The following is a 56,834-nucleotide window of genomic DNA, read 5'->3' as shown; positions in this document are numbered from 1 at the left end:
GCCATCGTCAGGATGGCGTAGAGGTTCATCCAGGGCGGCAGCATGCGCTTCACCGCCTGCGGCAGGATGATCATCCACATCGTCTGGCGGCGGGTGAAGGCGAGCGCCTCGGCCGATTCCCACTGGCCCGTGGGGATAGAGCGGATGCCGCCGCGCACGATCTCCGAGACATTGGCCGCGACGGGAAGCGCGAGCCCGATGATCGCCTTGACCCAGGCCGGAAAGGCGATGGTGACCGGCCCGAGCCTGATCTCGAAGGGTAAAAGGAACATCGCGTAGAACAGCAGGACGAGCCAGGGCGCGTTGCGGAAGAACTGCGTCGCCGCCCAGGATGGCTGGCGCAAAGCGGCGGAGGGCGAGACCTGGCCGATACCGAACAGCACGCCGACCGTGGTGCCGAGCGCCATCGAGAGCACGCTGATCAGCAGGTTGAACAGGAAGCCCTGGAAGATCAGCGGCGCCCAGCGCAGCAGGATGGTGACGGCGCCGTCGCGCGCCGCGGGAGCCGTCACTTGCGCCACCGCGAGCGAGGCAGCGAAGAGGATGGCGACACCAGCGACGAGGCCGGCGCTCAGGACCATCGGCGCGGCGAGTCCGCTCGGCGCGATGGGCGTCGCTCGGAAGGGCTTCAGGACCGGGAGATCGGTTACGCCTGTCTTCATGGCATGTATCCGGGAATGCGCATGGCCCGCTCCCAGCGATGCATCACCCAGACCAGGACCGCGACGAGCAGCACATAGACGACGAGCAGCACGTTCATCATCTCGCGGACGTTGAAGACCTCGGACCAGATCTGCGACGCCGCGTAGAGCAGCTCGGGCACGCCGATGGCGTAGGCCAGCGTCGTGGTCTTCACGAGGTTGACGAGGTTGTTGTTGAGCGCCGGCAGGCAGATGCGGAAGGCGAGCGGCAGCACGATCTGGCGCCAGAGCTGGAAGCGGGTATAGCCGAGCGATTCCGCCGCCTCGACCATCGTCTCCGGCACCGCCTCGATGCCGGCGCGGAAGATCTCGACATTGAAGGCGCCGGCGAAGAGCGAAAAGGCGATGATCGCCCAGCCTGTGCCGCTGACGAGCGGCGACTGCCCGCCAAAGCCGTCCGAGACGGTCGGCAGCATTCCGCCGACGGCGAAATAGAAGAAGGAAAGCTGCACCAGCGGCGGCGTGTTGCGGAAGAACTGGACGTACCCCCGCACCACGAGCCGGCCAAGCCGCGAATTACCGCCGGCTATCCAGACGCCGAGCAGCCCGATCACGAGCGAGGCGAGGATCGAGACGACGCAGATATAGCTCGTCGTCCACAGCCCGGTCAGGAAGCGCGAGCGGTCGAAGGCGTCATAGAAGATCGAGAAGTTGAGGCCGTGGGCCTCGTTCAGGCGCTCGAAGAAAGCGGCGATCATGTCCGACATCTCGGGATGACTTGGTGCGTCATGGTCGGGCCTGGCCCGACCATCCCGAAAACCAGAACCCTCTGGTCATGAGATTCTCGGGGCAAGCCCGAGAATGACGCCCCGAAGCTACGAACCGCCCTTCAGCTTCTTGTTGGTCTCGATCAGATAGGGGCTCTGCTTGATGCCCCATTTGGTCTCGAGCGCGAGCAGCTTGCCGCTCTTATGCCAGTCGACCGACATCTCCTTGACCAGCTTGCCGAAGGGCCCGTCGAGATCGTCGAGGCGCACGCCGATCGCCCAGAGCTGCGGATCCTCCGAGACCAGCGGCATCTCGTAGTTCGCCCATTTCGGGTCGCCCCCCGACAGCGTCGAGACGATCAGCGTGTCGTCGAACAGGAAGGCGACGCAGTTGTTGCCCAGCAGCGCGTTCAGCCCGTCCGGGACCGAGGGGAACACCACCATCTCCGGCGCATACATCTGCGAGACGCGGCGGTTGTAATAGGCGCCCTGCACGGCGCAGACCTTGCGGCCCTTGAGGTCTTCCCACTTCTTCAGGCCGGCGCTCTTGGGCGCGAGCACATTGGTGGCCCCCGCATAGTAGTTCGGCTCAATCATGCCGATCTGCTTGCGCCGTTCGGCCGTGTCGCCGAGCGTCGCAAGGATCATGTCGATGCGGCCCTGACGCAGGAACTCGATGCGGTTGGCCGCGATCACCGGCACCATCTCGAGCTTCACGCCGATCTTGGCAGCGACCTCCTGGGCGAGATCGATCTCGAGGCCGACGATCTTGCCTGACGGATCGAGGAAGCCCCAGGGCTTGTAGTCGTTCTTGACGCCGACGGTGAGGACGCCCTTTTCCTTGATCTTGGCGAGCGTGTCCTGCGCGAAGGCCGGCACGGCGGCAAGCGTGGCGGCGAGTGCGAACGCCAGGGCAGTCAATCGTTTCATCGGTCGCGATCCCCTTGTTTTATTATGAAGCTCTAGCTTCCGGCGGATCGGCGCACAGATTTGACGTAGTGCGACGTTTTCTTGACTCTCAGCGGCGAGCCGGACGGACCTCCTGAACGCGCTCGGCCCGTGGTGGGTGGCCGAAGCGCTCGCGATAGCTGCGCGAGAAATGGCTGGCGCTGGCAAAGCCGCAGGCGAGCGCCGTCTCCAGGATCGAGAGGCTGGTCTGGCGCAACAGGTCTCGGGCACGATCGAGGCGCAAGGCGAGATAATGCTCGCCGAGCGAACGGCCGAGATGCTGGCGGAACAGGCGTTCGAGCTGGCGCAGCGAGACATTGGCGAGGCGAGCGAGCTCCTCCCGCGGCTCAGGAGTCTCGATGGTCTGCTCCATGCGGGCGATGACGCGCAGAAGCGGTGCGTGGGCGATGCCCAGCCGCTCGCGCAGCGGCATGCGCTGCGGCCCCGCCCCTTCCCTGACATGGGTCTGCAGGAACCATTCGCTGACCGCGAGCGCGAGCTCGCTGCCATGCTCGCGCGCGATCACCCCGTGCAGCATGTCGAGCGGCGCGGTACCGCCGCTGCAGGTCAGGCGGTCGCGGTCGATCTCGTAGAGCGAGCGGCGCAGGTCGAGCTCGGGATACTCCTCGAGGAAAGCCGGCGCGTGCTCCCAGTGGATGGTGAAGCGATAGCCGGAGAGCAAATTGGCGCGCGCCAGCAGATAGGGGCCGCCCGAGACGCCGCCGATCTTCACCCCGCGCCGCGCCAGCTGGCGCAGCCAGGCAAAGGTCGGCTGGTGATGGAAGAGCGCCGGATTGCCGCCGGCGCAGACGAAGAGGTAGTCGAGCCGAAGCTCGGCGCCGACGCTGGCATCAGCGGCGATGGCAACACCGTTCGAGGCCGGCGCCGCTGCGCCGTCGATCGAGACATGGCTCCAGCGATAGAGCGGCCGGCCCGAGAGCCGGTTGGCGGCGCGCAGCGGCTCGATCGCCGAGGCGTAGGGCAATAGCGCGAAGTCGGGGATCAGCAGGAAGCCGACATGGGTCGGCGCACCGTCGTCGCAATCAGACAATCCTGTGTCGCTAACAAGCATGTCGGCGAGCCTATGTCGGTCAATCTCCTGATGACAAGACCGCCCGGACCCCTCGATGCGCTATTCCATCTTCTCGCTGCTGTCGCAGACCCTGCAGGGCCACAAGGGCTGGACTCCGGCCTGGCGCGATCCCGCACCGAAGCCCAAATACGACGTCATCATCATCGGCGGCGGCGGCCATGGCCTGGCGACGGCGCATTATCTCGCCAGCCGGCACGGCATCAGCAATGTCGCGGTGTTGGAGAAGGGCTATCTCGGCTCCGGCAATGTCGGCCGCAACACCACGATCATCCGCTCGAACTACCTGCTGCCGGGCAACACCCCGTTCTACGAGCTCTCGATGAAGCTCTGGGAAGGGCTGGAGCAGGACCTGAACTACAATGCCATGGTCAGCCAGCGCGGCGTCTTGAACCTCTACCATTCCGACGCCCAGCGCGACGCCTTCGCGAGGCGCGGCAATGCGATGCGGCTCGCCGGGGTCGATGCCGAACTGCTTGGCAGCGAACAGGTCCGGGCGATGCTGCCCTATCTCGATTTCGACAATGCCCGCTTCCCGATCCAGGGCGGGTTGCTGCAGCGCCGCGGCGGCTCGGCCCGGCACGACGCCGTCGCCTGGGGCTTCGCCCGCGCCGCCGACAGCCGCGGCGTCGACATGATCCAGAACTGCGAGGTCACCGGCATCACCATGTCAGGCGGGCGCGCCATCGGCGTCGAGACCTCGCGCGGGCCGATCCGGGCGAAGAAGATCGCCATGGCGGTCGCCGGCAACTCCTCGCGCGTCGCGGCGATGGCGGGGATGCGCCTGCCGATCGAGACCCATGTCCTGCAGGCCTTCGTCTCGGAGGGGCTGAAGCCGCTGATCGACGGCGTCGTCACCTTCGGTGCCGGGCACTTCTATATCAGCCAGTCCGACAAGGGCGGGCTCGTCTTCGGCGGCGACATCGACGGCTACAATTCCTACGCCCAGCGCGGCAACCTGCCGGTGATCGAGGACGTGATGGAATCGGCGATGGCGCTGTGGCCGGGGCTCGGCCGGGTGCGCATGCTGCGCCATTGGGGCGGCGTGATGGACATGTCGATGGACGGCTCGCCGATCATCGATACGACGCCAGTCGACGGGCTCTACCTCAATGCCGGCTGGTGCTATGGCGGCTTCAAGGCGACGCCGGCCTCGGGCTTCTGCTTCGCCCATCTGATCGCGACGGGACAGCCGCACCCGGTCGCCACCGCCTATCGGCTCGACCGCTTCGCCACCGGGCGCGTGATCGACGAAAAGGGCGCCGGCGCCCAGCCGAACCTGCACTGACCGCGCGTCGCCGAGGATCCCATGCGCATCACCTGTCCCCATTGCGGCGCGCGCGACGCCCAGGAATTCAGCTATCTCGGCGCCGCCGATTTGCAACGGCCCGAAGGCATGGCGGCGAGCGAGGCCGCGATGGCCGAGTATGTCTATCAGCGCGACAACCCGGCCGACGTCCATCGCGAGCTCTGGTATCACGGTGCCGGCTGCCATGCCTGGCTGGTCGTGACCCGCGACACCCGCAACCATGCGATCACGGCGGTCGAGGTTGCGAAGGCACACAAGGCGGGAGCGACGGCATGAGCACCCAGCCTTTCCGCCTCGCTTCCGGCGGCCTGATCGATCGCGGCCATCAGCTGGATTTCAGCTTCGACGGCACCTCCTACCGTGGCTATGCCGGCGATACGCTCGCTTCCGCGCTGCTCGCCAATGGCGTGCGCCTGGTCGGCCGCTCCTTCAAATACCATCGCCCGCGCGGCATCCTCTCGGCCGGGCCAGAGGAGCCGAACGCGTTGGTCGAACTGCGCTCAGGTGCGCGCCGCGAGCCCAACACCCGCGCCACCGTCGTCGAATTGTTCGCCGGGCTGGACGCCGCGAGCCAGAACCGCTGGCCTTTGCTCGCCTTCGACCTGCTCTCGATCAACGGGCTGGTCTCGCCGGCCCTGGTCGCGGGCTTCTACTACAAGACCTTCATGTGGCCGGCCTCGTTCTGGGAGAAGCTCTACGAGCCGCTGATCCGCCGCGCCGCCGGCCTCGGCCGTGCCGCCGGATCCGAAGACCCGGACCATTACGAAAAAGCCTTCGCCTTCTGCGACCTGCTGGTGATCGGCGGCGGGCCGGCCGGCCTCGCCGCAGCTTTGGCAGCCGGACGCAGCGGCGCCCGCGTCATCCTGTGCGACGAGGATTTCCGGCTCGGCGGGCGGCTGCTGGCCGAGAAGCGCGAGATCGGCGGCAAGCAGGCATCCGAATGGCTTGCCGCGACGCTGGCCGAGCTCCAAAGCCTGCCGGAGGTGCGGATCATGTCGCGCACCACCGTGTTCGGCCTCTACGACCACGGCATCTACGGCGCGGTCGAGCGGGTCGCCGACCATCTGCCGCGGCCGCCGGCCCATCTGCCGCGCCAGCGCGGCTGGCGCATCCAGGCCAAGCGGGCGATCCTCGCCGCCGGCGCGCTCGAGCGGCCGATCGTCTTTGCGGGCAATGATCGGCCCGGCGTCATGCTGGCCGGCGCGGTGCGCTCCTACGTCAATCGCCATGGCGTCCTGCCCGGCCGCGAGACCGTGCTGTTCACCGCCGGCGACGATGGCTGGACAACGGCCCGCGATATCGCCGCTGCCGGCGGCAAGGTCGCCGCGATCGTCGATTCCCGCCCCGCCGATCCGGCGCGCAAGGCGCTCGCCGACAAGCTCGGCGCACGGCTCTTCGCCGGCGGCGCCGTGATGGCCGCGCGCGGCGGGCGGCAGCTCAGCGGCGTCACCATTCGCGATGCCTCGGGTGCGAAGAGCGAGCTGTCTTGCGATTTGCTCGCCGTCTCGAATGGCTGGAACCCGACGCTGCACCTGACCTCGCACCAGAACGGCAAGCCGGCCTGGGACGATGGTCTGCAATGCTTCGTGCCGGGCACCGTGCCGGCCGGACTTGCGGTCGCCGGCAGCGCCGCCGGGCGGTTCACCCTGGCGCAGGCGCTGGAGGACGGCGCGAGACTGGGAAGCGAAGCGGCGGTCGAAGCCGGATTGGCCGCTATCCCGGCTGAGCCCATCCCGGCAACCGATCCGGAGACGAACGGGCTCGCGCCGGTCTGGCGGGTGAGTGGTGGCAAGGGCAAGGCCTTCGTCGATTACCAGAACGACGTCACCGACAAGGATGTCGAGCTCGCTGCCCGCGAGGGCTTCCGGCCGGTGGAGCATCTCAAGCGCTACACCACGCTCGGCATGGCGACCGATCAGGGCAAGACCTCGAACCTCTCCGGTCTCGCCATCATGGCCGAGCAGACCGGCCGGACGATCCCGCAGACCGGCACCACCACCTTCCGCCCGCCCTATACGCCGGTCGCGATCGGCGCGCTCGCCGGCCATCACCGCGGCAAGGATTTCAGGCCGATCCGGCTGGCGCCGACGCATGACTGGTCAAAGGAGCAAGGCGCCGTCTTCGTCGAGGCCGGGCCATGGCTGCGAGCGCAATACTATCCGCGTCCCGGCGAGAATGACTGGCTGACGACGGTCAACCGCGAGGTCAAGGCGGTGCGCGCCGGCGTCGGCCTCTGCGATGTCTCGACGCTCGGCAAGATCGACATCCAGGGCGCTGACGCCGCCGAATTCCTGGAGCGGGTCTACATCAATGGCTGGAAGGCGCTGCCGGTCGGCAAGGCGCGCTACGGGCTGATGCTGCGTGAGGACGGCTTCGTCATGGACGACGGCACCACCTCGCGCCTCGGCGAGACGCATTTCCTGATGACGACCACCACCGCCAATGCCGGCAAGGTGATGCAGCATCTCGAATTCTGCCATCAGGTGCTGTGGCCGGAGCTCGATGTCCGCATGGTCTCGGTCTCCGAGCAATGGGCGCAGGTCGCCATCGCCGGCCCCAAGGCGCGCGAGACTCTGCGCGGCGTCATTGATCCCGAGCACGACCTCTCGAACGAGGCCTTCCCCTATCTCGCGGCGCGGGCGGTCACCGTCGGCAGCGGTATCCCGGCGCGGCTCTTCCGCATCTCGTTCTCGGGTGAGCTCGCCTATGAGCTGGCGGTCCCGGCCGACTATGGCGATGCGATGGTGCGGGCGCTGATGCAGGCGGGCGCGCCCTTCGGCATCACGCCCTATGGCACCGAGGCGCTCGGCGTGATGCGCATCGAGAAGGGCCATGTCGCCGGCAACGAGCTCAACGGCCAGACCACGGCGCGCGATCTCGGCCTTGGCAAGATGATGTCGTCGAAGAAGGATTTCGTCGGGCGCCTGATGGCGGGCCGGCAGGCCCTGGTCGAGCAGGACCGCCCCGCCTTCGTCGGCTTCAAGCCGGTCGAGCCCGGCCAGCGCCTGCGCGCCGGCGCGCATTTCATCGGTGTCGGCAAGCCGGCGGTGATGGAGAATGACGAGGGCTACATGACTTCGGTCGCCTACTCCCCGCACCTCAACCGCTGGATGGGGCTCGGCCTGATCAGGGGCGGCGCAGCCCGCATCGGCGAGCGCGTGCGCGCCTATGACCCGGTGCGCAATGGCGACGTCGTCGTCGAGATCTGCTCGCCGATCTTCGTCGATCCCGAAGGAGCCCGCCTTCATGGCTGAGACAGCGACCTTGTGGGCGCCGCGTGGCGCCTGGGCCGGCATCGCGCAGGCCGGCCAGATCGGCGCAACCGGACCGGCCGGCGTCACCGCGACCCTGCTCGACGGCTTCGGGCTGGCGACGCTGATCGCCGCGCCGGGCCGGACGACCGCGTTGTCGCAGGCTGTCGAAGGGCGGCTGAACATCGCCCTGCCGACGACGCCGAAGGTCGTCTCGAATGCTACCCATGACGCGATCTGGTCCGGCCCCGAGCAATGGCTTCTGCGCGCCGCTACGCGCGACGGCTTTCGCGGCCTGCTGGAGGCGCTCGCGACTCAAGCCGCGGTCAGCGACCAGAGCGACGCGCGCGCCGCAATCCGGCTCTCCGGCCTGCCTGTGCGCGACGTCCTGGCCAAGGGCGTGATGCTCGATCTGCATCCCGCCGCCTTCGCGGTCAGCGATACCGCCTTGACAAGCATCGCCCATATCGGTGTCCATCTCTGGCGGCTCGCTGACGGGCCGGATGGATCCGTGTTCGAGATCATGGTCGCACGCAGCATGGTAGGAAGCTTCTGGTCCTGGTTCGCCGCCTCCGCGGCCGAATTCGGCTGCCGGGTCTCCACCGGCCGAGGTTGACGGCAGCGCGCCGCGCGCCGTCCCTTCCTTCGACCTTTCCCGATCCTCATTGTTCAGGGACCCGCGCGAGCGGGCCGATCCGTCACATGTCCGATTCTCCAATGATCCTTGCTTTGTCCTGCCCCGACCGGCCGGGCATCGTCGCCGCCGTCTCGACGCTGCTGGCCGAGGCCGGCTGCAACATCCGCGACGCCCAGCAGTTCGACGACCTCGAAACTGGCCGCTTCTTCATGCGGGTGGTGTTCGACCGGCTGGAGGGCGCCCGCAGCGCCCCCGAGATCCGCGGCCTCGTCGACGAGCTGGCAGCGCGCTTCAAGATGACCGTCTCGCTGCGCGACGCGGCCGCCCGCAAGCGCGTGCTGCTGCTGGTCTCGAAATTCGACCATTGCCTAGCCGATTTGATCTATCGCTGGCGCATCGGCGAATTGCCGATGGAAATCACGGCAATCGTCTCCAACCATGCCCGCGAGCACATCGCCTCAACCGATCTCGGCGACCTGCCCTTCCACCACATGCCGGTCAATCGGCAGACCAAGATGGAGCAGGAGGCCGAGCTCTGGCGCCTGATCCAAGAGTCCGGCAGCGATCTCGTCGTGCTCGCCCGCTACATGCAGGTCCTGTCGGACGGGCTCTCGGCCAAGCTCTCGGGACGCTGCATCAACATCCACCATTCGTTCCTGCCCGGCTTCAAGGGCGCCAAGCCCTACCACCAGGCGCATGAGCGCGGGGTCAAGCTGATCGGCGCGACCGCCCATTACGTCACCTCCGATCTCGACGAAGGACCGATCATCGAGCAGGACGTCGAGCGCATCAGCCATCGCGACACGCCAGACGACCTCGTCCGCAAGGGCCGCGACATCGAGCGGCGCGTGCTGGCGCGGGCGGTACGCTATCATCTCGAGGATCGCGTGCTGCTCAACGGCAAGAAGGCCGTCGTCTTCACGGATTGATGTGAAGCGTCGGTGCGGCTGGGGCTTCGCTGTGCACCAGCTCCGGCCCGCCGATGTCGAGACCCGGCATCGGCCGCCAGGCCATCCGGCGGTTGCGGCCGAGGCCCCACAACTCGTCAAAGCGCTCGGGCAAAGCCCGCAGCGCATCGAAATTGCCGTGAATGTCCGAGATGATGACGAGCTTCATCGGCTCGCATTCGCATGGCGCCGACGACGAGTACTGCGCAAGCGCTGGCCCGATAGCCTGCCGAGCGGGCACCGCATCATGGCGGTTTGTGCGGGTGCGAACACAGAGAACGGCAGATCGTTCTTGCGGCGAGGCGGCACATTGGCGGCGGCAGACATCGTCGCCGCAAACAAGGGGAACGCCATGAAGCGCCTACTCGCCGCTGCCCTCCTCTGCGCCTCAGCGACACTCGCGCAGGCCCAGGCCCAGAAATCCACCCTGTCCATCGTCAAGAGCCGCGGCGAACTGATCTGCGGCGTCAGTCCGGGACTCGCCGGCTTCGGCCTTCCCGACGAGAAGGGCGAATGGCACGGCCTCGACGTCGACCTCTGCCGCGCCATCTCGGCCGCCGTCTTCAACGATCCGAAGAAGGTCAAGTTCACGCCGCTCTCGTCCAAGGACCGCTTCACCGCGCTCCAATCGGGCGAGGTCGACCTCCTGTCGCGCACCAGCACCTGGACGATGGCCCGCGACACCTCGCTCGGCCTGGCCTTCGCCGGCGTGAACTACTATGACGGCCAGGCTTTCCTGGTTCAGAAGAAGCTCGGCGTCGACTCCGCGCTCAAGCTCAGCGGCGCCTCGATCTGCCTGCAGCAAGGCACGACCACCGAGCTCAACGTCGCCGACTATTTCCGCCAGAACAACATCAAGTACGAGCCCGTCACCTTCGACAAGGGCGACGAGGCGATCAAGGCCTTCGAATCCGGACGCTGCGACGCCCTCACCGACGACTCCTCGGCGCTCTACGCGCTCAAGCTCAAGCTGGTGAAGCCGGACGATGCGGTCGTCCTGCCCGAGCTGATCTCGAAGGAGCCGCTCGGGCCGGTGGTGCGCAGCGCCGACCATGACTGGTTCAACCTGGTGAAATGGGTGCATTTCGCCATGCTGAACGCCGAAGAGCTCGGCGTGACCCAGGCCACTGTCGACCAGCAGCTGAACTCGACCAATCCCGAGATCAGGCGGCTGCTCGGCAAGGACGGCAAGTTCGGCGAGGCGATCGGCCTCACGCCCGACTGGGCCTACCGGATCGTCAAGCAGGTCGGCAATTACGGCGAGGCGTTCGAGCGCAGCGTCGGAGGAGGCTCGGTCCTCAAGATCGCCCGCGGCAAGAACGACCTCTGGAGCAAGGGCGGCTTGCAATACGCTCCGCCGATCCGCTGACGGATCGTGGTCGGCTGGATAGTACCGAACCCGTGAGGAGCGCCGCGGCATGATGCCCGGCGCTCCGTTCTGCGCCGCTGCCGCGACGGCTGACAGCCGCCGCGGCAGCTTCTAGGATCACGCGATGCGTGCCCGCCAGATCGAAGTCTTCCGCATGGTCATGCGCTGCGGCACGCTGACCGGCGCAGCCGAGGCGCTCGCCGTCTCGCAGCCTGCGCTCAGCCAGATCCTGCTGCACACCGAGGACGAGCTCGGCTTCAAGCTGTTCCTGCGCGTCAAGGGCCGGCTGATCCCGACGCCGGAAGCGGAGGAGATCTACCCCGAGGTCGAGCGGCTGTTCGGCGACCTCGAAATGCTCCGGCGGCGTACGCGCGACCTGCGCCACGGCAAGGCCGGCCTCGTGCGTCTCGCCGCCTCGGCGCCGCCCTCCCTCTCCTTCGTCCCGGAGGCGCTGCGCCATTTCCGCGCGGCGCATCCGAACACGCGCGTGCGCTCCTATGTCGTGCCGGCCGAGGTCATCCTGACTATGCTCGACCGTGACCAGGCCGGGCTCGGCATCGCCATGATGGACCAGCCGACGCCCTTCATCGAGACCGAGGTGGTCGGCTATACCCGCGTGGTCTGCGTGCTGCCCGCCGGCCATCCACTGGCCGAGCGCGACGCCATCGGCGCCGAGAACCTCGATGGCGAGACGCTGATCTCCTATCGCGCCGAATCGCTGCCCGGGCAATTGCTGCGCGACGCACTGGCCAAGCAAGGCCTGCCGTTCCGGCCCGAGATGGAGATCGACGTCTCGATCATCGCGCTCGCCTTCGTGCAGCAGGGCCTCGGCATCGCCGTCGTCGACGGGCTCCTGCCCTGGCATAATTTCCCTGGCCTGGTGACGCGCCCGTTCCGGCCGCATGTCGCCCTGCCACTCTGCCTGCTGACCAGCACGCGCCGGCCCCTCTCACGCAGCCATGAGCTGCTGCGCAACCACATCCGCACGGCCTGCCAGCAGCTCGATCTCGACCAGCCTGCGCCGACAGCAACCGAGGCATAAGGCCGGCTTATCCGGCACTGCCGTTTTGGTGTTGGACCCCGGCAGCCGCCACAGCCAAGACTTGGCCGTCCTTTCCTGAGCGGGCGCATCATGAGCTGGCGTATCGGCGTCGACATCGGCGGCACCTTCATCGATTTCTGCGCGCTGGAAACCGGCAGCGGCCGCGTCGAAACCATCAAGGTTTTGACGACACCTGACGCGCCGGGCCGCGAACTCCTCGCCGGGCTCGACTTGCTGAACGAGCGCCATGCCGTGCCGGCTGAGGAGATCGTCTCCTTCGTCCACGGCACCACGGTCGGCATCAACACCATCATCCAGCGCAAGGGCAGCCGGCTCGGCCTGATCACCACCGCAGGCTTCGAGGATGTGATCGAGCTGGCACGCCTGCGCATGCCGGACATGTACTCGCTGTTCTGCGCCCGCCCCGAGCAGCTGATCCCGCGCGACCGCGTCTTCGGCGTCGGCGGACGCATCCTCTCCGATGGCAGCATCGCCGAGCCGCTCGACCGCGAAGCCCTTGCGGATGCTGTGAGGAAGCTCGGAGCTCGCGGCGTCGACGGCGTGATCGTCTCCTTCCTGCACGCCTACCGCAATCCCGTTCATGAGGCAGAGGCGCGGGCATTGATCGCCGAACTGGCGCCGGAGCTCTTCGTCTTCAGCACCAGCGAGGTCTGGCCGGTGATCCGCGAATATGAGCGCACCACGACCGCGATCCTGAACGGCTACGTCCATCCGCGCGTCTCGGGTTATCTCGATGCGCTCGAGGAGGCGCTCGCCTCGCGCGGCGTACCGGCCGGCCCGATGCTGACCAAGTCGAATGGCGGGGTGATGAACGCCGCGACCGGCAAGCGCGCCTGCGTCAACATGCTGCTCTCGGGTACGGCCTCCGGCGTGATCGGCGCCGCCTATCTCGCCGAGCAGGCCGGCGCGAAGAACATCCTCACCCTCGACATCGGCGGCACCAGCGCCGACCTCGCCCTGATCATCGAGGGCCAGCCGCAATTCGGCACCGGCGAGGTCGTCGGCGACTTCCCGCTCTATGTTCCCAGCGTCTCGGTCACCTCGATCGGTGCCGGCGGCGGCTCGATCGCCTGGGCCGACGCCTTCGGCGTGCTCAAGGTCGGCCCCGAAAGCGCCGGCTCGACGCCCGGCCCCGCCTGCTATGGCCGCGGCGGCGCCCGCGCCACCGTCACCGACGCGATGGCGACCTGCGGTTTCCTCGGCCACACCGCCCTCGCCTATGACCAGATCGGCATGCGCCGCGACCTGGCGCAGAAAGTGGTCGGCGAGGTCGCCGCAATGCTCGGCCGCAGCGCCGAGGCAACGGCCGAGGCGATCATCGCCATCGCCGTCTCCGAGATGTTCGTCGAGGTCAACAAGCTCGTCGCCCGCTACGGCGTCGACCTGCGCGACTTCGCGCTGATGCCGTTCGGCGGCGCCGGGCCGATGCTCGGCTGCTTCCTGGCCCGCGAACTCGGCATACCCCGCGTGCTGGTGCCGCGCCGTCCCGGCGTCGTCAGCGCGCTCGGCGGGTTGATCGCCGATCTGAAGGGCGACTTCATCCAGAGCGTCTTCGCCGCGGCGGAGCCGGCCTCGCTGCCGCAACTGCGCGGCGCGCTGGCGCAGCTCAAGCGCGACGGGCTCGCCTGGATCCGCGACGACCAGCGCTTCACCGGCCCCGTCGTCGAAAGCTTGAGCGCCGACATGCGCTATCACGGCCAGTCCTTCGAGATCGAGGTGCCGCTCTCGGAAAGCTGGCTGGTCGAGGGCGATCTCGCGGCGATCCGCGCCGCCTTCCACCGCCAGCACCTCGCCATCTACGACTTCAACGACGAGGCAGCCGAGGTCCAGATCGTCAACCTGCGCCTCGTCGTCACCGGCGCGACGCCGCGCCCCGAACTCGCTCCGACGAGCGAGGCGGTCGACGAGGCGGCGGTCCCGGCGCGTGCCATCACCGTCTGGCTCGATGGCGCCGAGCGCGAGGTCGCGCTTTTCCACCGCGAGGCGCTGCGCTGCGGCCAGCATTTCTCCGGCCCGGCCGTGGTCGCGCAGGAGGATACGACGATCTGCATACCCGCCGGCTTCGAGGCTGAGGTCGACGCCTTCCTCAACCTGCATCTCATCCTGCGCGAGGGAGCCTGATCATGGTCGACAAGGTCACCCTGCAGGTCCTGGCCAATCATTGCCGGGCCGCTGCCGAGAACATGGCCTACACGCTCTACCGCACGGCGCATTCCACCTTCGTCAAGGAGACGGAGGACTTCACGGTGATGGTGATGGACCGCACCGGGCGCGTCGTCGCCGTGCCGATGGATCTCGGCGCGACCTGGTATCCCGGCATGAACTACAACCGCGCCATCGAGATGGTGCCGGAGTATCGCCCGGGCGACATCGCCTTCACCAACGACCCCTATAGCGGCTATCTCGCCACCCACGCACCCGACACGCATCTGTGGAAGCCGATCTTCCACGACGGTGAGATCGTCTGCTTCGTCGGCGGCCATGTCCACAACACCGATATGGGCGGGGCGGTGCCGGCGAGCCTGTCGCGCTCCCTCACCGAGATCCATCAGGAGGGCATCCGCTTCCCGCCGATGACGCTGATGCGCGACGGCGCCTTCGACGAGACCGTGCTGCGCATCATGATGATGAATGTGCGCAAGCCGGCGCTGAACATGGGCGACCTCAAGGCCCTGGCCGGCGCGCTCAACACCGGCGAGCGCAAGATCCAGGCGATGGTCGCCAAATTCGGCGCCAAGGGCTTCATGGACGGGCTCGACGGGCTGATGGACTATGCCGAGCATCAGGCCCGCGAGATCCTGCGCTCGATCCCCGATGGCGAGTATGTCTTCTCCGACTATGCCGACGAGGACGGTGTCGACGGCAATCCCTGCCGGCTGGCGCTGATGCTAACGATCAAGGGCGACGAGGCGATCCTCGACTTCACCGGATCGGACCCGCAGCTCGGTTCCTCGCTCAACGTCCCGACCGGCTCCGACCCGCGCCATACGCTGCTGCTCGTCGGCGTCTACTATGTGCTGTACACGCTGAACCCGCAGCTCCTGCTCAACTCCGGCCTGACCCGACCCTTCACCTGCATCGCGCCGGAGGGGACGGTGCTGAATCCGTCCTTCCCGGCTGCCGTCGGCATGCGCAGCCTGACCTGCGCGCGCCTGCGCAGCCTGATCTTCGGGGCCTTCAGCCTTGCCGCGCCCGAGCGCCTGCCGGCGGCGCCGGCCGGCTCCAGCTCGATCGTCAACGTCATGACCACCGACGAGAAAACGCATCGCAGTGTCATCGCGGCGATCAACCCGGTGGTCGGCGGCGGTGGCGGCATGCCGCATCGCGACGGACCGAACGGCTCGGGCGCCGACGCTGCGTATCTCAAGAACACGCCGATCGAAATCACCGAGACCGAGGTGCCGATCCGCTTCATGCGCTACGGACTCTTGCCGGATTCAGGGGGCGGCGGGCGCTGGCGCGGCGGGCTCGCCACGGTGATGGAGTTCAAGGTCTTCTCGCCGAACTCGCGCATCACCGTGCGCAACCGCGACCGCTCGCATTTCCGGCCCTGGGGCACACTCGGCGGCCTCTCTGCCGAGACCTCGAACTTCATCATCAATCCCGGCCGTCCTAACGAGCGCATCCTCGGCAATACCGACATCGCCATCGCCGAGCCGGGCGACGTGATCCATATCCATTCGCCTGGCGGCGGCGGCCGCGGCTCGCCATTGGAGCGTGAACCGGAACGGGTGCTGCTCGATGTCGAGCGCGGCTATGTCAGCCTCGACGCAGCGCGGACGCTCTACGGCGTGGTGATCGAGACAGGCGTCGTCGATCACGATGCCACGGCGGCGCTGCGAGCCGAACTGAGGGCGCACGCCCATAAGACGCATTTCCATTTCGGCCCGGAGCGGGACGCGTTCGAGCAGGTCTGGACGGCGGAGAATTATGCGGCGCTGACGCGGTTGCTGGCCGGTTTGCCGATCCACTGGCGCTTCTTCACCAAGACCAAGTTGTTCGCCGCGATGCGCGATGCTGCCGGCGAGCTCGACCTGGCCGCGGCCTTTGCTGTGGTACGGCAGAACTATCCGCAGATCCCCGAGGCCGGGCAGGATAGGCCCGAGATCGCCCAGGCGGCGGAATAGCCGCCTGGGTCAGCGAACGGTGACGGCCGTGCCCGCTGCGATCTCGCCCGGCGTCACCACATCGCAATAGATCCCAAAATTGCGTTCGTGGCGCTTGACCACGGTGCGCAGGATCTCGACGTCCTGGGGCAGGCCCTCCTGCGCGATCGTGATAAAGCCGCAGCGTCCGCAAGGCTCGCGTCCGCGCAGTACGACGCCCCCGATCCTGATCTCGCGCCCGATCCAGCCATGCTCGGGTATGGCTTCGCCGCCATCGGGCCAGTCGACCAGGATGTTCGGCCGGAAACGGCGGACATCGATGACGCTGCCGGGCAGCTCCCGTTCGAGGCTGCGGATCGCAGCGCTGGTGACGAGATGGATCGGCGCATGCTCGTAACGCGGCCGAAATCCGCCCGAACCGACAGCGTCGAACGGCTTCAGCAGCGGCATGAAGCCGAAGGCCTGCGACAAGCCCTCCAGCAGCTCCGCATCCTGCGGCCCGGCCCAGCGCCCGTCATCGAGCGAGAGGACGACGCCCTCCTCCACGGCTTTGGCATAGGCACGTGGCACACCAATGAAATGCTTCTCGCGGCCGGGCGAGGCGATGCGGCCGGTGGCGGCATCGAGCAGCCCCCAGATCCGGTCGCCGGCGACGCCGGCGGCATTTACATCGAGCTGCTCCAACTGCTCCCCGGCCATCGAGCTGACCGGATAGCGCCAGAGCTCGACGACCGCCCCCGTCACTGGCCCTCCATCCTCGGGTCGAGCGCATCGCGCAGGCCGTCGCCGATGAAGTTGAAGCTAGTCACCGCCAGCGTGATCGCGGCGCCCGGAATGATGGCGAGCCAGGGCGCGCTGGTGAGATAGCTCTGGGCGCTTTCGAGCATGTTGCCCCAGCTCGGCGTCGGCGGCTGGATGCCGAAGCCGAGGAAGGAGATGTAGCTTTCCGCCAGGATCGCATGGGCGACGTTGAGCGTCGCCGCGACGACGATCGGCGCGATCGCGTTCGGCAGGAGCTCGCGGATCATGATGCGCCGATTGCTCGCGCCGAAGGAGACGGCCGCCTGCGCGAATTCGCGCGTCTTCAGCGAGCGGATCTGCGCCTCGACCACACGAGCGACCTCCATCCATGAGGTCATCGCGATCAGGAGGATGATCGACGGCACCGAAGGCGAGATCAGCGCCGAGATCGCCAGCAGCAGGAAGATCGAGGGAAAGCACAGCATTGCGTCGACGAAGCGCATCAGCGCCGCGCCGAGCGCGCCCTCGTAGAAGCCCGCGATCATGCCGACCACAATGCCGATCGCCATCGCGATCGCCATGGCCGAGAAGCCGACCGCCAGCGAGATCCGCCCGGCCATCAGGAGGCGCGCGAGGATGTCGCGCCCGAGCGGGTCGGTGCCGAGCACATGCGGGCCCGAGAAGGGCGGCGCGAAACGGTTGCGGATGTCGATGAAGGTGTCGGTATAGGGCAGCAGCCAGGGGCCGACGATGCAGGCGAGCGTCAGGAAGATGATCGTCGCCGCGCCGAAGACAGCGAGCTTGTGGCGCCGGAAGCGGCGCAGGCCCGGGCTGCTCCAGAAGCCAGGCGCCGGCGGCAGCGCCGGCTCGGCGGTGCTGGTGAAGGGCACGCCGCTCATCGCCCGCTCCTCGATATGCGCGGGTCGGCGACGCCGTAGAGCAGGTCGGCGAGCAGGGACCCCAGCAGGACGAGCACGGCGGTGAACATCAGGATGCCCATCACCACGGGATAGTCGCGATAGCTGATCGAATCGAGGAAGAGCCGGCCCATGCCCGGCCAGGTGAACACCGTCTCGGTCACCAGTGCACCCGACAGCAGCGTCGGCACGTGCAGGCCGGTGATGGTGATCATCGGCAGCAGCGCGTTGCGCAGGGCGTGGCGCATCAGGATCTGGCGCTCGGGCACGCCCTTGGCGCGGGCGGTGCGGATATAGTCCTGGTTGACCACCTCCAGCATCGACGAACGCATGTAGCGGCTCCAGACCGCGGTCGAGACCAGCGCCAGCACGATGCAGGGTCCGATCAGGTGATGCACCTGATTGAGGAACGAGCCGTCGCCCATGGTGTAGCGGTTGCCCGCCGGCAGCCAGCCGAGCCCGACCGAGAAGACGTAGATGATGACGAGGCCGAACCAGAAGGTCGGGATCGAGAGCGCGATCATCGCGCCGATCGTGGCGAGTGAATCGAACAGCGAATAGCGCCGGATCGCGCCAAGGATGCCGACCCAGGCGCCGATCACCATGGCGAGCAGCGTCGAGGTCGCCATCAGCTCCAGCGTTGCCCCCAGATGCGAGGCGATGATGTGCAGCACCGGCTGCTGATCGCGATAGGACACGCCCCAGTCGCCCGAGAGCATGCGCCAGAGCCATTCGACGTATTGCACCGGCAGCGGTCGGTTGAGGCCGAGCTGCTCGGCGATGCGGTCGAGATCGGCCTGGGTCATGTCGCCGCCGGCGGCGAACTGCGACATCGGCCCGCCCGGCGCCAGATGCAGGATGGCGAAGCCGATCACCGAGACGATCAGCAACAGGAGCAGCGACTGCCCGAGCCGGCGCAGGAGGAAGGCGATCATGGCGCCCTCCTCCCGCCCGGCGCCGGCATCGCGCCGGCGCGGTTCACATCGCGCCCCACGTCACTTGGCCCAGTACCACTGGCCCATGTTCCAGGTGTTCTGCCGGGCGTTGATGTTGGGCTGGTAGCCGATCAGCCCCTCCTTGTAGCCCTCGACCGGCGCGTACTGGTAGATCGGCAGGATCGGCAGCTCCTCGCGCACCAGCACCTGCAGCTTCTGGTAGATCTCCTTGCGCTTCGCCGTGTCGAAGGTTTCCTGGCCCTGCTTCATCAGCGCATCGGCTTCGGCGTTCTGCCACTGCATCTGGTTGGCGCCGTTGCCGCTCTTGGCCGGGATCGCGTCCGAGCCGAAGCGATGCGCCGGATCGGGATCGATCACCGTGCGGAAGGCGGTGCCGACCAGCAGCGACTGGAACTTGGAGCGGGTGTAGAAGTCGCCCCAGATCACGGCGGCAGGCATGTTGTTGATCGCCATCTTGATGCCGATCTGCTGCCAGTCCTGCTGCATCAATTGCTGGCATTGCTCGCGTAGCGCCGCGCCCGTCGTGGTCGAGACCGCGAATTCGAGCGGCACGCCGTTCTTCATGCGCACGCCCGAGCCGGAACGCTTCCAGCCGGCATCGTCGAGGATCTTGCCGGCGAGCGCGGGATCGTAGACCTGCTTCGGCAGGTTCGGGTCATAGGCCCAGGATTCCTGCGGCATGAAGGATTCGGTCGGGATGTGCAGGCCGTAGAAGACGATGTCGATGATCGCCTGCTTGTTGATCGAGGCATAGAGCGCCTTGCGCACCGCCTTGTCGGCCAAAGCGGGATGCTCAAGGTTCGGCATCAGCACCTCGAGCGAGGCGCTCGGGATCTTCACCACCTTGCGGCCAGGCAGCTTGACCGCCTCGGCGTAGAAATTGGCCGGGATGCCGGTGCCGATGATCAGGTCGACCTGGCCGGTGCGGAACTGGGCATAAAGCGCGGTCTGGTCCGGCACGTATTTCAGCACCGCCTTTTCCAGATACGGCCCCTTGCCGTGATACTTCTCATTGGCGACCAGCTGGATGTTGTCGCCCGGCGTGCGCGTGCCCCATTTGAACGGGCCAGTGCCGACCGGCGCGCCGTTGAAGGGCGCCGTGTTCGGATCGGCTGCCTTCTCCAGCAGGTGCTTGGGCACGATGAAGGTGTTGGAGAGCAGCGCGAGATAAGGCGCATAGGCCTTCTCCATGCGCCAGGAGATCTCCAGCGGACCGGCGACCTTGATGTCCTTGACCAGCGAATGGCCGACACGGGTGCGCGCCTTGAAGCCCGGCGCGTTGATCAGCTCGAGCGTGTACTTGACGTCCTCGGCTGTGAATGGCGCTCCGTCATGCCAGGTGATGCCCTCGCGCAGCTTGACCTTCCAGGCGAGGCCGCCCTCAGAGATGCCGCCATTGGCCTCGCTCGGCACTTCGGCCGCGAGATCGGGAACCAGCGAGCCGTCGGGCTGGGCCAGCCACATCGTGTTGAAGACCTGCATCCAGACGGTCTCGTCGACCTCGATGCCGGGCATCAGCGGGTTGAAGGCGGTCGGCTCCTGCGACAGGCCAACCACGACCTGGCCGCTCGGCTTGGCGGGCGGCGGCGGAGGCGCCTTGCCCTGGGCGCGGGCGCCAAGACCGGACGCGGCGAGAATGCCGCCGGCGCCGAGCGCCAGGACCTCGCGGCGATGCAGGGCAGGCAGAGCAAGGCCGGACGCCTTCGTGGACGGCTTGTTCATCGTTGATCCCCTCGTTGTCGGCGGCCTTGCGTGGCCGTTGCGCGGTGCCGCCCTTTGCTGGCGGTCGGCCACGTGAGCCGCCCGTTGTCGGCCCGCCTCATGATAGGCAGCAGGCGACGCGCGATGGTCACCGTCCTTTGCCGGGGCAACCAAAACAATCTGCCGAATCGCACCCTTCCTTTGGCATAGGGTTCCAGGCGGTTCGGGCTTGAATATCGGCCTCCCGCTTCCGGTCCGCGCCGCCGGCACGACCGCCCTCCGCCAAGGACCATGCCTCATGTCGCCACCGGTCAATCGCGTCCACAGCGACGAAGCCCTGCCCGCCGCGGCCGACATCGTGGTCATAGGCGGCGGCATCGCCGGCGTCACCGCCGCCTATCACCTGGCGAAGAAGGGCCATTCGGTCGCCCTCGTCGAGAAGGGCTATCTCGCCGGCGAGCAATCGAGCCGGAACTGGGGCTGGTGCCGCCAGCAGAATCGCGACCTGCGCGAATTGCCGCTGGCGATGCGGGCCGTCGAGATGTGGAACGGACTATCAGAGGAGGTCGGTGCCGATGTCGGCTTCCGCCGCAGCGGCCTGACCTATCTGACGACGCGCCAATCCGATCTCGACGCCTGGGAGGGCTGGGGCGAGAAGGCCCGGCAATACCAGATGCAGACGCGCATGCTGAGCGCCGATGAAGCCAAGGCCATGGCGCCACATGCCAAGGGCGAGTGGGTCGGCGGGGTGCATTCGCCGACCGACGGCCGGGCCGAGCCGGCCATGGCTGTTCCCGCGATCGCCGAGGCCGCGCGCCGGCTCGGCGTCACCATCCATCAGGATTGCGCGGCGCGCGGCCTCGAAACCGCAGCGGGCCGCGTCTCCGGCGTTGTCACCGAGAAGGGCACGATCAAGACGTCGACGGTGCTGCTCTCCGGCGGCGTCTGGACGGCGATGTTCGCCCGGCACCACGGCATCCGCATGCCGCTCGCCGGCATCAAGTCGACCTCGTTTTTCACCGGGCCTGCGCCGGAGATCACCACGGGTGGCATATCGACCCCCGATCTCACCATTCGCCGCCGGGTCGATGGCGGCTTCACCGTCGGCATCAGCGGGCGCGGCCTGCTCGAACTCTCGCCGCACGGCATGCTCAACGCCCAGCCGTTCTGGCGCACCTTCAAGAAGCGCCACAAGCTGCTGACGATCCGGGCCGGCAAGTCCTTCTTCTTCGGGCCGGAAGCGCTGATGCGCTGGAGCAACGATACGATCTCGCCGTTCGAGAAAATGCGGACCTATGACCCGCCGGCGCAGGAAGAGCTGATCACCTTCGCCAAGAAGCGGCTCGGCGAGATCTTTCCCCAGCTCGCCACTGTCGAGATCAAGCACAAATATGGCGGGCTGATCGACTTCACGCCCGACTGGGTGCCGGTCATCTCCGCGGTCGACAAGCTGCCGGGCCTGCATGTCTCGGCCGGCTTCAGCGGCCATGGCTTCGGCATCGGCCCGGCGGCGGGGCGGCTCGCAGCCGATATCGTCGCCGGCGATGCCCCTATCGTCGATCCCGCCCCCTATCGCTACAGCCGCCTCGTCGACGGGACCGACCTCGGCGAACCCGGGCTGATGTGACGGACGCCCTGCCCTAGAGACCATTTTTGCCGATCAGATTGATCCAATCTGATCGGATCCGGCTCTAGCCACATAGTCCCGCCGCACAGGGACATCCCGGGCCGTGCCGCTTCGTGGCATGGCCGCCTCCGGAGCTATTCATGCCACTGACCATCGAACGCATCGCCAGCAGCGAGGCGCTGCCCGCCGCCGCGGATGTCGTCGTCATCGGCGGCGGCATCGTCGGCGCGGCGGCTGCCTATTATCTGGCGCGGCGCGGCCGCTCGGTGGCCCTGGTCGAGAAGGGCATCGTCGGCGGCGAGCAGTCGAGCCGCAACTGGGGCTGGTGCCGCAAGCAGAACCGCGACGCCCGCGAATTGCCGCTGGCGATCCGCGCCATGGAGCTCTGGGAGAGACTGAGCGAGGAGCTCGGCCGCGACAGCGGTTTTCGCCGCTGCGGCCTCGTCTACGCCACCAACGACGCCGCGCAACTGGCGCAATGGGAGCGCTGGCGCGAGACCGCCAAGGCGTTCGGCGTCGAGACGACGATGCTGACCGGAGCAGAGACCGCGGCGATGACCGCCGCCAGTGGCCGCAACTGGCTCGGCGGCCTGCACTCCGTCACCGACGGCAAGGCCGAGCCGGCGCTCGCAGCGCCGGAGATGGCCGATGGAGCTCGCCGCCTTGGCGCCAGTGTCCATCAGGGCTGCGCGGCGCGCGGGCTCGACATCACCAATGGCGCGGTCACTGGCGTCATCACCGAGAAGGGTACGATCCGCACCAATGCGGTAATCCTCGCCGGCGGCGCCTGGGCCTCGGCCTTCTGCCGCTATCATGGCATCGCCTTCCCGCAGGCGAGCATCCGCGCCACCAGCCTGCGGACAGAGGTTGCGCCTCACTTCCTCGATGCGTTCTATACCCCGGAGATCGCGCTGACCCGCCGGCTCGACGGCAGCTACACGGTCGCGATCAGCGGCAAAGGCACGCTCGAAATCACGCCACAGGGCCTGCGCTATGCCCGCGAGTTCCTGCCGATGTTCATCAAGCGGCTGAAGGCGGTCGAGCTCGGCATCGGCTCCTCCTTCTTCAACGGGCCGGAGGCCTTCGGCAGTTGGAAGCTCGACGAGGTCACGCCCTTCGAGACGATCCGCGTGCTCGATCCGGCACCCAGCCGGCGTGCGATGGCAGCCCTGCTGGAGCGCGTTCACGCCATGTTCCCGGCCCTGAAGACCGTCGCCGTGCGCGAAAGCTGGGGCGCCTATATCGATTCAACGCCAGACGCCGTGCCGGTGATCTCGCCGGTCGCCGGCCTCTCGGGCTTCGTGCTGGCGGCCGGCTTCAGCGGCCACGGCTTCGGCCTCGGCCCCGCCGCCGGCCATCTCGCCGCAGACCTTGCGACAGGCGACACGCCGATCGTCGACCCCGGCCCATTCAGGCATTCGCGCCTCGTCGATGGCTCCCGCGGCGCGATCGGCGAGTTCTGAGGTTCAGGAGAGCCGCTCGGCGACACCAGCGATCATCGCCATCGCTCCGGCGAGCTCGGCATCGGTTATGTACTCTTCCGGCTTGTGGGCGCGGTCGACATCGCCTGGCCCGCAGACGATCGCGGCGATGCCGGCGCGCTGGAACAACCCGGCCTCGGTGCCATAGCTGACGGCAGCCTGGCGCCTCTGGCCCGAAGCCGCCTCGGTGAAGGCGACCAGCGGATCGTTCTCGTCGAGGGCGAGCGGCGGATAGTCGCTCATGGTCTCGAAGCTGAACGCGACCTTGTGCCCGGTCGCGGCAGCCTCGCGCGCAATCCGCTCGGCGACACCGGGCAGGAAGCCGAGCAGCGCGGCGGGCTCCTGCCCGGCGATGGCGCGGGCCTCGACCTCGAACACGCATTGCGCCGGAACGATGTTGATGCCGGTGCCGCCCCTGATCACGCCGACCTGGATCGTCGAATAGGGCGGCGCGAAGGCTTCGGCGAAAGGCCCCTGCGCGGCATGGCGCAGCGCCTCGTCATGGATCGCGGTGATGAGACCAGCGGCGTAGTGGATCGCGTTGTCGCCGAGATCGGTGCGCGAGGAATGCCCGGCCTTGCCATCGACCGTGACGCGCTTTGCGATCTTGCCCTTATGGGCCAGCACCGGCCGTAAGCCGCTTGGCTCGCCGACGATGCAGCCGAGCACTGGCGGGCACAGCTCCGGCAGTCGCGCGATCAGATGGCGCACGCCGACGCAACCGACCTCCTCGTCATAGGACAGCGCGATGTGCACCGGCCGCGCCAGCCTCTTGGCGACGAGGGCGGGAACGCTCGCCAGCACGCAGGCTGCGAAGCCTTTCATGTCGACAGCGCCACGCCCGATCAGCCGCTCGCCGTCGCGCCGCAGCTTGAAGGGGTCGCTGACCCAGCCCTCTGGCGCCGCCGGTACCACGTCGAGATGGGCCGAGAGGATGATACCGCCTTCGACCTTGGGCCCGATCGTCGCGAATAGGTTGGCGCGGTCCCCCTCCGGTCCCGGCACGATCACGCTGTCGACGCCATGGCCGGCGAGATAGGCGCGGACATGCTCGATGATCGCCCCGTTCGGGGTGCGGCAGACGGAGGGAAAGCCGACGAGATCGGCGAGAACGGTTTCGACGGTCATGGGGATTCGCTGGAGGGTTGATTCAGCCGACCTTCGGAGAGGCGAGCGGGCCTGTCCATCCTGCCCCGACAGCCGCAGCAATCCATGCCGAAGCGACCCGATTCATCGGCAGAATATTCGGTCATGGCGTTCGAATTCCGCCTCCCTCCCCGCGCTCGCGCTCTAGCCTCTTCCTAACGGCAGAGAGCCGTTGCAACGAGCAAGGGCGAGACGATGAGCAGTTTCCGGCCGAAATTCATCACCTTCGACTGCTACGGCACGCTGATCTATTTCGAGATGGCTCCGGCCGCCCGGCGCGCCTATGCCGGCCGTCTTTCGCCCGAGCAGATGGACGCGTTCTGCGACGCCTTCTCTAACTATCGCCTCGACGAGGTCCTCGGCCCGTGGAAGCCCTACCAGGACGTCGTCAGCAATGCAGTGGAGCGGAGCTGCAAGCTGCTCGGCATCGCCTTCGATCCGGCCGATGCACAGGCCATTGTCGACGAGATCCCGAGCTGGGGTCCGCATCCCGACGTGCCGGCAGGTCTTGCCAAGGTCGCCAAGGAAATCCCGCTCGTCGTCCTCTCCAACTCGATGACCGCCCTGATCCCGCATTCGGTCGCCAAGCTCGGCGCACCCTTCCACGCTGCCTATACCGCGCAGGATGCCCAGGCCTACAAGCCCCGCATGCGCGCCTTTGAATACATGTTCGACATGCTCGGCTGCGGCCCGCAGGATGTGATGCACTGTTCGTCGAGCTTCCGCTACGACCAGATGACCGCCTATGACATGAAGATCGCTCGCCGCGTCTTCGTCAATCGCGGCCACGAGCCGGCGAATCCGTATTACAGCACGCACGAGATCAAGGACATTGGCGGCCTGCCGGCGCTGGTCGGGCTCTGATCATGCCGGGTGATTTCGATCCGGCCACGATCCACGTCACGACCGGGCATTTCATCGCCGGCGAGGCGATCGGCGGCGGCGAGACGCTTCCCGTCGCTCGGCCATCCGATCTCATCGACTATGCCGAGATCCCGATCGCCGACGCCGCCATGGTCGACCGGGCCGTCGGCAGCGCCCATGCAGCAGTCGCTGCCAGTGGCTGGGCGGTAAGGCCGCCCCGCGAGCGCGCCCGCGTCTTGAGACGCTGGGCCGAGCTCATCGAGGCAAATGCCGAGGAACTCGGCCGGATCGAAGCCGTCGGATCGACGCGGCCGATCTCCCAGGCGGTGACCGGCGACGTCGCGGCCACGGCCGACGGCATCCGCTTCTTCGGCGAATGGGCCGACAAGCTCGGCGGCGAGGTCGCGGCGACGCGCAGCGACAATCTCGGCCTGATCGTCTCCGAGCCTTATGGCGTCGTCGGCGCGATCGCGCCCTGGAACGTGCCGCTCAGCACCGCGTCGTGGAAGCTCGGGCCGGCGCTCGCGGCAGGCAATGCCATCGTGCTGAAGCCCTCGGAACTGACGCCGTTTTCTGCGGTCAGGCTGGCGCAGCTCGCGATCGAGGCTGGCATGCCGGCCGGCATCTTCAATATCGTCCAGGGCACCGGCATCACAGGCGATGCGCTGGCGCGCCATCCGGGTATCGGCAAAATCTCGTTCACCGGATCGACTCGGACCGGCGCGGCGATCATGAAGGCCGCGGCCGAGAGCGGCATCAAGCCGGTGACGCTCGAGCTCGGCGGCAAGAGCCCGCAGCTCGTCTTCGCCGATGCCGATCTGGAGAAAGCGGCAAGCTGCATCGCCAGCTCGATCCTGGCCAATTCCGGCCAGGGCTGCGTCGCCGGCTCGCGGGTGATCGTGCAGCGCCCGGTCGCCGAAGCTTTGATCGACCTGCTGAAGGTAAAGCTCCCGCGGATCACGCCGGGGCATACCTGGAAAGCCGCGACCGATTTCGGCCCGATCGTGTCCGAGACGCAGGCGCGGCGGATCGACCGCATCGTCGGCGCCAGCCGGGACCAGGGAGGCGAGGTGCTGCTCGGCGGAAGCCTGATGGCCGGCTATGGCGGCGCCTACTACCAGCCGACGATCATCGCCAACGTGACCGGCGACAACGCGGCGGTGCGCGAGGAGGTCTTCGGCCCGGTCCTCACCATCCAGAGCTTCGCCGATGAGGACGAGGGCTTTGCCCTCGCAGACCATCCCGAATACGGGCTCGCCGCCGGCGTCTATACCCGCGATCTCGGCCGCGGCCTGCGCGCCGTGCGCCGGTTGCAGGCCGGCACCGTCTGGGTCAACCGCTACAGCCGCACGCTCGACTTCATCCTGCCGACCGGCGGCTACAAGAGCTCCGGCATCGGCAACGATCTCGGCCGGCAGGCGGTCGAGCAGAACCTGCGGCACAAGACGGTGCTGATCGACATCGCAAGCTGAGGGCGCCGCGCAGCGCCGTCAGCCATAGCAGGCCTGCCTCAGGCCGAGACCGGGATGAAGTGCGTCGATCGCCTCGATCTCTGCCTTCAGCTCCGCCCCGATCCAGTCCCGGATCTCGCGGACGACCGGGCTCGGCGGGCGGTTGCGCGGCGTCAGCAGCACGCAGTTGCGCTCGCCGCGCGTCAGCCGGTCGCTGGCCGGCACCAGCGCGCCCGACCTCAGCGCATGCGAGACGACCGTGATCCAGCCGAAGGCGACGCCCTGGCCAAGCAGCGCCGCCTGCACCACCACGGCATAGTCCGAGAAGCTCAGCGTCTTGACCAGCCCGGGTCGGCCGGTGGCGAAGGGTGGATAGCGCTCGGCCCAGTCGAGCGCGGAATCGGTCAGGTTGATGATCGTGTTGCCCTCGCCCGTCACCTCGGCTTCGGGCTCGGCCTGCCGGTAGCCCGGGCTGCAGACCGGCAGCATCACCTCGCGCACCACCATCGCCTCGGCCGGCACCGCCTCGTCGCCATCGAGGAAACGCATGCCGAGATCGACATTGTCGACCGGGCCGCGTAACGAGCCGGCAATCATCTGGAAGCGCAGGTCGACCGAGGGAAACCGGCGCTGGAAATGATCCATGCGCGGCATCAGCCAATGCGTGGTGAAGGCGGAGGAGACCGAGATCGTCACCGTCTCCTTGCCACCGCGCAGCTGCTCGACCTCGCGCAGGCCCGCTTCGATGCTGCGAAAGCCATCGGCAACGCGGCGATAGAGCACTTCGCCCTCCGCCGTCAGGATCGCGCCCTTCCCACCTCGCTCGAACAGGCGCAGGCCGAGATGGCTCTCGAAGCGCGACAACATGCGGCTGACCGCAGGCTGGGTGACGTTCAGCTCCTCGGCTGCGCGGGTGAAGCTGCCACTGCGCGCCGCCGCCTCGAAGACGAAGAGCGCATTGCTCGACGAGACCATGCGGCGCAGTTCTGACATTACATCAGGTTATGTTCTTCCTGATTATTTGGCAATTGCGACAAGGGGGCGAAATCCCGTTTCATGAGCTGATCGAATGCAGCTTGCGGTGACGGCCCGGTAGAGGCCCGCACCGCCGAACAGCACCAGCGCCGGCACGGATCGCCATAAGATCACCTTATGGCCCGTCCCGAAAACGGTCTTTGCCTGCGCAGTGCCGCGATGTCGCTGTATCCGGACGGGAGAGTGCCATGGCCAACATAGGCGGCGAACGCGTCGAGATCAGATCCGCGAGCAAGCATTACGGCTCGGTGCGCGCGCTCGACGACGTCTCGCTCGACATCGCCCCGCAGGAATTCGTCTCGCTGCTCGGCCCGTCCGGCTCGGGCAAGACCACCTTGCTCGGCATTCTCGGCGGCTTCATCCAGCCTTCCGGCGGCTCGGTCCATCTCGGCGGCCGCGACGTCACCTATACCCCGCCGCACAAGCGCGACATCGGCATCGTCTTCCAGAACTACGCGCTGTTTCCGCATATGAGCGTCGGCGAGAACGTCGCCTTTCCCTTGCGGGCCCGGCGCCTGCCCAAGTCGACCTATGCCGACAAGGTCCGCGGCGCGCTCGCCATGGTCGACCTCGCCGGCTACGAGGAGCGCGGCATCGGCCAGCTCTCCGGCGGCCAGCGCCAGCGCGTCGCACTCGCCCGCGCCATGATCTTCGAGCCGCGCCTGATCCTGATGGACGAGCCGCTCTCGGCGCTCGACAAGCAGCTACGCGAGAACATGCAGATCGAGCTGCGCCAGCTTCACAAGCGGCTGGGCGCGACGATCATCTACGTCACGCACGACCAGCGCGAGGCGCTGACGATGAGCGACCGCGTTGCCATCCTGAAGGACGGCAAGCTGGTCCAGATCGACAGGCCCGAGCGCCTGCACGACCACCCCGCCAACGCCTTCGTTGCCAGCTTCATCGGCGAGGCGACGCTGCTGCCGGTCCAACGCGCCGGCTCCGACAGCGTCTCCCTGGCCGGGACCGTGCTGAAGAGCGCTCGGCCGATCGCGCCCAACGGCGAGCTCGTATTGGCGATCCAGACCGAGAAGCTGCTGGTCGAGGACGGCTCCGGCAGCCCGGACCGCAACCGTCTCGAAGCCCGCGTCACCGATATCGTCTTCCAGGGCGAGAGCCTGCGCGTCTTCCTCGCGCTCGACGACGGCACCGCGCTCAGCCTGCGCCAGCCCAGTCATTACGAGGCCGCCCGCCGGATCCCGCCGGTCGGCGAACGCCTCGCCGTCAGCCTCCACCCGCAGGACACGATCATCGTGCCGAAAATCGGCGCCTGATCCCCCTTCCCGAAGCAGAGACGCAAGACCATGGCCCTCAGCGATTTCAAGGTTCTCACATTCGACGTCGTCGGCACGCTGATCGACTTCGAGGCAGGCGTCCTCGGCGCGGTCCGGCGCCTCGGCGGCCCGGCTGCCGCCAGGCTCAGCGACGACGAGATCTTCGCGCCCTACCTCAAGGGCCGCGAGCTGAATTACGAGCGCTCCAGCGAGGTGATGAAGCTGGTCTACATCCATCTCGCCAAGGAGCTCGGCCTGCCGCATGACGATGCCACGGCCGACGCCTTCCAGCTCGCGATCCTGCGTCATCCCGCCTTCCCGGATTCGGCTGCAGCGCTGGCGCGGCTGCGCAAGCATTACCGGCTGGTGGCGATGACCAATGCCGACCGGCCGAGCTTCACCTGCTACTCGCACACGCTCGGCAACCCGTTCCACGACAGCATCACTGCCGACGAGGCGATCCATCCCAAGCCCGATCCGCTCTACTTCGCCTATAATCGCGGCCGGCAATCGGCCTTCGGCTACAAGCAGGAGGAGATCCTCCACGTCGCGCAGAGCCAGTATCACGACATCCGCGTCGCCAAGTCGCTCGGCTATGCCACCTGCTGGATCGAGCGGCGCCAAGGGCAGAAGGGCTTCGGCGGCACGCCGGCGGTGCCCGAGATCACCAAGCCCGATTATCACTTCACGACGCTGAAGGCGCTTGCCGACGCGGTCGAGGCGGAACGGGCGTGACCCCGTGACGGCCGCGCCGACATCCTGGCAGGCCCTCGACGCCGCGCCCTCGCTCTGGCGGGCGACGGCGTCGCCGCTGCAGGCGTTGCCGCCGCTCGCCGGCGATGCGCAGGCGGATGTCGTGATCATCGGCGCCGGCTATACCGGGCTCTCGGCCGCCCATCACCTCGCCGCCAGCGGTCTGGCACCGCTGGTGCTGGAGGCGAACGAACCGGGCTGGGGCGCGAGCGGCCGCAATGGCGGCGTCATCACCGCCAAGTTCCGCATGTCCTTCCCGGCGATCGCCGCTGGCCACGGCCGGGACATGGCGAAGCGCATGTACGATATCGCCCATGAGGCGACCGATATCGTCGCCGAGCTGGTCGGTGCCCATGGCATCGCCGATGCCGGCTTGACCCGCGCCGGCCAGGTCAAGGCCGCGCACAACCACGAGACGCTAGCCTATGCGGTGAAGGAAGCGGAGTGGCTGCGCGCCGAGCTCTACGACAGCACGATGACCGTGCTCGATGCCAGGCAGGTGCGCGAGGAGACCGGCTCCGCCGGCTTCGTCGGCGGCGTGCTCAATGCCGGCTCGGGTGGCATCCACCCGCTCAACTATCTGCGCGGGCTTGCCCGCGGCGTGAACGCACAAGGCATCCCCGTCCATAGCCACACGCCGGCACTCAGCCTCAGACGCGAAGCCGACGGCGTGCTGGTCGAGACGCCACGCGGCACCGTTCGAGCGAAGCAGGCGATCATCGCGACCAACAGCTATTCCGACCTGACACCTGCGACTAGCGACTACCAGCGCACGCTAATCCCGTTCCGCAGCGCGATCATCGCAACTGAAAAACTCTCCCCGAACCTCGCCGCCAGCGTGATGCCGACCGGCCGGACCTATACCGAGACCAAGCGGATGATGCGCTGGTTCCGCATGGTCGACGACCGGATCGTCTTCGGCGGCCGCGGCGCCTTCGGCAAGACGGATTCCGCTGCCGCCTTCGCCGCCCTGCACAAGGCGATGATCGGCATCTTCCCGCAGGTCGCCGATGTGCCGCTGGCCTTTTCCTGGTCCGGCCTCGTCGCGATGACGCTCGATTCCGTGCCGCATGTCGGGCGCGTCGATGACCGGATCATGGTCGCCATGGGCTACAATGGCGCCGGTGTCGCCATGTCCAGCCTGATGGGGCGCTACCTTGCCGCCTTTGCGCGCGGAGAGCGCCCCGATGTCGGGCTGCTCGACGTCGGCCGCATGCGGCCCGTGCCCTTCTATGCGCTTCGAGAACCGGCGGTCCGTCTGGTCGCCGGCTGGTACCAGTTTCTGGATGCGATCGGACGGTAGGCCTCGAAGCTCCGATCCAAAACAACAGGGGAACAGGACATGGCCAAGAGCTTGAATTTCCGAACGACCTGCGCCGTCGCAGGGTTCTCCCTCGCGCTGCTCGGCTCAGCCAGTGCGGCCGAGCAGATGATGTTCGTCTCGCAGGGCGGCGCCTATCAGAAGGCGCAGACCATCGCGATCCTCGACCCGAGCGCCAAGAAGCTCGGCATCACCATCAACCAGGACAGCGTGCCGGACGCCTGGCCGATCATGCGCTCGCAGGTCGCGTCGGGTAAACCGACCTGGGACGTCGTCGACGTCGCCACCAATTTCTGCCTGCGCGGCGGCGAGCAGGGCATCGTCGAGAAGCTCGACTTCAGCAAGATCCCGAACGCTGCTGCGATGCCGGCCGAGTATCGCAGTGACTGGTCGGTGGCCTACGAGTTCTATTCGAGCGTGCTCGGCTACAATCTGAAGAAATTCCCGGACGCGGCCTCGGCGCCCAGGAGCTGGGCCGATTTCTGGGACGTGAAGAAGTTCCCGGGCCGCCGCTCGCTGCGCAACCATCCGCTCGCGACGCTGGAAGCGGCGCTGATGGCCGACGGCGTCGCCGCTGACAAGCTCTACCCGCTCGACGTCGACCGCGCCTTCAAGAAGCTCGAGGAGATCAAGCCGAACATCACGGTGTGGTGGACCTCCGGCGCCCAGTCGGCCCAGCTGCTCAACGACGGCGAGGTCGACATGGTGATGGCCTGGAACGGCCGCATCAGCGCGCTGACCAAGGAAGGCGCCAAGGTCACCTACACCTATAACCAGGGCATCCTGCAGAGCACCTCGCTCTGCGTGCTCAAGGGTGCGCCGAACCTGCCGACCGCGATCAAGTTCCTGAACGAGGCGGTCGATCCGGTGCACCAGGCCAACCTGCCGCTGCATATCGACTACGGCCCGGCCAACCCGAAGGCCTACGACACAAAGGTCATCTCCGAGGCCAGGGTCAAGGAGCTGCCGAGCGCGCCGGAGAACGCCAAGGTGCAGGCGCTGATGTCCTATGCCTGGTGGACCTCGCCGGCCGGCGAAGCCGCCGAGAAGCGCTGGCTGCAGTTCATGCAGAAGTGAGACCCGTCGTCATTCTCGGGCGAAGCGCAGCGCAGACCCGAGAATCTCTTGCAGGAGATGCTCGGGTCAAGCCCGAGCATGACGGGCCTGTGAGCCCGGGCATGACCAAGGTGACGAGATGAGCACCAGCGCGATCGATCCATCCCTCCGTCATCAGCGCCGCGAGCAGGCGCTGATGACGCTGCTCGCGGCCCCTGCCGTGCTGGTGATCGTCGCGCTGGTGGTGATCCCGGTCGGCTGGCTCGCGGCCCAGTCGATCTACGACAACGGCTTCACGCTCGAGCACTACCGCCGCATCTTCACCGAGGAGGTCTACTGGCGCAGCTTCGCGCTGACCTTCCGCATCGCCCTGATGGTGACGGTTCTAACCTTGCTCCTCGGCTACCCGGTCGCCTATGCGGCCGCCCACGCCAAGCGGCCCTGGAACGTGCTGATCCTCGCCTGCGTGATGCTGCCGTTCTGGACCAGCGTGCTGGTGCGCGCCTATGCCTGGCTCGTGCTGCTGCAGCGCACCGGCGTCGCCAACCAATTGCTCGAACGCTTCGGCCTGATCACCGAGCCGCTCGCGATGGTGCACAACGAGCTCGGCACGGTGATCGCGACCGTGCACATCCTGCTGCCCTTCATGGTCTTCCCGCTCTATTCGACCATGCAGAAGATCCCGCGCGAGCTGATGCTCGCCGGCGCCAGCCTCGGCGGCGGCCCGTTCTACAGCTTCCTGCGCATCTTCCTGCCGCTGTCGCTGCCGGGCGTCATCGCCGGGCTCACCCTCGTCTTCGTGCTGACGCTCGGCTTCTACATCACGCCCGAGCTGCTCGGCGGCGGGCGCACCGTGATGATCTCGATGGTGGTGAGCCGCAATGTCGAGCTCTACGCGCAATGGGGCGCGGCCAGCGCCGTCGGCGTCGTGCTGCTCGCCTGCGTGCTCATGATCTTCGCCGCGGTGGGCCGCATCATCCCGCTCGACAAGATGCTGGGGCAGAAATGAAAACCTCGCTGCTGCCGCGCCTCGCCTTCGGCCTCGTCGTCGGGCTGGTGCTGATCTACCTGATGCTGCCCGTGCTGATCATCGTGCCGATGTCGTTCTCCAGCACGCGCTTCCTGACCTTCCCGCCGCCGGCACTGTCGCTGCGCTGGTATGCCGAGTATTTCGGCAATCCGAACTGGATGCAGGGCACGCGGATGAGCCTGGTGCTCGGCGTGCTGACCGTGCTGATCGCCACGCCGCTCGGCACCGCCGCCGCCTATGCCATCAGCAACGCCCAAAACCGGCTGATGCGCTCGCTGCACATGGTGCTGATGCTGCCGCTGATCGTGCCGATCATCATCGTCGCGATCGGCATCTTCTTCGTCTACGCCAAGCTCGGCCTGATCCAGACGCTGACCGGGCTGGTGCTGGCCAATGTCATGCTCGGCCTGCCCTATGTCATCACTTCGGTCGTTGCCGGGCTGCAGAGCTTCGACAAGACGCAGGAGATGGTGGCGCGCAGCCTCGGCATGAACCGCCTGCGGGCCTTCCTCACCGTGACGCTGCCACAGATCAAGGCCAGCGTCTTCGCCGGCGCCGTCTTTGCCTTCATCTCGGCGATCGACGAGACGATCATCGCGCTCTTCGTCTCCGGCGGTCAGTACCAGACCCTGACCAAGCGCATGTTCACCGCGCTCCGCGACGAGATCGACCCGACCATCGCCTCGATCTCGACCCTGCTGACGGCGGCCTCTTTCCTGCTCGTCCTGCTCGCGATGAGCGGACAGAAGAAGGAAGCCTAGCCCAGACCACGTCTGAGGACGCTGTGGAGCGCGCTCCGGCGAGTCGACTGGCGTGGTCGTCGAGAATCGGAGCGGAGTGGACTTTTCGTCCGTGAGCACCGGAAGCGCAGACGGCCGCGTCAGGCGGCCGCCGGAGTAGCGTTCCGGAGCGCTCTCAGTGGCGCCAGTCCTGGTAGCGGTAATACATCCCGACGAAGGGCAGGAACCAGGGCGGGCCGAAATGGCCGGGCACCGCCGGCCAGTCGAGCCCGGCGAAGGGGTTCGCCTTCATGTCGCCGCCCATCACCCTGGCCATCGCCTGGCCCGTATGGACCGACATCTGCGTGCCATGGCCGCTATAGCCGAGCGCGTAGAAGATGCCGTCGCGCTCGCCAGCGCGCGGCAGCCGGTCGGCAGTCATGTCGACGAGGCCGCCCCAGCAATAGTCGATGCGCGTATCCGCGAGCTCCGGAAAGAGCTCCAGCATGCGCGCCTTCAGGATCGCCCCGCTCTTGGCGTCCGAGGCCGGGCTCGACAGGGCAAAGCGCGCCCGCCCCCCGAAGATCAATCGGTTGTCCGGGGTGAGCCTGAAATAGTTGCCGATGTTCTTCGTGGTCGTCGCGGTCCGTCGCGTCGGCATGATCGCCGCCGTGAGCTCGGGTGAAAGCGGTTCGGTCGCGATGATGAAGCTGCCGACCGGCACGATACGCCGCCGGAGCCAGGCGAAGGGCCCCTGGCGCGAGACGCCGGTCGCGAGAAGCACCTGCCCCGCCTCGAGCGTGCCGCGGCTGGTGACGACGCGGTGAGCCTGGCCGTTCAGCCGCTGCAAACCGGTCACGGCTGCGTTCTCGTGGATCGCAGCACCGTTTCGCGCCGCCGCCTCGGCCAGGCCGACGCCGAAGCGGCCCATATGCATATGGGCGCTGCGCGGATAGACGAGCCCGCCGAAGAAGCCGTCCGAGCCGATCTCGCGCCGAATCTCCTGTGGCGGCACCACGGTCAAATCAGGCTCGACCGTGCGCTGAAGCAGGGCGGCACTTTTCTCCAGCTTGGCGAAATGCTCCGGCTTGGCGGCGAGCTTGACCTTGCCGGTGCGGATGAAGTCGCAGTCGATCGCCTCGCGCGCGACCAGCGCCTCGACGGTGTCGACGGCGTTGTCGAAGGCGCGGTAGAGCGCGACCGCCCTCTCCTCGCCGAGGCTGGCGGCAAGGCTGCCGAGATCATGCGCCAGGCCGTTATTGCAGTGCCCGCCATTGCGGCCAGAGGCCTGTCCGACGACGCGACCGGCCTCCAGCACCGCAACGCTGGCGCCGGACTTCGCCAAAGCGAGCGCTGCCGACAGGCCGGTGAAGCCGCCGCCGACGACGGCGACATCGACCTTGCCGGCGATCGGAGCTATGGAACCGGCGGTGAATCCCGGCGCCGTCGCGAGCCAGTAGGGTTCGAGCTTCATGGGTTATCGTCTCAGCGTTCCGGACAGGGCGGCATGGGCCGCCCCTCACCGGGCAGGCCGGCTCCGACCGTCGAGAATACCGCTTTGCGGGGCAGGTTCTTGGACAATTTTGCAGTTCTCCGCAGCCCGGCGCCTGCCTATAGTCGCCCCGTATTTCGACGAACGAGGCCTGCAACTGTGGCTCACGGAACGGCTCGGCGTCGGCTCGATTACGAGCTGACCATCAGGCCGATGACAGAAGCGGATATCTCCCAGGCGCACCAGCTCTCCGTCGGTGTCAGCTGGCCGCATCGGCCGGAGGACTGGCGCTTCGTGCTGGAGGTCGGGCACGGCTTCGTCGCCTGCGATGCGATCGACCGGGCCCTCGCTTCGGCAATGTGGTGGCCCTACGGGCCGCATTTCGCCACGATCGGCATGGTCATCACCTCGCCGCGCCTGCAGATGCAGGGCGCCGGCCGGCGGCTGATGGACACGATCTTCGAAGAGGCCGGCCCGCGCGACCTCCGGCTCAACGCGACGCGCGCCGGCTACCGGCTCTACCGCTCGCTCGACTTCCAGCCGATCGGCCGCATCTTCCAGCATCAGGGCCGCGCCCAGGCGCCGTCAGGCGCTGCGCCCGACGAATTTTCTGTCCGGCCCGTGACCGCCGCAGATGGCGAGGCGATCGCGCAGCTCGATTCCGATGCCTATGGCGCCGACCGCTCGCGTGTCATCGCCGCACTGATGAAGCTCGCGACCGGTACGGTCATCGAGCGCGACGGCAAGGTTGCCGGCTTCGCACTCTGCCGCCGCTTCGGCCGCGGCCATGTCGTCGGCCCGATCGTCGCCGAGAGCGACGAGGCGGCGATCGCGCTGCTGCGGCCGCATGTGACCGCCCATGACGGGCAGTTCCTGCGCGTCGACACCGCCCAGGAACAAGGCAGGTTCGGCGGCTTCCTCGAAGAATGCGGCATGACCGTCTACGACACCGTGACCACGATGGTCAGGGGCCATAATCACGGCCCTCGTGGCGAAGCGCGGACCTTCGGGCTCGTCACCCAGGCGCTCGGCTGACGCCGGTCAGATATCGAACAGCGTCGGCAGCGGATAGCCGGGCTTCTGGATCGGCGATTTGATCACGACATAGCTGAAGTATTTGGAGATGCCGATATTGCGGTCGAGCAGCGTCTCGATCAGCGATTGGTAGTGCGTCAGCCCGCGCGTGACGAACTTGACGAGATAGTCGTAGCCGCCGCTGACGAGATGACATTCGACGACTTCGTCGACGCGCCGAAGCGCCGTCTCGAAACGGATGAAGTATTCCTTGGTGTGGTCGGTCAGGGTGATCTCGGTGAAGACGGTGATGGTCTCACCGAGCTTCTGCAGGTTGATGGTCGCGCCGTAGCCGGAGATGAAGCCGGCCTGCTCCAGCCGCTTGACCCGCAGCAGGCAGGGGCTCGGCGACAGGCCGACCGCATCTGCCAGGTTGACGTTCGTGATCCTGCCGTTGTTCTGCAGCTCGATCAGGATCTTCATGTCGATGCGGTCGAGCCGCACGCCCGGTGTCACGACGAAGGCCTCTTGTCCTGGATGCCTCTTGTGGAACCGGACCTGCAGAGCGGGCCCGAACCGGTATCAGACTAGAGCAGGATGCGAAAAAGTGGGAACCGGTTTTTCGCTGTGACCCTGCTCTAAGCTTTTAGAATCGATCACGTTTTATGACCTTGGATCGATTCGATCCAAAATCATCGTGATCTGGTCGTTTGATGCGGTCCGGACCAAGCAAGGATCACGCCGCTTTCGCGGTTTTCAACGCCACCGCCACCTCCGGCAATGCCAGGACCTCGTCGAGCGTCTTGCGCAACCTGGCGATGATCAGGTCGATCTCCGCCTCGCTGCAGCAGAGCGGCGGTGCCAGGCCGATGATGTCGTCGGCGAAGGCGCGGAAGATCACGCCATTGGCATAGCCACGGGCGAAGAGATGGTCGGGCAGTCTCGCCTCGCGCGGCAGCTTCTCTTTCGTCGCCTTGTCGGCGACGAGCTCGATACCGGCGAGCAAGCCGCGCGCCCTGACCTCGCCGACGAGCGGGTGGTCGGCGAGCGTCGCCAGGCGCTCCTCGAAATAGGCGCCGACGCGCTGGCCGTTGGCGAGGATGCCGCCTTCCTCATAGAGCCGCAGCACCTCGAGCGCGACCGCTGCGCTGACCGGATGACCGGAATAGGTGTAGCCATGGCCGATTGGGCCGCCAGCCGGGGCATTGTCGGCAATGGCGCGATAGACCTTCTCGCCGATGGCGAGCGCACCGAGCGGCGCGTAGCCCGAGGTCAGTCCCTTGGCCATGGTCATCATGTCGGGCACCACGCCTTCCGCTTCGCAGGCGAACATGGGGCCGGTGCGGCCGAAGCCGGTGATGACCTCGTCGGCGACGAAGAGGATGTCGAGCTCGGCCGCCGTCTCGCGCATAGCCTTGAGCCAGCCCTTCGGCGGCACGATGACGCCGCCCGAACCGATCACCGGCTCGCAGAAGAAGGCCGCAACGTTCTCGGCGCCGAGCTCCGCGACCTTGGCGCGCAGCGAGGCGACGCTGGCCGCGATCACCACCGCGTCGCTCGAGCCTGTCGGGTTGCGATAGGCATAGGGCGGGGCGACGTAGTGATGCACATGCGCCGGAAAGTCGAAATTGGCGTGGAAGACCGGCAGCGCCGTGACACCGGCGCCGGTCGAGCTCGAACCGTGATAGCCGCGCTCGAGCGAGAGGATCGCCTTCTTCGTCGGCTGGCCGGTGACGTTGTAGTAGAACTGGATCAGACGCAGCGCGCTGTCGACGGCATCCGAACCGCCAAGCGAAAAATAGATATGGTCGAGATCGCCGGGGGTGAGCTCGGCGAGCTTGGCGGCGAGGCGGATCGCCGGCTCGCTGCCGAAGCTGAAATAGCCGGTGGCATAGGGCAGTTCGCGCATCTGACGGGCAGCCGCCTCGACGATGCTGTCATGGCCATAGCCGACATTGACGCACCACAGCCCGGCGAAGCCGTCGATCAACTCATGGCCGTCGCTATCGGTGATGAAGGCGCCCTTGGCCGACTTCATCACGGTGACGCCGCGCTTCTCGTGGCCGGCCCAGTTGGCGACCGGATGGACCCAGTGGCGGCGGTCGAGGGCTTCGAGGGAGTTGACGCTCATGGCGGAACCTCAGGCAGGACGGGAAGACGAAACGGGAGAAAAGGCGGCGCGTGCCGGATAGCCGAGCCGGCCAGCCCGCGGCGGCGGAGACTGCACCTGCTCGCGCAGATAGCGGCCGGGCGTCACGCCGTAGACGCTCTTGAAATGGCGCGAGAGATGGCTCTGGTCGAAGAAGCCGGCGTCCAATGCAGCCTGCGCGGCCGGGACGCCGTCGGCGAGCAGCGCCCTAGCGTAGCGCACGCGCTCACGGCAGACGAAGCGATGCGGCGTCAGCCCGACCTGGCGCCGGAAGACGGTGACGAAACGGCAGACGCTGAGGCCGGCCAGCGAGGCGAGGTCGTCGAGATAGAGAGCCTCGGTGAAATGCCGCTCGATATGGCTCAGCGCCCTCCGGATACCGGGGCTCGCCGGCTCCACCGCGCGGGCGACAGGGCTTGAAACAGGCTGGAGCATGGACCGCTTCGTCCTCCGCTGAGCGCGAATAGCGCTAGCAGGAAGGCTAGGAGCGGCCGGCTGGACTGTGCGGCGGCTTTGGCGCGCCGCTTTGGTATCCCCTGCCCTATTCGGTGGCCGGATCGGCAGATCGTGCTTCGGCCTTGCCGATCAGGCGGACTTCAGCCCGCCGATATGGAAGCTCTTCAGCTCCAGATATTCCTCGATGCCGGTCGCGCCGCCCTCGCGGCCGATGCCGGACTGCTTGATGCCGCCGAAGGGCGCCACCTCCATCGAGACCGAGCCGGTGTTGAGGCCGACCATGCCGAATTCGAGCCGCTCGCCGACGCGCCAGGAGCGATTGAGGTTCTGCGTGTAGAAATAGGCCGCGAGCCCGTAGGGCGTGCCGTTGGCGATCTCGATTGCCTCGTCCTCGTGCCTGAAACGGAACAGCGGCGCCACCGGGCCGAAGGTCTCCTCATTGGCGAGGCGCATTCGCGTGGTCGCACCGGTCAGCACCGTCGGCACGACGAAGCGGGAGCCGTCGACCTCGCCCTCAGCCGCGGCGAAGCGCATCGCACCGAGCGAGAGCGCATCGTCGAGATGGGCATGGACCTTCTCGACCGCCGCCGCATTGATCAGCGGGCCGATGGTGACGCCGTCCTGTCGCCCGTCGCCGACCCGCATCGCCGCGACCGCCTTGGCGAGGCGATCGGCGAAGGCATCGTGGATGCCATCCTGGACCAGGATGCGATTTGCGCAGACGCAGGTCTGGCCGGCATTGCGGAACTTGCTGGCGAGGGCACCGGCGACGGCAGCGTCGAGATCGGCATCGTCGAAGACGATGAAGGGTGCGTTGCCGCCAAGCTCCAGGCTCAATCGCTTCAGCGTGTCCGAGCATTGGCGCATCAGCAGTGCGCCGACCCGGGTCGAGCCGGTGAAGGAGAGCTTGCGGACGACAGGGTTCTGAGTCAGCGCCGCGCCGACACCCTGAGGCAGGCCGGTGACGATGTTGATCACGCCGGGCGGGAAGCCGGCACGCTCAGCCAGCACGCCGAGCGCCAGCGCCGAAAAGGGCGTCAGCTCCGAGGGCTTCACCACGATCGGGCAGCCGGCGGCGAGCGCCGGCGCGCATTTGCGGGTGATCATCGCATTGGGGAAGTTCCACGGCGTGATCGCGGCGGAGACGCCGACCGGCTCCTTCAGCACGAAGATGCGTCGGTCGGAGGTCGGCGCCGGCACGGTGCTGCCATAGACGCGTCGTGCCTCCTCGGCGAACCATTTGATGAAGCCGGCGCCGTAGAGCACCTCGCCTTCGGCCTCCGCCAGCGGCTTGCCCTGCTCGGCCGTCATGATGCGGGCGAGGTCCTTGCGGTGTTCCAGCAGGAGGTCGTGCCAGCGCTCGAGCAGAGCGGCCCGTTCCGCCGCCGGCCTTGCCTTCCAGGCCGGGAACGCCGCCTCGGCTGCCGCGATCGCGGCGTTGGTTTCCGCCTCGCCGCAAGCCGGAATCGTGCCGATCTCGGTGCCCGTCGCCGGATCGCGCACCGGCAGTTCCTCGCCGGAGGCAGCGCCAACCCATTCGCCGCCGATCAGCGCACGGCCGACGAGAAGGCTAGGGTCTTCGAGAGCGACAATCGACATGGCAAGCCTCGTTCAGTAGCCGCGATCGCGGTCGATCAGGCCGATCAGGGGTTCGCCCGCCTGGTGCCGCCGCAGGTTCTCAAGGACGATGTCGAGCGAGGCCTCAGAGCGCGAGCGGCTGGCGATATGCGGGGTAAGCAGGACCTTGGGGTGGTTCCAGAGCGGGTGTCCTTCCGGAAGCGGCTCCGGCTCGCAGACATCCAGCACCGCCCCCGCGAGATGGTTGCTGTCCAGCGCCGCCAGCAGGGCGTCCTGGTCGAGATGGCCGCCCCGGCCGGCATTGACGATCATCGCGCCCTGCGGCAATCGAGCGAAAAGCTCGGCGCCGAGCAGACCGCGCGTCGCATCGGTCAATGGCAGCAGACAGACCAGGATGTCGGTGCGCGCGAGGAAGGCCGGCAGTTCGACATCGCCGGCGAAGGTCTCGATGCCCGGCGCATCGTGCCGCGAGCGGCTCCAGCCAGCGACGCCAAAGCCGAATTCGGCGAGCTTCAGCGCGCAGGCCTTGCCGAGCATGCCGAGGCCGAGAACGCCGACGCGGCGCTCGCTCGTCGGCTTGATCCGTAGCGCCGTCCAGGCCCGTTCGCGCTGCGCGGCGATGTAGGGGATGAGGTCGCGATGCAGGGCGAGCACCGACATGGTGACGTATTCGACCATGCTGTCGACGAGGCCGGGCTCGATCATCCGTATGATCGGCAGGCTCGCCGGGATGTCGGCCAGGTTCAACTGGTCGACGCCGGCGCCGACCGAGACGAGCAGTTCGAGATTGGGGAACTGACCGAGCAGGTCGTCCGGCGGGAGCCAGGCGGCGAGATAGCGGATCTCGGCGGGATCGCCGATGTCCGGCCAGATCCGGAACGGCAGGTCGGGCGCCTTGTCCGCAAGCAGCCGCGTCCATTCCTCGGCGCGAGCAGCATCCGACTTGAGCAGCAGCGTCATCGTGTCGACCTCGCGGATATCAGCCCAGCGCCTGCGTGACCAGGGCGTGGAGGCGCGCCGGTCCGGAGGCGACCGGCAGATCGCCGCGCACCATTGCGGTGACATCGCCGGCCGGCGCAAGGCCATGCTGTACCAGCCAGTCGCCCAGCCCGGAGCCGAGCGGCAGATCGACCCGAATGAACTGACCGGCCCGGCCGTGCAGCCAGCAGGCGATCAACGTGCGCGCATCCGTCTCGTCCACAGCCACAACCGGGCCGATCACCTGGCCGCGACCGAAAGCACGCAGGATGCTGAACCCGACGGGCTGCCCGGCCTGCTCCAGCACCAGGCAATTGCCGCATTGCAGGAGCGCCGCCAGGACCGGCCCTCGTTCCAATCCGGTCGCCTCTCGATCGAGCCGTTCGAGCCTGGCGAGATCGGCCGGGCTGCCCGGACGCAACCGCTTGCCCGCACCGGGTTCGGGTGCTGCGACGGCGTGTACATGGCCGTGATACTGGCTGACACCGCCACAGGGCCGGAAGCCAAGGCGGACATAGAGTGGCTCGCCGGCGACGGTGGCGTTGAGCATCAGCGAACGCTCCGCGGCCTGGGCGAGCAGGGCCTGCATCAGGCGCTTGCCCATCCCCGCCCCCTGCTCCTCGGGCGCGACGATGATCATCCCGACCGTCGCATGGCCCTCGCCATAGGGCCACCACAGGCCGGTGGCCACGAGCTTGCCGTCCCGCTCCCCGACGACACCGTGGCCGAGGCCGATCACGAACTCCCAGTCCTCGCGGCGATGCGGCCAGCCGACACGGCGCGACAGCTCCGCACAGGACGTCGCATCGTCCATGCCGATCGGGCGCAGCGTCAGCGCTTCGGGAGCCTCGATCCCGGTCATGCCCGTGCCGACAACGGACGCCACGGAGCTCACGCGCCGACCTCCTGGACGACATAGACCTTGGCGACATGCTCATCGCTGTCCCAGGCGCATGACGTGCCCTGGGCAACGAACACGCTCTCGCCCGCCGCAATCCGGACCGGGCGTCCATCCGTCCCGGTCAGGGTGACGCTACCAACGAGGATATGCATCAGCTCGTTGACCGGCTGCGGACGCAGGACGCGCCGATACGCCGTCGAATCCCAGATGCCGGCCCGCAGGCGCGACGCCTCGTCGGTGAAGGCGTTGAAGCTCCGGCACTGCGGCACCGGCCCCTCGAGAAGATTGGCCGGGGGCGGCGACGACGGCGAAAGCGCCGCATCGGCCGGCAATTCTGTTACGCCGGGCGCTGCGGAAGCAGCTCCGGTATTGGCGCAGAAGACCCAATTCGTGCCAGGCGCCGCCTCGACACGCAGCGCCGAGCCGCGCGCGACCACGATGCTCTCGCCGGCCTGGAGCGTGCGCCTGCTGCCGTCCGCGAGCGTCAGATCGAGACGTCCCGACCGGACGACGATCACCTCCGTGTGCGGGAAGGCCGCGCTGTCAACGACGCCGGAGAAGGCGACGCCCCCCACCGCCAGATCCTGCGGTCCGCTCCAGGCGATCTCGCGGCCGGCGCCGAAAGGATCGTCTTTGGAAAGCGGCCCGGCGCCGGAGGCGGTGGCGTGAGTGGCGAAAACAATCGGACAGGTCGGCATGAACGGTTCACCCAGCATGATGGTGCTGAGCTAGGCCGTTTCTCAGCCACCGGATTGGAGGAAATTCTCGGGACGAGCGGTCGGCATCGCGGGAAGCAGCACCGCATCACGCTTTCGCTGCGTGGATCCGAGCGTCTGCCCGCCGGCAGGGGCGTTGGAAACGGTTTCGTAGAGACGAGCGCAGCCCGAAAAGCGACTGTCGTCGCGGCATCGGGCTTATCAGTGACCGGCAGGCCGCATTTGCGCTTGAACGCTTGCACGGCGGCGCGCGTCCCGCCACCAAAGTCGCCATCGGCGCCGAATTGCGCTAGCGGGTGACCAAACGAAAGCAGTGCCGCTTGCACGTCGCAAGTGTTCATGGTGAGTGTCCTCGGAAGACTCGTCGTGGTGGATTAGGGGCCCGCGTCAAGAAATGCTCGGAAAACTGAAGCACGTGGTCGCCATGGCCATCCCGCCGCTGCGTCGGATCAAACTGCAGCGCGATCAGCTGATGAGGGAACAGCGTGAACTGCTGGCCGAGCGCCCTGATTTGGAGAATCGGCTTCCTGACGAGAGTGGCAGTGCGTTCATTTCGGTTTTCCGCTTCTTGAAACCGGCCCTTCAACCTGGCGACACCGCAACCCGCGAGCAGCGGGTGGCAGTCGCTCAGGAATTGGGGTGGCGGGCGATCGCCTCCGGCGCGGTGGCGGCAATCGAGGCGTCCGATGAGGCCTGGTTCCGTGTCGAATTGAACGGCGTGCCCGTAACGCTGCCGCGCTATACGCTCATGACGATGAGGCACTGCCTGCATGTAGATCAGGCCGGTCATTTACGCCTCTTTGTAGAGACCGATCACTGGCAACGCATGCGTGCACTGATCGAGCCGGGTACCCTGTTTCTGGACGTCGGAGCTGCAACGGGCGCGATGACCGTTCCCTATTCGATGACTGTTCCCGACGGCGCAAAGATAGTCGCCTTCGAGCCCTCCCGACGAGCTATGCGGCACCTGCAAGCAACTCTCGCACGAAACGGCGGCTCTTCCCGTGTAACTTTGTTTGCCGCTGCAGTCTCGGATGCGCAAGGCGAGGCCGAGTTTTTTGAACAACCTGAGGATCCGACGGGGGAAGTGCCCTTTCTGCCGGAATCATCACGACTTGGACAGCGCGACGATGCGTTCCTAAGCAAAGCAGAAGCGTATTCGGTCGACGTCATCACACTCGACGGACTAGCCGAAAAGCTCAATTTCGCTGACCATTCCAGAATCGTTATCAAGATCGACGTAGAAGGCTACGAAGTTGAGGTCCTCAAAGGAGCAACTAAGCTTCTTACAGAGAATTCCAATGTATTCATCTCTACGGATATTCACAACAAACCCGGAACAACGGCACTAACCGGCCCTGATGTCACCTCGTTTCTATCAAGCATTGGTTATAAGATCGAAACACACGGGCACGTCATCTTTGCCCAAAAAGGCAATTAGAGCATTTTCGAGCGAAGTGGGCACCGGTTCGCATGAAGAGAATGCTCTAACTCTTCGACGCGAACCGCACCAGCACCGTAAACTCCCACACCCCGTAATCCTGGAGCAATGCGACATGCCGGCCATAACGGGCGAGGCAATTGGCCAGCATGGTCACGGGATCGGCATAGAACAGATGCGACTGACGTTTGTCGGGGTCGGATGACAGCTGACCTGAGACCCTTTTCTCCTCCGACCTGAGGAAGAGTCCTGGGTTTCGTTTCTGGCCTTAGGCGGCCTGTTTTTCCAGCGCGGATTTGAGGGCGAACTCGGCGGGCGTGATGTTGCCGAGGGCCGAGTGGGGTCGGTGGCGGTTGTAGTTCTCCTTCCATGAGGTGATAGCGCTGCGGGCATCAGTGAGCGTCGAGAACAGCATGTCGTTGAGACACTCGTCTCGGAAGCGTCCGTTGAAGCTCTCGACGAAGGCGTTCTGCGTCGGCTTGCCGGGGGCGATGTAGTGCCACGCGACGCCGGTCTCCTGGCACCAGCGCAGGATCGCCATCGAGGTGAACTCGGTGCCGTTGTCGGACACGATCGTCCCCGGCCGGCCGCGCAGCCGAATGACGCCATCCAGTTCCCGAGCCACGCGCAGACCTGAAAGCGAAGTGTCGGCGACGAGCGCCAGGCATTCGCGCGTATAATCGTCGACGATGGCGAGCACCCTGAAGCGACGACCGTCCGAGATCGTGTCGGAAAGAAAATCGAGGCTCCAGCGCGCGTTGGCCCGATCAGGCACGAGCATGGGCCTGCGCGTGCCCAGTGCCCGTTTGCGGCCGCCACGCCGGCGCACCTGCAGCTTCTCTTCGCGATAGAGCCGTCGCAGCTTCTTCTGGTTCATCACGATGCCCTGGCGGTCCAGCATGATGTGGATCCTGCGATAGCCGAACCGCCGGCGCTCCGCCGCCACGACCTTCATCGCCTCGCGCAACAGGGCATCGTCCGGCCGGGTGCTTGTGTAGCGCACCGTCGAGCGGTCGATCGTCAAGGCCAGGCACGCCCGACGCTGGCTCACCGCATGCACCGTGCAGGCATGAGCCACCGCCTTCCGCTTCGCATCGGGCGTCACCATTTTTTTGCGGCGACATCCTTCAGGATCGCGTTGTCGAGCATCTGTTCGGCCAGCAGCTTCTTGAGGCGGGCGTTCTCATCCTCGAGGGTCTTCAGCCGACGCGCATCCGACACGTCCATCCCGCCATACTTCGCCTTGAACTTGTAGAAGGTCGCCGAGGAGATGCCGTGCTTGCGGCAGACATCCGCCGTCGCAGCTCCAGCCTCCTGCTCCTTCAGCATTCCGATGATCTGCTCTTCCGTGAATCGTGAGGGGCGCATCGTCCGTCTCCGTGAGTGACGGACTCTACTCAAATCTGGAGGAAGATCAGGGTCTCAGGTCACAGCGTCAGCATGTTGAAAGCGAACCCTTTCGTGCTGTTGACCGCAAGTTGATCGATCGTCTCGTCGACGTAGCCGGACCAGCCGGCCGGGTCAGTGCCCGCCGCACATTCAGGATGCCTCCGGCGGGGCGGCACCGAGGTGCCAGCGTCGGTCGTCCCCTTCGCCATGCATCTGACGTGCGGCTTCGATCATACCGGATGCGATATCACAGCCGACATAGCTCCCACGATGGCCAGCTTGCCGCAAGACGGTGAGGAAATCGCCATAGCCGCAGCCCAGATCGAGGATCGAAGCATCGGGATCGTGCTCGATCAGCCTCAAGAACTGGACGTGGCGGGTCCGGTGAGAGGCATCGTCCTTCCAGTCGACTCCGCGCGCGGTCGTGCCGTGCTGGGCGAGCGCCGAATCGTAATAAGCAGCCATGACACGGTGATGGATTCAGTCGCATCCGCGCCTGACGTTCCATTGGGCCTTACTGGATCATGCGGCATAGCTTCGATCCCGCAATGTGGCCCGCGTCGCTTCAAAGCCCAGATTCAGCAGTGGATCGATAATGGACACAGCCGGCACGAAATCCCCCCAGAGTTGCCGGTACGGGATCAGACTGTTGGCATAGTCCATCCATGCGACCTCAAGACCGGCATCCTGAAATCGTCTTTCATCGAGATAGCTGCGCGCGGACGGCCCGGAGAGGTAGGATGTCCCGCCCGCCGCCTTCGCCAGGTCGATCAGTCGCTGGGTCGAATCGGCAGTATCGAGTCTCTCGCGCGCGATGAGGTCGACGTCCACCAGAAGCGGCGTTTTGATCTCAAGTGCTTCGCACAGGGCGCGGGTCAGATGCTGATTGACGGTCGACAGAGAACTCTGGTGCGCAATCGCGGCAAACGCATCGGCTAAGACGGGGTAAACCGCATCATAAGCCTCGGCCCGACGGTAGGCACCTTGAATGCTACGCAGGTGCGTGGCCGCCCAGCTCGGGTCATTGATGACGACGGAATCGATCGAGGCGTGAAAATTGCCCTTCTGCTTCACCGGAATCGACAGCCAGGACGAGCCGTTCGGCGTCTTGATGGCGTTGCGCGTTCGCCAGTCGCGGCGTGTAAACTGGACGCTGTCGAGAAATACGAACACGTCGCAGCGCTCGATCATGTCAAAATATCCCCGCCAGGGAATATAGCTCGACTGGATGATGCCGACGCGACAGCCTTTCGATAGTGAAACGTTGGCGGAGCTCGGCATGATCAGGATTTTTGCCCGAAGAAGCCACTGATCGTGTCGATGATGCGGTGTACGTCGTCATCGGTGAGCTCAAGATAGAGCGGCAGTCGCAGCAGCGAGTTGCTGACGGAATCGGTCACGGTCAGATCACCATCGGTCCGGCCAAATTTGCGGCCCGCCGGTGCCGAATGTAGCGGAATATAGTGAAACACGGCGTTAATATTATAGGCCGCCAGATGCTTGATGAGTGCGGCCCGCGTAGGCTCGTCCTTGAGCAAGAGCCAGAAGATATGGCCATTGGCATCGGTCCCTGTCGCTTCGGGAATCACGATATCGCCGCGCTTGGCCAGCAACTGCAGGTGTTCACGATAGAGATCGTACAAGGCGCGGCGGCGGGCACAGATGGCCTCGACATGCTCGAGCTGCGCGAAAAGAAACGCGCTGACGATTTCGCCCGGGCAGTATGACGATCCGATATCTTGCCATGTGTACTTGTCGACTTGGCCGCGGAAAAACCTGCTGCGATCGGTGCCTTTCTCGCGAATGATCTCGGCGCGCTCCAGAAAGCGCTCATTGCTGACGATCAGCGCGCCGCCCTCACCGGAGATGATGTTCTTGGTTTCGTGGAACGACAAGCAGCCGAGATCGCCAATGGTTCCCAATGCGCGCCCCTTATAGAAAGACAGGTGCGCCTGTGCGGCATCCTCGATGACGAGCAGCTTGTGGCGCGCTGCAATGGCGAGAATTGTGTCCATCTCGCAAGCTAGGCCAGCATAATGCACTGGCACGACGGCACGTGTCCTGGGCGTGATGGCGGCTTCGATCAGGTTTTCGTCGATGTTCAGCGTGTCCCGCCTGATGTCGACGAAGACAGGTGTGGCGCCGCGCAGTACGAAGGCCGTCGCCGTTGCCGAAAACGTGAAGGACGGCATGATCACTTCGTCGCCCGGTCCGACACCTGACAACATGGCCGCCATCTCGAGCGCCGCCGTGCAGGAATGCGTCATCAAGGCGCGGCGCGCGGGCAGATGCTGCTCGAGCCACTTCTCGCAACGCTGCATGAAGGGGCCGCCGCCCGCAATCGTTCCATTTGCAATTGCCTCGGCTATATAGCCCAGCTCATTTCCGACGATAGCGGGGCGGCCAAATGGGATTTTGGATGCGGCAGCGCGGGCGCGATAGGGCTCGGCAAAAGCGGACTTGTTATTCATCTTGCTGCTCTTTCGGTATTTTTTGCCGCTTTGACAGGCAGATATCATAACGTCCGGTTATGTCGCGCGGAAACCCTGCCGATAAAAACCCTGCTGATAAGCTGAGCCATCGCTGACGAGCCCACGCATGTCTAGAACGATTGAAGAAGCGATTTCAACGTTGACCAGCCTGGGCGGCGACGCCGTCAGCGATCGCTACCACGATTTCTCGCAATGCCTTGAAACCCTGCTACTTGCCGAGCCGCAGGCCGTCATCCAATTTGAAACCTACCATGCCGCTCTGAAACACGGCTTCTCCTACTACTACTGGAAATGGGATTCTCGCGCCCTGGATTTCTACGAGCCGGTGAACCGGGCGATTGAGCGCTGGGGCGTGATCTGAGCCCCTAAAACTGGATCGCTTTGGGTTAGAGTTTTCCATGTCGTTTCCCACGGGCTGGGAGGAGCGGAAGACGATGAAGGATTCGAAGTTCTCGGACGCGCAGAAAGCGTTCATCCTGAAGCAGGGCGCGGACGGGATTTCGGTGGCGGAGATTTGCCGGCTAGCTCGAAGCGCTGCCCGGCCGCGAATTCGGTGACTGATCCGCCCTCCTCCCGCAAGTTGGACCTCGGTGATTGCCAATGGACGGCTGGCCTCGATGCTAGCGCGCGTTGCCCATTCAGAGGGAGGCCAAGGCCCCGGCCAGCGCCTCCCCGAGCGATTGTCCGCGCGCCAAACGTTTCAGCTCCGCCCGGTTCCGTTCGAGACGTTCGGGGCTTTCGAGGAGTTCGAGGATCCGGTTGGCCCATCTTTGGTCGAACGGGGGCGGATGGGCGAGGTCTGCGGCGTCTCCTAACCCGCGCAGGCCGACCGGCGTGGCGAGAACCGGCTTGTCTATGCCAATGGCTTCCAGCGTCTTGATCGAGATTCCGGTGCCGGTGAGTAGCGGCACGATCACGAGACGGGCCGCATCGTAAAGCGGCCTCAGATCTCGGACTCGCCCGACGATGTGGAGGCCGGGAAGCGGGGCGAGATCGAGATGCTGCCCAACGGTGCCGGCAATGACGAGATTGATGCCGCGAGTGGACAGGAAAGGACCGAAGCAATCGCGCACGAAAGCGGTGATGCCTTCCCGGTTGGGAACGTGCGCGCCGCCGACGAACAGAAGATCGATAGCCTGGCTGCCCTCGGGGGAGGCTGTCGCTGGCGATTGTGCCGCGGCCGGAGCCTCAGGGCCAGATGCGGCGAGCGCATCGGCGAGGTGCAACGGTCGGGAGCGAGGCGCAACCGTGCCATCCTTGGAGAGCCTCACGGGAATGCCGACAAGGCATGGGTGCTCCGGCGCCGCGAGCGTGATCCGCTTTGCTTCCTCGGCGTTCAGCGCGAGCCTGCCGCGATTTTCCCGCAGGATCCGGGCGATGCCGGGCGATGGTGCCGTGTCGATCCAGTCATGGAGGATCACCAGCTGCCGTTCCGGAGGCGCCAGATCGTTGGCCACCGATATGCCCGACAGATAATTGCAGATGACGAAATCGGTCTCGTTTCGCAACCGGAGCCGAATGGCTTCCGTATCGAGCACGCCCGAGGTCGCGAGATCGGTATCCAGGGACCAGTCTTGCCGCAGGACCGCGATCGCGAGCCGTAGGATCGCGGGCCAGCGGCGGGGACGTCGCCAGCCCACCCCGACCACCGTGATCTTGTCGAAGCCCAGTGCCCGCGCCTGCGAAAGCGCCTGTTCGGCTTGCTCGGCGCGCCAGCTTCGCAACGGCGACAGGCTCGGCGCGGTCAGCACGAGATGGCTGGCATAGCCTTGCTCGGTCAGCCATTCATGTTGCTGGCGGAGGACTTCTGCGGCTCCCGCCGCATCGCGCAGATGCTGCGCGGGAAATATGATGGCGACCCTGGCGCGGGGCCGTCCTGGCGCGGGCGGTTCGCTGAGATCGATCTCTGTCACGTATCCCGGCCAGCCATTTCGAGCGCGTTCTTCAGGATGCCGACGAGATTCGAACCATTGTGGAAGGCGCGCCATGCCGGCGCGTTCCGCGCCGCCTCCTCCGAGAGGGCGTCGAAGGACCGGATCGCGGTCGCAACGGCCTGGCCCAATTGCTTCGGGGTATCGAACTGGACATTGGTTCCGGCAGGCGCAGTGTCCGACAGCCAGGTGCGGGACGGGATCACGACCGGCTTTCCGGCTGCGATCGCCTGCACGAGGATGCCAGAGCTGCGGTTGCGATAGTTCTGGGCATCATAAGGCAGGATGACGATATCGGCATCCGACAACAGCGTATTGAACTCGTCGACGGCGAGCACCTGTGTCAGCAGCTCGACCTGAGTGGTCGGATACCGCTTCAAGGTATCGCGCGCTCGGGCGATGACATCGTCCTCCAGACTCATGGCGGCATTGGATTGCGCGACCAGCCTGGCCGTCCGTCCGTCGATCAGCGTCTCGCCGAGCTCGCTCATGAGCTGTGGCAGGTGATCGTATCCTTTTTCGACGCGGGCATCGCCGACATAGGTCAGCCTCAGCGGGCCGGCTTGGCGCGACCGGCCGACCGGGTGATCTGCGGGAACGGGATAAGGCACGGGCAGCACCCGGAAGAGCAGATCGGGAGCCATCTCGTGATACTGCCGGGCCAGCCCCGCGCTGTCCGTATAGAACGCGACGCGCCGAGCCAGCGCGGGTGCGGCGGCGAGACGCTCGAATGCGCCCGGCGCCCCGCCCCACGGGCCCGAGCGGATGCCGGGCTCATCGGCGTCGCGCCGCAGGACGACATGCAGCATCGGTCCGCCTTCGACATTCGCGAACGCTGCCATGGCCGAATGCAGCTCGGACATGTTGATCGTGTGAATCAGGACATGGTCCTGCGATCCGAAGCCCTGGACATCGAGATATCGCCCGAGCTCGGCGCCAAAAACCGGTAGGGGCGCCGTCTTCGCTTGCGAGGTTGCTCCTTCCCTGGCCCTCAGGCGACCGAGCACCGAGGAGGCGACCCGGATGAGCGGCGCGCGCAGCGAGATTGGGAGCTTCTGCAACAGGCGGCGCGCGAGCTGGACGCTCCTGGAGCGATCGACGCTGTAATAAGTCTGCGTGAACCAGGGCGTCGCCGGTATGTCGCCGAAAAGCGTCAGGTCTTTGAAGCTCGCATGGGCCAGCACGGAGGCCGACAGGCCGTGCTCTGCCGCGCTGTCACCGACCGCGAGATCATATTCGAAGTGATGGCCGACCATGTCGCGAAGCGACTGGTCGACGATCAGAAGGCGGGCTTTGCCGTTCAGGGACATCGGCGAAGGCCTATTAAACCGGAGCGCACTTCGGGGGCGCAATTGGAAACAACTCCAGACCGTTCCCCATTCGCAGATTCACATCGGAGCATGGCATGTCGCAGGAGCTCGGAATTTCTATCCAAGTCGATGATCGTGCAGAAGTTCGCCAATAGCGATGCCGGCGTTGTCGCGGACGCCGGCAGCGAACGTTCCGTCTAGAAACGGCGCCCGCGCCAAGGGCATCGATCCGGCTTCGGCTTCGCCATGCCCTGTCCTGACCAGGAAACCGCCGGCCAAACCAGCTTTCAACCCGGCCTCAAGATCCGAAACCTTGTCGCCGACGATCCAGGACCGGCTCAGATCAATGCCGTGGCGCTCGGCAGCATAGTCGAGCATGCCGCAATTCGGTTTCCGCCAGGCATGGTCCGCCACGGCAAGGGGCCCCGTTCCGACCCCGTGATAGCCGCAGGCCAGAACGACGTCCAAGGTCGCCCCGGCCGCGGCCAGCGCGGCGATGATGGCTGCCTGGACCTTGGCGAAATCCTCCCAGCCGTAATATCCACGCGCGATCCCAGCCTGATTCGTCACGACGATCACGGGAATCTCGCGGGCATTGGCTTTGGCGATAGCCTCCGCGACGCCGGGAATCATGACCATGTCCTCGGCGCGCGAAAGATAGTGGGTTTCCTCGACGATGACGCCGTCGCGATCGAGAAACAGTGCCGGTCGTCCCGCGAGTTCACGCCGCGTCGGGCTTTCGGCCCAAAGCCCGACACCGTCGATCAATCCCTCGAAACTCACTATGCGATTCCTGCTGCCGGATTTTCGTACATAGTCTGTGGAAAGCGCCGCGTCATGCGTCTGAATCAAGTGGTCGCTTTGGCGAGAATGGCTGGCCACGCGTTGAAGGCCAGCTCGGCCCGGGCGAAGGCCGCCGTCGATGCCGAGCGCGCGGCGTAGGTGTCGCGGTTGTCGAGACAATCGGCGACCGCCGCTGCGATCGCCTCGGGTGTCGCAGCCGCTGTGATCCAGCCCGCGGCACCGTACCCGATCTGCTCGGCGAGAGCGCCCGACGGCGTCACCAGGCTCGGCATCGCGCCATAGAGCGCCTCCGCCACAGAGCCGGACTGGCTGGCGTCGCGATAGGGGCAGAGCATGATGTCATGGCTGTCGATCAATTCTTCGACCTCGGCTTCCTCGAAAGGCCTCAGGCGCGTGAGATCGACCTGCGGCATACCGCCGAACCAGCGCTGCACCTGCTCTCGCTCGGGACCGTCGCCGGCAATGGTCAGCCGCCAGTCTGTTCGCTGTGAAAGCTGTGAAAGCGCCTGCGCCAATAAGTCGAGGCCCTTGTAGGGCAGCAGCCGCCCCATGAACAGGAGACGCAGCGGCCCTTCCGGGTTTGGACGTCCGCCGCGTCGCGGCTCCCGTGCCAGCATGTGGAGCGGCACGACATCGATCGCATCAGCAGCCAGTTCCGGCTGAAGCTCGCGCATGCGCGCTGCGACGCCTTGCGACATCGCCACAACCACATGCGCCTGGCCGACCAGCCAGCGCTGCGTCGCGCGCTGATAGGCCGGCGCGAAATCGCCGGAGTGGGGCTCAGCGTCGTGGACGACATAGACCAGCCGGCCGCCCAGGGCTTTGACAAGCAAGGCCAGCGGGCACGCCAAGGCGAAGTTCATCGGGATGATGACCACCTTCGGGCGGTGGCGAAGCAGCGCGGCGAGCAATTGGCCTGCACGCCGGGGCGCCGCGAGCAAAAGCCCCAACTTGGCGCGATGTCCCGCCGCGCCGCCGACGGTGAAGACGCGGTGGCCGCGTTGGCGCGCCGCATCGAGGAAATCGCTTTGCGCATGCATCAACAGCGCGACCTGTCCGGCGCCATAGGCGTCGGACAGGCGGTCCGCGATCCGCATCATCACGCGCGATCCCGCCCCGCCTGTACCCCAATACCAGATAGCGCTCTTCATCCCGGCCTTTTCGGGGGCGTTGCCGGGCCGCGCGGCCGGCTGTGCCCTTCTTAACAGGGTGCCAAATGGGCGAGATGGGTCGTGACGAAGTCGTTTGCACGCATCATCGCTTCCGGAGTGCCGATATCGATGAAGGGTGCTTGCGCGCAATGCACAACCTGGAAATTACGGCCGGCCGCGAGCATCTCCGGAATCAGGTCCCGCTCGAGACTCAGGACCCCCTGCCGCCGCAGCGGCATCAGTGCTGACTTGCGAAACAAATAGATACCGCTGTTGACGTAGCCGGTGCCCGGCTGCTTCTCGCGAAACCGCACCAACTTGCCGTCGTCGTCGCTGTCGAGGCTGCCATAGGCCGACGTGTCCGGCACATGGACGCCGATCAGTCCGCCATCGACCCCTGGCACGTGCCGCAAAGCCAACAACCGGTCGATGCCGGTCATGCATACCCCGTCGCCGTTGGCGACGAGAATCCAATCGCCCGCTTCATCGAGACAGTTCAGCAGGCCACCGCCGGTGCCCAGCAGCTCACGCTCGTGGACGCTGATGCGCCGGCAGCCGGGAAACGCGTCATCGCGGCACCAGTCGTCGATCTGACTGCCCTTGTATCCGGTGGAATAGACGAAGGACCGCAGTCCCGCAGCTGCCAGATAGAGGGTCAGCCAGTCCAGGAAGGGCCGGCCGGCCACCGGGATCAGAGGTTTCGGAACATCCGGAAAGAGCGTGCGGATACGGGTGCCCTGTCCGCCGGCCAGGATGACGGCGGTCACATCGTCGATCGGCGCGTTCTGCGCGGCGCTCTGTTGCGGAAGGGAGGGCAGCGTCAGCGTCCCATCGTGGCGGTTTCAACGTGCTCGCAGATATAGTGGTAGAGGACGATGTGGACCTGCTGGATCAGCGGCGTCGAACGCGACGGCACGTCGATCAGGACGTCGCTATGGGCGGCCATGGCGCCGCCGCCTTGTCCGGTCAGGGCGACCGTCTTCATGCCGAGAGCATGGGCGGTCTCGAACGCTTTGACGATGTTGGCGGAATTGCCGGACGTGCTGATGCCGAGGACAACGCCTCCCTCTTGTCCGTACGCCTCAACCTGGCGGGAGAACACGGTCTCGAAGGAATAATCGTTCGACCAAGCGGTCAGCACGCTCGGGTTGCTCGACAGGCAGATGCAGTTCAGCGCCTTGCGCTCCTTCAGGAAGCGGCCGACCAGTTCGCCGGTGATGTGCATCGCGTCCGAAGCCGAGCCGCCATTGCCGCAGACGAGCAGCGGCTTGCCAGCGGAGAGCGCTTCGCTGATGATCGCGACGGCCGCGTCGGTGCGGGCGATGCCGGGGTGGGTTTCGCTGGCCGCTATGACACGGCGCGACTCTTCCAGATAGGACAATATACTCAAGGTTTGAGCTTTCGCGTGGGCCCCGAATACGGCCGGTCCGCCGGGAAGGCGTGGTTTAATCGGCCTTCGACCGCAGCGTCAAGGGGAGCCGGCGGCGGCGGCGCGCGAGGGGTTGTGGTGCTTTCCCAGTTTGTCTAAAGAGCCACTGCTCGCCATACGCGTCCAGAAACATGGCGGCCCGAAACGATTCCGAGCGGGGCTTTTTTCAAGATGGCACAGCGTATTCTGGTGACCGGTGCAGCCGGCTACATTGGCTGCATCCTGATTCCCGATCTGCTTCGCGAGGGGCACCAGGTCATTGCGCTCGATACTTATAATCGCAACGACACTGTGCTGGCCCAGCTCTGTGCCGATCCCAATTTCGAGCCGGTGCGAGGCGACGCCCGCGACGAGTCCTTGATGAAGTCGCTGGTCGCGCGCGCCGACGTGGTGATTCCGCTCGCTGCATTGGTTGGTGCACCGCTGTGCAAGCAGGATCCGATCGGCGCGGTGACGACCAATCTCGATGCCGTGCGTCTGGCCGTGAAACTCCTGAGCCCGAGCCAGCGGATCGTCTATCCGACGACGAACTCGGGTTATGGGGTCGGCACCAAGGGCGAGATGTGCACCGAGGAGACGCCGCTCAACCCGATCTCGCTTTACGGGACGACGAAGTGCGATGCGGAGAAGGCCGTTCTCGACAACGGCAACGGCATCACCTTGCGCCTCGCCACGGTGTTCGGCATGGCGCCGCGCATGCGCGTCGACCTGCTCGTGAACGATTTTACCTATCGTGCCGTCACCGACCGTGCCGTCGTGATCTTCGAGGGTAATTTCAAGCGCAACTACATCCATGTGCGCGACGTCTCGAAGGCGTTTCGTCACATGCTGGCGAATTACGGCAAGCTCAACAACAACGCTTTCAACGTCGGCCTGTCCGATGCGAACCTGTCGAAGCTGGAGCTGTGCGAGCGCATCAAGCGCTTCATCCCCGAGTTCTCCTATCTGGAATCGCCGATCGGCGAGGATCCGGACAAGCGCGACTACATCGTCTCGAACGCCAAGATCGAAGCTTCGGGCTGGAGCCCGGACCATTCGCTGGATGCCGGCATCCAGGAGCTGATCCGCGGCTATCGCATGATCCGGAACAGCAAGTTCTCGAACGTCTGATTCTCAGGGCCTCGGGACAAGGCGCCTCCCGCGTGGAGGCGCACCGCCGTGCCAGGAACGCACAATGCTCATCACCTCGCGAACTCCATTGCGCGTCAGCTTCTTCGGCGGCGGTACTGACTATCCCGAGTACTTCTCTCGCTTTCCGGGTGCGGTCGTCGGCATGGCGATCAATAAATATATCTATATCAGTGCGCTGCGCCTCGCGACTTTCATCGATTACAAGTATCGACTGAGCTACAGCCGCCTGGAGAATACGACCAGGATCGAGGATATTCAGCATCCGGTCATTC

53 protein-coding genes (2 of these 53 only partly in view) are annotated in these 56,834 nt (G+C 66.2%); 24 read left to right on the top strand and 29 right to left on the bottom strand.

The genetic code is table 11. The features are described from left to right. From GV161_RS14420 to GV161_RS14405, 4 genes are all read right to left on the bottom strand, one after another. On the bottom strand, positions 1–662 hold the 5' portion of the coding sequence (locus GV161_RS14420; protein ID WP_152012519.1) for an amino acid ABC transporter permease. Its footprint begins 190 nt before the window's first position; 662 of the gene's 852 nt are visible here — the first part of the coding sequence; the start codon lies at positions 660–662; its stop codon lies off the left edge, out of view. Further along, positions 659–1,408: an amino acid ABC transporter permease gene (locus GV161_RS14415; RefSeq protein ID WP_152012520.1), complete on the bottom strand. Its 750-nt coding sequence runs from the start codon at positions 1,406–1,408 to the stop codon at positions 659–661. The genes GV161_RS14420 and GV161_RS14415 overlap by 4 nt, the downstream gene beginning before the upstream one ends. Before the next feature lie 108 nt (positions 1,409–1,516). Further along, the gene (locus GV161_RS14410) at positions 1,517–2,338 is read right to left on the bottom strand and encodes a transporter substrate-binding domain-containing protein (protein WP_152012521.1); all 822 of its coding nucleotides are present in this window, start codon (positions 2,336–2,338) and stop codon (positions 1,517–1,519) included. A gap of 88 nt (positions 2,339–2,426) precedes the next feature. Next, positions 2,427–3,428: a GlxA family transcriptional regulator gene (locus GV161_RS14405; RefSeq protein WP_152012522.1), complete on the bottom strand. Its 1,002-nt coding sequence runs from the start codon at positions 3,426–3,428 to the stop codon at positions 2,427–2,429. Between the two features lie 55 nt (positions 3,429–3,483). Between GV161_RS14405 and GV161_RS14400 the strand changes: the two genes are divergently transcribed. The 5 genes from GV161_RS14400 (at position 3,484) to purU (ending at position 9,572) form a co-directional block, all read left to right on the top strand. Next, on the top strand, positions 3,484–4,734 hold the full coding sequence (locus tag GV161_RS14400; RefSeq protein WP_152012523.1) for a sarcosine oxidase subunit beta family protein: 1,251 nt from the start codon (positions 3,484–3,486) through the stop codon (positions 4,732–4,734). Positions 4,735–4,755: 21 nt separating this feature from the next. Beyond that, on the top strand, positions 4,756–5,031 hold the full coding sequence (locus GV161_RS14395) for a sarcosine oxidase subunit delta (RefSeq protein WP_152012524.1): 276 nt from the start codon (positions 4,756–4,758) through the stop codon (positions 5,029–5,031). Further along, entirely contained in the window at positions 5,028–8,009 is a 2,982-nt protein-coding gene (locus GV161_RS14390; protein ID WP_152012525.1) for a sarcosine oxidase subunit alpha family protein, read from the top strand. The genes GV161_RS14395 and GV161_RS14390 overlap by 4 nt, the downstream gene beginning before the upstream one ends. Next, entirely contained in the window at positions 8,002–8,622 is a 621-nt protein-coding gene (locus GV161_RS14385; RefSeq protein ID WP_152012526.1) for a sarcosine oxidase subunit gamma family protein, read from the top strand. Before GV161_RS14390 ends, GV161_RS14385 begins: the two co-directional genes overlap by 8 nt. Positions 8,623–8,708: 86 nt before the next feature. After that, the gene (gene purU, locus GV161_RS14380) at positions 8,709–9,572 is read left to right on the top strand and encodes a formyltetrahydrofolate deformylase (RefSeq protein ID WP_201303020.1); all 864 of its coding nucleotides are present in this window, start codon (positions 8,709–8,711) and stop codon (positions 9,570–9,572) included. On the opposite strand, the gene GV161_RS30920 is transcribed toward purU, so the two are convergent. After that, positions 9,562–9,759 (bottom strand): hypothetical protein, encoded by a 198-nt coding sequence (locus GV161_RS30920; protein ID WP_201303019.1) that lies wholly within the window; start codon positions 9,757–9,759, stop codon positions 9,562–9,564. The genes purU and GV161_RS30920 overlap by 11 nt on opposite strands. Before the next feature lie 183 nt (positions 9,760–9,942). On the opposite strand from GV161_RS30920, the gene GV161_RS14370 reads away from it, so the two are divergent. From GV161_RS14370 to GV161_RS14355, 4 genes are all read left to right on the top strand, one after another. Then, on the top strand, positions 9,943–10,959 hold the full coding sequence (locus tag GV161_RS14370; RefSeq protein WP_152012527.1) for an amino acid ABC transporter substrate-binding protein: 1,017 nt from the start codon (positions 9,943–9,945) through the stop codon (positions 10,957–10,959). Positions 10,960–11,083: 124 nt separating this feature from the next. Next, positions 11,084–12,001, top strand: a complete 918-nt coding sequence (locus GV161_RS14365; protein WP_152012528.1) for a LysR family transcriptional regulator — start codon at positions 11,084–11,086, stop codon at positions 11,999–12,001. A 90-nt stretch (positions 12,002–12,091) separates the two neighbouring features. Continuing rightward, positions 12,092–14,143, top strand: a complete 2,052-nt coding sequence (locus GV161_RS14360) for a hydantoinase/oxoprolinase family protein (RefSeq protein WP_152012529.1) — start codon at positions 12,092–12,094, stop codon at positions 14,141–14,143. Between the two features lie 2 nt (positions 14,144–14,145). Beyond that, on the top strand, positions 14,146–16,149 hold the full coding sequence (locus GV161_RS14355) for a hydantoinase B/oxoprolinase family protein (RefSeq protein WP_152012530.1): 2,004 nt from the start codon (positions 14,146–14,148) through the stop codon (positions 16,147–16,149). A 9-nt stretch (positions 16,150–16,158) separates the two neighbouring features. Here GV161_RS14355 and GV161_RS14350 read toward each other — a convergent pair whose 3' ends face one another. Genes GV161_RS14350 through GV161_RS14335 form a run of 4 tightly spaced genes read right to left on the bottom strand, consistent with a single transcriptional unit; the run spans position 16,159 to position 20,464 of the window. Further along, the gene (locus GV161_RS14350; RefSeq protein WP_152012531.1) at positions 16,159–16,872 is read right to left on the bottom strand and encodes an MOSC domain-containing protein; all 714 of its coding nucleotides are present in this window, start codon (positions 16,870–16,872) and stop codon (positions 16,159–16,161) included. Further along, entirely contained in the window at positions 16,869–17,768 is a 900-nt protein-coding gene (locus GV161_RS14345) for an ABC transporter permease (RefSeq protein ID WP_152012532.1), read from the bottom strand. The genes GV161_RS14350 and GV161_RS14345 overlap by 4 nt, the downstream gene beginning before the upstream one ends. Continuing rightward, positions 17,765–18,721, bottom strand: a complete 957-nt coding sequence (locus GV161_RS14340; protein ID WP_152012533.1) for an ABC transporter permease — start codon at positions 18,719–18,721, stop codon at positions 17,765–17,767. The genes GV161_RS14345 and GV161_RS14340 overlap by 4 nt, the downstream gene beginning before the upstream one ends. A gap of 60 nt (positions 18,722–18,781) precedes the next feature. Then, positions 18,782–20,464, bottom strand: coding sequence for a peptide ABC transporter substrate-binding protein (locus tag GV161_RS14335; protein ID WP_152012534.1), 1,683 nt, complete (start codon positions 20,462–20,464; stop codon positions 18,782–18,784). 277 nt (positions 20,465–20,741) lie between these two features. Between GV161_RS14335 and GV161_RS14330 the strand changes: the two genes are divergently transcribed. Further along, positions 20,742–22,070 carry an FAD-binding oxidoreductase gene (locus GV161_RS14330; protein ID WP_152012535.1) on the top strand — a complete coding sequence of 443 codons (1,329 nt, stop codon included), beginning with the start codon at positions 20,742–20,744 and terminating at the stop codon, positions 22,068–22,070. Positions 22,071–22,210: 140 nt separating this feature from the next. Continuing rightward, on the top strand, positions 22,211–23,533 hold the full coding sequence (locus tag GV161_RS14325; RefSeq protein ID WP_152012536.1) for an FAD-binding oxidoreductase: 1,323 nt from the start codon (positions 22,211–22,213) through the stop codon (positions 23,531–23,533). A 3-nt stretch (positions 23,534–23,536) separates the two neighbouring features. On the opposite strand, the gene argE is transcribed toward GV161_RS14325, so the two are convergent. Further along, on the bottom strand, positions 23,537–24,679 hold the full coding sequence (gene argE, locus GV161_RS14320) for an acetylornithine deacetylase (RefSeq protein ID WP_152012537.1): 1,143 nt from the start codon (positions 24,677–24,679) through the stop codon (positions 23,537–23,539). Between the two features lie 213 nt (positions 24,680–24,892). Between argE and GV161_RS14315 the strand changes: the two genes are divergently transcribed. Then, positions 24,893–25,561 carry a haloacid dehalogenase type II gene (locus tag GV161_RS14315; protein WP_152012538.1) on the top strand — a complete coding sequence of 223 codons (669 nt, stop codon included), beginning with the start codon at positions 24,893–24,895 and terminating at the stop codon, positions 25,559–25,561. Between the two features lie 2 nt (positions 25,562–25,563). Continuing rightward, on the top strand, positions 25,564–27,033 hold the full coding sequence (locus tag GV161_RS14310; RefSeq protein ID WP_152012539.1) for an aldehyde dehydrogenase family protein: 1,470 nt from the start codon (positions 25,564–25,566) through the stop codon (positions 27,031–27,033). Between the two features lie 18 nt (positions 27,034–27,051). On the opposite strand, the gene GV161_RS14305 is transcribed toward GV161_RS14310, so the two are convergent. Then, complete coding sequence (locus tag GV161_RS14305; RefSeq protein WP_152012540.1) at positions 27,052–28,005, bottom strand: LysR family transcriptional regulator; 954 nt, start codon at positions 28,003–28,005, stop codon at positions 27,052–27,054. 230 nt (positions 28,006–28,235) lie between these two features. Here GV161_RS14305 and GV161_RS14300 point away from each other — a divergent pair, with 230 nt between their 5' ends. The 6 genes from GV161_RS14300 (at position 28,236) to GV161_RS14275 (ending at position 34,242) form a co-directional block, all read left to right on the top strand. After that, positions 28,236–29,321: an ABC transporter ATP-binding protein gene (locus tag GV161_RS14300; protein WP_152012541.1), complete on the top strand. Its 1,086-nt coding sequence runs from the start codon at positions 28,236–28,238 to the stop codon at positions 29,319–29,321. Between the two features lie 30 nt (positions 29,322–29,351). Beyond that, positions 29,352–30,056, top strand: a complete 705-nt coding sequence (locus GV161_RS14295) for an HAD-IA family hydrolase (RefSeq protein WP_152012542.1) — start codon at positions 29,352–29,354, stop codon at positions 30,054–30,056. A gap of 4 nt (positions 30,057–30,060) precedes the next feature. Then, complete coding sequence (locus GV161_RS14290) at positions 30,061–31,377, top strand: FAD-binding oxidoreductase (protein WP_152012543.1); 1,317 nt, start codon at positions 30,061–30,063, stop codon at positions 31,375–31,377. Positions 31,378–31,416: 39 nt separating this feature from the next. Next, positions 31,417–32,472: an ABC transporter substrate-binding protein gene (locus GV161_RS14285; RefSeq protein ID WP_152012544.1), complete on the top strand. Its 1,056-nt coding sequence runs from the start codon at positions 31,417–31,419 to the stop codon at positions 32,470–32,472. Positions 32,473–32,590: 118 nt separating this feature from the next. Continuing rightward, positions 32,591–33,460: an ABC transporter permease gene (locus GV161_RS14280; RefSeq protein ID WP_152012545.1), complete on the top strand. Its 870-nt coding sequence runs from the start codon at positions 32,591–32,593 to the stop codon at positions 33,458–33,460. After that, positions 33,457–34,242, top strand: coding sequence for an ABC transporter permease (locus GV161_RS14275; protein ID WP_152012546.1), 786 nt, complete (start codon positions 33,457–33,459; stop codon positions 34,240–34,242). Before GV161_RS14280 ends, GV161_RS14275 begins: the two co-directional genes overlap by 4 nt. Positions 34,243–34,396: 154 nt before the next feature. On the opposite strand, the gene GV161_RS14270 is transcribed toward GV161_RS14275, so the two are convergent. After that, positions 34,397–35,674 carry an FAD-binding oxidoreductase gene (locus tag GV161_RS14270; RefSeq protein ID WP_152012547.1) on the bottom strand — a complete coding sequence of 426 codons (1,278 nt, stop codon included), beginning with the start codon at positions 35,672–35,674 and terminating at the stop codon, positions 34,397–34,399. 231 nt (positions 35,675–35,905) lie between these two features. Between GV161_RS14270 and GV161_RS14265 the strand changes: the two genes are divergently transcribed. Continuing rightward, the gene (locus GV161_RS14265; protein WP_152012548.1) at positions 35,906–36,727 is read left to right on the top strand and encodes a GNAT family N-acetyltransferase; all 822 of its coding nucleotides are present in this window, start codon (positions 35,906–35,908) and stop codon (positions 36,725–36,727) included. A gap of 6 nt (positions 36,728–36,733) precedes the next feature. Here the strand turns inward: GV161_RS14265 and GV161_RS14260 are convergent, their stop codons facing one another. The 7 genes from GV161_RS14260 to GV161_RS14230 form a co-directional block, all read right to left on the bottom strand. Next, a complete protein-coding gene (locus tag GV161_RS14260; protein WP_152012549.1) occupies positions 36,734–37,222 on the bottom strand; it encodes a winged helix-turn-helix transcriptional regulator in 489 nt (162 codons plus the stop codon). 220 nt (positions 37,223–37,442) lie between these two features. Further along, a complete protein-coding gene (locus tag GV161_RS14255; protein WP_152012550.1) occupies positions 37,443–38,837 on the bottom strand; it encodes an aminotransferase class III-fold pyridoxal phosphate-dependent enzyme in 1,395 nt (464 codons plus the stop codon). A gap of 9 nt (positions 38,838–38,846) precedes the next feature. Then, positions 38,847–39,290 carry an AraC family transcriptional regulator gene (locus GV161_RS14250; RefSeq protein WP_152012551.1) on the bottom strand — a complete coding sequence of 148 codons (444 nt, stop codon included), beginning with the start codon at positions 39,288–39,290 and terminating at the stop codon, positions 38,847–38,849. 150 nt (positions 39,291–39,440) lie between these two features. Next, complete coding sequence (locus tag GV161_RS14245; protein WP_152012552.1) at positions 39,441–40,910, bottom strand: NAD-dependent succinate-semialdehyde dehydrogenase; 1,470 nt, start codon at positions 40,908–40,910, stop codon at positions 39,441–39,443. Between the two features lie 12 nt (positions 40,911–40,922). Beyond that, positions 40,923–41,849 carry a glyoxylate/hydroxypyruvate reductase A gene (locus GV161_RS14240; RefSeq protein WP_152012553.1) on the bottom strand — a complete coding sequence of 309 codons (927 nt, stop codon included), beginning with the start codon at positions 41,847–41,849 and terminating at the stop codon, positions 40,923–40,925. Positions 41,850–41,868: 19 nt separating this feature from the next. Then, positions 41,869–42,762, bottom strand: a complete 894-nt coding sequence (locus GV161_RS14235) for a GNAT family N-acetyltransferase (RefSeq protein ID WP_152012554.1) — start codon at positions 42,760–42,762, stop codon at positions 41,869–41,871. After that, a complete protein-coding gene (locus GV161_RS14230; RefSeq protein WP_152012555.1) occupies positions 42,759–43,466 on the bottom strand; it encodes a cupin domain-containing protein in 708 nt (235 codons plus the stop codon). The genes GV161_RS14235 and GV161_RS14230 overlap by 4 nt, the downstream gene beginning before the upstream one ends. Positions 43,467–43,908: 442 nt before the next feature. Between GV161_RS14230 and GV161_RS14220 the strand changes: the two genes are divergently transcribed. Further along, the gene (locus GV161_RS14220) at positions 43,909–44,925 is read left to right on the top strand and encodes an FkbM family methyltransferase (protein WP_159650268.1); all 1,017 of its coding nucleotides are present in this window, start codon (positions 43,909–43,911) and stop codon (positions 44,923–44,925) included. 268 nt (positions 44,926–45,193) lie between these two features. On the opposite strand, the gene GV161_RS14215 is transcribed toward GV161_RS14220, so the two are convergent. The 4 genes from GV161_RS14215 to rffA all read right to left on the bottom strand — a co-directional run bounded on the left by GV161_RS14215 (position 45,194) and on the right by rffA (position 48,785). Beyond that, a protein-coding gene (locus tag GV161_RS14215; RefSeq protein WP_244665368.1) for an IS3 family transposase occupies positions 45,194–46,293 on the bottom strand; the annotation gives its coding sequence in 2 pieces (ribosomal slippage) (positions 45,194–46,035 and positions 46,035–46,293; 1,101 coding nt in all). Positions 46,294–46,464: 171 nt separating this feature from the next. Then, positions 46,465–46,779 carry a class I SAM-dependent methyltransferase gene (locus GV161_RS14210; protein WP_152012559.1) on the bottom strand — a complete coding sequence of 105 codons (315 nt, stop codon included), beginning with the start codon at positions 46,777–46,779 and terminating at the stop codon, positions 46,465–46,467. A gap of 57 nt (positions 46,780–46,836) precedes the next feature. Continuing rightward, positions 46,837–47,595: a WbqC family protein gene (locus GV161_RS14205; RefSeq protein WP_152012560.1), complete on the bottom strand. Its 759-nt coding sequence runs from the start codon at positions 47,593–47,595 to the stop codon at positions 46,837–46,839. A 2-nt stretch (positions 47,596–47,597) separates the two neighbouring features. Further along, the gene (rffA, locus tag GV161_RS14200; RefSeq protein ID WP_152012561.1) at positions 47,598–48,785 is read right to left on the bottom strand and encodes a dTDP-4-amino-4,6-dideoxygalactose transaminase; all 1,188 of its coding nucleotides are present in this window, start codon (positions 48,783–48,785) and stop codon (positions 47,598–47,600) included. Positions 48,786–48,912: 127 nt separating this feature from the next. Here rffA and GV161_RS14195 point away from each other — a divergent pair, with 127 nt between their 5' ends. Further along, a complete protein-coding gene (locus GV161_RS14195) occupies positions 48,913–49,167 on the top strand; it encodes a hypothetical protein (RefSeq protein WP_152012562.1) in 255 nt (84 codons plus the stop codon). 277 nt (positions 49,168–49,444) lie between these two features. On the opposite strand, the gene GV161_RS14190 is transcribed toward GV161_RS14195, so the two are convergent. The 6 genes from GV161_RS14190 to GV161_RS14165 form a co-directional block, all read right to left on the bottom strand. Continuing rightward, a complete protein-coding gene (locus GV161_RS14190) occupies positions 49,445–50,719 on the bottom strand; it encodes a glycosyltransferase family 4 protein (RefSeq protein WP_159654017.1) in 1,275 nt (424 codons plus the stop codon). Next, positions 50,716–52,047: a hypothetical protein gene (locus GV161_RS14185; protein ID WP_152012564.1), complete on the bottom strand. Its 1,332-nt coding sequence runs from the start codon at positions 52,045–52,047 to the stop codon at positions 50,716–50,718. Before GV161_RS14185 ends, GV161_RS14190 begins: the two co-directional genes overlap by 4 nt. Before the next feature lie 117 nt (positions 52,048–52,164). Continuing rightward, a complete protein-coding gene (locus tag GV161_RS14180; RefSeq protein WP_193219487.1) occupies positions 52,165–52,899 on the bottom strand; it encodes an HAD-IIIA family hydrolase in 735 nt (244 codons plus the stop codon). After that, positions 52,896–53,954: a glycosyltransferase family 4 protein gene (locus GV161_RS14175; protein WP_159654019.1), complete on the bottom strand. Its 1,059-nt coding sequence runs from the start codon at positions 53,952–53,954 to the stop codon at positions 52,896–52,898. The genes GV161_RS14180 and GV161_RS14175 overlap by 4 nt, the downstream gene beginning before the upstream one ends. A gap of 98 nt (positions 53,955–54,052) precedes the next feature. After that, entirely contained in the window at positions 54,053–54,769 is a 717-nt protein-coding gene (locus tag GV161_RS14170; RefSeq protein WP_159650264.1) for a sugar phosphate nucleotidyltransferase, read from the bottom strand. Positions 54,770–54,822: 53 nt separating this feature from the next. Beyond that, positions 54,823–55,392 carry an SIS domain-containing protein gene (locus tag GV161_RS14165; RefSeq protein WP_152012568.1) on the bottom strand — a complete coding sequence of 190 codons (570 nt, stop codon included), beginning with the start codon at positions 55,390–55,392 and terminating at the stop codon, positions 54,823–54,825. A gap of 210 nt (positions 55,393–55,602) precedes the next feature. Here GV161_RS14165 and GV161_RS14160 point away from each other — a divergent pair, with 210 nt between their 5' ends. Further along, positions 55,603–56,541, top strand: coding sequence for an SDR family oxidoreductase (locus tag GV161_RS14160; RefSeq protein WP_152012569.1), 939 nt, complete (start codon positions 55,603–55,605; stop codon positions 56,539–56,541). Positions 56,542–56,605: 64 nt separating this feature from the next. Beyond that, positions 56,606–56,834: the beginning of a GHMP kinase gene (locus tag GV161_RS14155; RefSeq protein WP_152012570.1), read on the top strand. 764 nt of this gene lie beyond the right edge of the window; the window shows 229 of its 993 coding nt (coding positions 1–229); the start codon lies at positions 56,606–56,608; its stop codon lies off the right edge, out of view.

It is taken from the genome of Bosea sp. 29B, assembly GCF_902506165.1.
In the GTDB taxonomy this organism is placed as follows: Bacteria; Pseudomonadota; Alphaproteobacteria; order Rhizobiales; family Beijerinckiaceae; genus Allobosea.
This window is presented reverse-complemented; position numbering and strand designations above follow the sequence as displayed.

Bases quoted from the DNA above. Each gene is read 5' to 3' on its own strand.
- GV161_RS14255 (WP_152012550.1), bottom strand. From the start codon at position 38,837: ATGAGCGTCAACTCCCTCGAAGCCCTCGACCGCCGCCACTGGGTCCAT.
- GV161_RS14330 (WP_152012535.1), top strand. From the start codon at position 20,742: ATGTCGCCACCGGTCAATCGCGTCCACAGCGACGAAGCCCTGCCCGCC.
- GV161_RS14295 (WP_152012542.1), top strand. From the start codon at position 29,352: ATGGCCCTCAGCGATTTCAAGGTTCTCACATTCGACGTCGTCGGCACG.
- GV161_RS14185 (WP_152012564.1), bottom strand. From the start codon at position 52,047: ATGTCCCTGAACGGCAAAGCCCGCCTTCTGATCGTCGACCAGTCGCTT.
- GV161_RS14280 (WP_152012545.1), top strand. From the start codon at position 32,591: ATGAGCACCAGCGCGATCGATCCATCCCTCCGTCATCAGCGCCGCGAG.
- GV161_RS14220 (WP_159650268.1), top strand. From the start codon at position 43,909: ATGGCCATCCCGCCGCTGCGTCGGATCAAACTGCAGCGCGATCAGCTG.
- GV161_RS14205 (WP_152012560.1), bottom strand. From the start codon at position 47,595: ATGCCGAGCTCCGCCAACGTTTCACTATCGAAAGGCTGTCGCGTCGGC.
- GV161_RS14355 (WP_152012530.1), top strand. From the start codon at position 14,146: ATGGTCGACAAGGTCACCCTGCAGGTCCTGGCCAATCATTGCCGGGCC.
- GV161_RS14285 (WP_152012544.1), top strand. From the start codon at position 31,417: ATGGCCAAGAGCTTGAATTTCCGAACGACCTGCGCCGTCGCAGGGTTC.
- GV161_RS14335 (WP_152012534.1), bottom strand. From the start codon at position 20,464: ATGAACAAGCCGTCCACGAAGGCGTCCGGCCTTGCTCTGCCTGCCCTG.
- GV161_RS14365 (WP_152012528.1), top strand. From the start codon at position 11,084: ATGCGTGCCCGCCAGATCGAAGTCTTCCGCATGGTCATGCGCTGCGGC.
- GV161_RS14270 (WP_152012547.1), bottom strand. From the start codon at position 35,674: ATGAAGCTCGAACCCTACTGGCTCGCGACGGCGCCGGGATTCACCGCC.
- GV161_RS14325 (WP_152012536.1), top strand. From the start codon at position 22,211: ATGCCACTGACCATCGAACGCATCGCCAGCAGCGAGGCGCTGCCCGCC.
- GV161_RS14240 (WP_152012553.1), bottom strand. From the start codon at position 41,849: ATGACGCTGCTGCTCAAGTCGGATGCTGCTCGCGCCGAGGAATGGACG.
- GV161_RS14265 (WP_152012548.1), top strand. From the start codon at position 35,906: ATGACAGAAGCGGATATCTCCCAGGCGCACCAGCTCTCCGTCGGTGTC.
- GV161_RS14370 (WP_152012527.1), top strand. From the start codon at position 9,943: ATGAAGCGCCTACTCGCCGCTGCCCTCCTCTGCGCCTCAGCGACACTC.
- GV161_RS14410 (WP_152012521.1), bottom strand. From the start codon at position 2,338: ATGAAACGATTGACTGCCCTGGCGTTCGCACTCGCCGCCACGCTTGCC.
- GV161_RS14310 (WP_152012539.1), top strand. From the start codon at position 25,564: ATGCCGGGTGATTTCGATCCGGCCACGATCCACGTCACGACCGGGCAT.
- GV161_RS14275 (WP_152012546.1), top strand. From the start codon at position 33,457: ATGAAAACCTCGCTGCTGCCGCGCCTCGCCTTCGGCCTCGTCGTCGGG.
- GV161_RS14360 (WP_152012529.1), top strand. From the start codon at position 12,092: ATGAGCTGGCGTATCGGCGTCGACATCGGCGGCACCTTCATCGATTTC.
- GV161_RS14390 (WP_152012525.1), top strand. From the start codon at position 5,028: ATGAGCACCCAGCCTTTCCGCCTCGCTTCCGGCGGCCTGATCGATCGC.
- GV161_RS14340 (WP_152012533.1), bottom strand. From the start codon at position 18,721: ATGATCGCCTTCCTCCTGCGCCGGCTCGGGCAGTCGCTGCTCCTGTTG.
- GV161_RS14415 (WP_152012520.1), bottom strand. From the start codon at position 1,408: ATGTCGGACATGATCGCCGCTTTCTTCGAGCGCCTGAACGAGGCCCAC.
- GV161_RS14395 (WP_152012524.1), top strand. From the start codon at position 4,756: ATGCGCATCACCTGTCCCCATTGCGGCGCGCGCGACGCCCAGGAATTC.
- GV161_RS14305 (WP_152012540.1), bottom strand. From the start codon at position 28,005: ATGTCAGAACTGCGCCGCATGGTCTCGTCGAGCAATGCGCTCTTCGTC.
- GV161_RS14385 (WP_152012526.1), top strand. From the start codon at position 8,002: ATGGCTGAGACAGCGACCTTGTGGGCGCCGCGTGGCGCCTGGGCCGGC.
- GV161_RS14230 (WP_152012555.1), bottom strand. From the start codon at position 43,466: ATGCCGACCTGTCCGATTGTTTTCGCCACTCACGCCACCGCCTCCGGC.
- GV161_RS30920 (WP_201303019.1), bottom strand. From the start codon at position 9,759: ATGAAGCTCGTCATCATCTCGGACATTCACGGCAATTTCGATGCGCTG.
- GV161_RS14160 (WP_152012569.1), top strand. From the start codon at position 55,603: ATGGCACAGCGTATTCTGGTGACCGGTGCAGCCGGCTACATTGGCTGC.
- purU (WP_201303020.1), top strand. From the start codon at position 8,709: ATGTCCGATTCTCCAATGATCCTTGCTTTGTCCTGCCCCGACCGGCCG.
- GV161_RS14315 (WP_152012538.1), top strand. From the start codon at position 24,893: ATGAGCAGTTTCCGGCCGAAATTCATCACCTTCGACTGCTACGGCACG.
- rffA (WP_152012561.1), bottom strand. From the start codon at position 48,785: ATGAATAACAAGTCCGCTTTTGCCGAGCCCTATCGCGCCCGCGCTGCC.
- GV161_RS14245 (WP_152012552.1), bottom strand. From the start codon at position 40,910: ATGTCGATTGTCGCTCTCGAAGACCCTAGCCTTCTCGTCGGCCGTGCG.
- GV161_RS14345 (WP_152012532.1), bottom strand. From the start codon at position 17,768: ATGAGCGGCGTGCCCTTCACCAGCACCGCCGAGCCGGCGCTGCCGCCG.
- GV161_RS14195 (WP_152012562.1), top strand. From the start codon at position 48,913: ATGTCTAGAACGATTGAAGAAGCGATTTCAACGTTGACCAGCCTGGGC.
- GV161_RS14300 (WP_152012541.1), top strand. From the start codon at position 28,236: ATGGCCAACATAGGCGGCGAACGCGTCGAGATCAGATCCGCGAGCAAG.
- argE (WP_152012537.1), bottom strand. From the start codon at position 24,679: ATGACCGTCGAAACCGTTCTCGCCGATCTCGTCGGCTTTCCCTCCGTC.
- GV161_RS14405 (WP_152012522.1), bottom strand. From the start codon at position 3,428: ATGCTTGTTAGCGACACAGGATTGTCTGATTGCGACGACGGTGCGCCG.
- GV161_RS14250 (WP_152012551.1), bottom strand. From the start codon at position 39,290: ATGCTCCAGCCTGTTTCAAGCCCTGTCGCCCGCGCGGTGGAGCCGGCG.
- GV161_RS14210 (WP_152012559.1), bottom strand. From the start codon at position 46,779: ATGGCTGCTTATTACGATTCGGCGCTCGCCCAGCACGGCACGACCGCG.
- GV161_RS14400 (WP_152012523.1), top strand. From the start codon at position 3,484: ATGCGCTATTCCATCTTCTCGCTGCTGTCGCAGACCCTGCAGGGCCAC.